Annotated in this window: 47 protein-coding genes (2 of these 47 running past the window's edge); 18 read left to right on the top strand and 29 right to left on the bottom strand. The window is 70.6% G+C overall.

Annotated elements, in window-relative coordinates; translation table 11 throughout:
• A protein-coding gene (locus G401_RS0114785; protein ID WP_027343107.1) for a hypothetical protein crosses the window boundary here: on the top strand, window positions 1-330 show its end. 612 nt of this gene lie to the left of the window's left edge; 330 of the gene's 942 nt are visible here — the last part of the coding sequence; its start codon lies beyond the left edge, outside the window; the stop codon is at window positions 328-330.
• Window positions 331-447: 117 nt separating this feature from the next.
• Here G401_RS0114785 and G401_RS0114775 read toward each other — a convergent pair whose 3' ends face one another.
• The 8 genes from G401_RS0114775 to G401_RS45785 all read right to left on the bottom strand — a co-directional run bounded on the left by G401_RS0114775 (window position 448) and on the right by G401_RS45785 (window position 5729).
• Window positions 448-948, bottom strand: coding sequence for a TspO/MBR family protein (locus G401_RS0114775; RefSeq protein ID WP_245601722.1), 501 nt, complete (start codon window positions 946-948; stop codon window positions 448-450).
• An 81-nt stretch (window positions 949-1029) separates the two neighbouring features.
• On the bottom strand, window positions 1030-1158 hold the full coding sequence (locus G401_RS58315; protein ID WP_281174178.1) for a hypothetical protein: 129 nt from the start codon (window positions 1156-1158) through the stop codon (window positions 1030-1032).
• Window positions 1159-1314: 156 nt separating this feature from the next.
• On the bottom strand, window positions 1315-1506 hold the full coding sequence (locus tag G401_RS57680; protein WP_027343105.1) for a hypothetical protein: 192 nt from the start codon (window positions 1504-1506) through the stop codon (window positions 1315-1317).
• 88 nt (window positions 1507-1594) lie between these two features.
• Window positions 1595-2071 carry a hemerythrin domain-containing protein gene (locus G401_RS0114760; protein WP_027343104.1) on the bottom strand — a complete coding sequence of 159 codons (477 nt, stop codon included), beginning with the start codon at window positions 2069-2071 and terminating at the stop codon, window positions 1595-1597.
• 108 nt (window positions 2072-2179) lie between these two features.
• Window positions 2180-2392, bottom strand: coding sequence for a CDGSH iron-sulfur domain-containing protein (locus tag G401_RS0114755; RefSeq protein ID WP_027343103.1), 213 nt, complete (start codon window positions 2390-2392; stop codon window positions 2180-2182).
• Window positions 2389-3381, bottom strand: coding sequence for an iron-containing redox enzyme family protein (locus G401_RS0114750; protein ID WP_027343102.1), 993 nt, complete (start codon window positions 3379-3381; stop codon window positions 2389-2391). Before G401_RS0114750 ends, G401_RS0114755 begins: the two co-directional genes overlap by 4 nt.
• Window positions 3382-3557: 176 nt before the next feature.
• Window positions 3558-3863 carry a helix-turn-helix domain-containing protein gene (locus tag G401_RS0114745; protein WP_027343101.1) on the bottom strand — a complete coding sequence of 102 codons (306 nt, stop codon included), beginning with the start codon at window positions 3861-3863 and terminating at the stop codon, window positions 3558-3560.
• Window positions 3864-4517: 654 nt separating this feature from the next.
• A complete protein-coding gene (locus tag G401_RS45785) occupies window positions 4518-5729 on the bottom strand; it encodes a low temperature requirement protein A (RefSeq protein WP_169734191.1) in 1212 nt (403 codons plus the stop codon).
• A gap of 415 nt (window positions 5730-6144) precedes the next feature.
• On the opposite strand from G401_RS45785, the gene G401_RS55820 reads away from it, so the two are divergent.
• A complete protein-coding gene (locus G401_RS55820; protein ID WP_034591711.1) occupies window positions 6145-6483 on the top strand; it encodes a hypothetical protein in 339 nt (112 codons plus the stop codon).
• A gap of 749 nt (window positions 6484-7232) precedes the next feature.
• Here G401_RS55820 and G401_RS45775 read toward each other — a convergent pair.
• The 4 genes from G401_RS45775 to G401_RS45765 form a co-directional block, all read right to left on the bottom strand.
• Complete coding sequence (locus G401_RS45775) at window positions 7233-8843, bottom strand: serine/threonine-protein kinase (RefSeq protein ID WP_169734190.1); 1611 nt, start codon at window positions 8841-8843, stop codon at window positions 7233-7235.
• Between the two features lie 64 nt (window positions 8844-8907).
• Window positions 8908-9144: a hypothetical protein gene (locus tag G401_RS45770; protein ID WP_034591709.1), complete on the bottom strand. Its 237-nt coding sequence runs from the start codon at window positions 9142-9144 to the stop codon at window positions 8908-8910.
• A gap of 216 nt (window positions 9145-9360) precedes the next feature.
• On the bottom strand, window positions 9361-9870 hold the full coding sequence (locus tag G401_RS0114715) for a P-loop NTPase family protein (protein ID WP_027343099.1): 510 nt from the start codon (window positions 9868-9870) through the stop codon (window positions 9361-9363).
• Window positions 9871-10462: 592 nt separating this feature from the next.
• Window positions 10463-11425, bottom strand: coding sequence for a LysR family transcriptional regulator (locus G401_RS45765; RefSeq protein ID WP_245601721.1), 963 nt, complete (start codon window positions 11423-11425; stop codon window positions 10463-10465).
• Between the two features lie 133 nt (window positions 11426-11558).
• Here G401_RS45765 and G401_RS0114705 point away from each other — a divergent pair, with 133 nt between their 5' ends.
• Complete coding sequence (locus G401_RS0114705) at window positions 11559-12284, top strand: SDR family oxidoreductase (protein WP_027343098.1); 726 nt, start codon at window positions 11559-11561, stop codon at window positions 12282-12284.
• A 269-nt stretch (window positions 12285-12553) separates the two neighbouring features.
• Here G401_RS0114705 and G401_RS0114700 read toward each other — a convergent pair whose 3' ends face one another.
• From G401_RS0114700 to G401_RS45760, 3 genes are read right to left on the bottom strand one after another with little or no spacing between them, the layout of a single operon-like run.
• Window positions 12554-13198, bottom strand: a complete 645-nt coding sequence (locus G401_RS0114700) for a response regulator (protein WP_027343097.1) — start codon at window positions 13196-13198, stop codon at window positions 12554-12556.
• On the bottom strand, window positions 13171-14430 hold the full coding sequence (locus G401_RS0114695; RefSeq protein WP_084557201.1) for a sensor histidine kinase: 1260 nt from the start codon (window positions 14428-14430) through the stop codon (window positions 13171-13173). The genes G401_RS0114700 and G401_RS0114695 overlap by 28 nt, the downstream gene beginning before the upstream one ends.
• Window positions 14430-15239: a CPBP family intramembrane glutamic endopeptidase gene (locus G401_RS45760; protein WP_169734189.1), complete on the bottom strand. Its 810-nt coding sequence runs from the start codon at window positions 15237-15239 to the stop codon at window positions 14430-14432. Before G401_RS45760 ends, G401_RS0114695 begins: the two co-directional genes overlap by 1 nt.
• A gap of 281 nt (window positions 15240-15520) precedes the next feature.
• Between G401_RS45760 and G401_RS0114685 the strand changes: the two genes are divergently transcribed.
• The 3 genes from G401_RS0114685 (at window position 15521) to G401_RS0114675 (ending at window position 20862) form a co-directional block, all read left to right on the top strand.
• Window positions 15521-18136, top strand: coding sequence for a tetratricopeptide repeat protein (locus G401_RS0114685; RefSeq protein ID WP_027343095.1), 2616 nt, complete (start codon window positions 15521-15523; stop codon window positions 18134-18136).
• Window positions 18137-18243: 107 nt separating this feature from the next.
• Window positions 18244-20220 (top strand): hypothetical protein, encoded by a 1977-nt coding sequence (locus tag G401_RS0114680; protein ID WP_157545726.1) that lies wholly within the window; start codon window positions 18244-18246, stop codon window positions 20218-20220.
• A 168-nt stretch (window positions 20221-20388) separates the two neighbouring features.
• Complete coding sequence (locus G401_RS0114675; protein WP_027343093.1) at window positions 20389-20862, top strand: DUF1877 family protein; 474 nt, start codon at window positions 20389-20391, stop codon at window positions 20860-20862.
• 87 nt (window positions 20863-20949) lie between these two features.
• Here G401_RS0114675 and G401_RS0114670 read toward each other — a convergent pair whose 3' ends face one another.
• Entirely contained in the window at window positions 20950-21462 is a 513-nt protein-coding gene (locus tag G401_RS0114670; RefSeq protein WP_027343092.1) for a YcxB family protein, read from the bottom strand.
• Between the two features lie 183 nt (window positions 21463-21645).
• A complete protein-coding gene (locus tag G401_RS0114665; protein WP_034591705.1) occupies window positions 21646-22029 on the bottom strand; it encodes a nuclear transport factor 2 family protein in 384 nt (127 codons plus the stop codon).
• 104 nt (window positions 22030-22133) lie between these two features.
• Between G401_RS0114665 and G401_RS0114660 the strand changes: the two genes are divergently transcribed.
• Complete coding sequence (locus G401_RS0114660; RefSeq protein ID WP_027343090.1) at window positions 22134-22724, top strand: TetR/AcrR family transcriptional regulator; 591 nt, start codon at window positions 22134-22136, stop codon at window positions 22722-22724.
• 264 nt (window positions 22725-22988) lie between these two features.
• Here G401_RS0114660 and G401_RS0114655 read toward each other — a convergent pair whose 3' ends face one another.
• The 4 genes from G401_RS0114655 to G401_RS0114640 all read right to left on the bottom strand — a co-directional run bounded on the left by G401_RS0114655 (window position 22989) and on the right by G401_RS0114640 (window position 36420).
• Window positions 22989-23801: a class I SAM-dependent methyltransferase gene (locus G401_RS0114655; protein ID WP_027343089.1), complete on the bottom strand. Its 813-nt coding sequence runs from the start codon at window positions 23799-23801 to the stop codon at window positions 22989-22991.
• Between the two features lie 140 nt (window positions 23802-23941).
• Window positions 23942-26800, bottom strand: a complete 2859-nt coding sequence (locus G401_RS52705) for a glycoside hydrolase family 3 C-terminal domain-containing protein (RefSeq protein WP_051366674.1) — start codon at window positions 26798-26800, stop codon at window positions 23942-23944.
• Window positions 26801-26992: 192 nt separating this feature from the next.
• Window positions 26993-29488 carry a glycoside hydrolase family 28 protein gene (locus G401_RS0114645; RefSeq protein ID WP_027343088.1) on the bottom strand — a complete coding sequence of 832 codons (2496 nt, stop codon included), beginning with the start codon at window positions 29486-29488 and terminating at the stop codon, window positions 26993-26995.
• A 104-nt stretch (window positions 29489-29592) separates the two neighbouring features.
• The gene (locus G401_RS0114640) at window positions 29593-36420 is read right to left on the bottom strand and encodes a SpvB/TcaC N-terminal domain-containing protein (protein ID WP_027343087.1); all 6828 of its coding nucleotides are present in this window, start codon (window positions 36418-36420) and stop codon (window positions 29593-29595) included.
• Window positions 36421-36551: 131 nt separating this feature from the next.
• Here G401_RS0114640 and G401_RS0114635 point away from each other — a divergent pair, with 131 nt between their 5' ends.
• Together G401_RS0114635 and G401_RS0114630 are read left to right on the top strand one after the other, a co-directional pair.
• Window positions 36552-42152: a Tc toxin subunit A-related protein gene (locus tag G401_RS0114635; RefSeq protein WP_027343086.1), complete on the top strand. Its 5601-nt coding sequence runs from the start codon at window positions 36552-36554 to the stop codon at window positions 42150-42152.
• A 33-nt stretch (window positions 42153-42185) separates the two neighbouring features.
• On the top strand, window positions 42186-43418 hold the full coding sequence (locus G401_RS0114630) for a PQQ-binding-like beta-propeller repeat protein (RefSeq protein WP_157545724.1): 1233 nt from the start codon (window positions 42186-42188) through the stop codon (window positions 43416-43418).
• Window positions 43419-43494: 76 nt separating this feature from the next.
• On the opposite strand, the gene G401_RS56735 is transcribed toward G401_RS0114630, so the two are convergent.
• Window positions 43495-44166, bottom strand: a complete 672-nt coding sequence (locus G401_RS56735; protein WP_211240744.1) for a helix-turn-helix domain-containing protein — start codon at window positions 44164-44166, stop codon at window positions 43495-43497.
• Between the two features lie 140 nt (window positions 44167-44306).
• Between G401_RS56735 and G401_RS0114620 the strand changes: the two genes are divergently transcribed.
• Together G401_RS0114620 and G401_RS0114615 are read left to right on the top strand one after the other, a co-directional pair.
• Window positions 44307-44879 (top strand): SRPBCC family protein, encoded by a 573-nt coding sequence (locus tag G401_RS0114620; protein WP_211240743.1) that lies wholly within the window; start codon window positions 44307-44309, stop codon window positions 44877-44879.
• A 94-nt stretch (window positions 44880-44973) separates the two neighbouring features.
• Window positions 44974-45453: a hypothetical protein gene (locus tag G401_RS0114615; protein WP_157545722.1), complete on the top strand. Its 480-nt coding sequence runs from the start codon at window positions 44974-44976 to the stop codon at window positions 45451-45453.
• 174 nt (window positions 45454-45627) lie between these two features.
• Here G401_RS0114615 and cpt read toward each other — a convergent pair whose 3' ends face one another.
• Window positions 45628-46161, bottom strand: coding sequence for a chloramphenicol phosphotransferase CPT (gene cpt / locus G401_RS0114610; RefSeq protein WP_211240742.1), 534 nt, complete (start codon window positions 46159-46161; stop codon window positions 45628-45630).
• 304 nt (window positions 46162-46465) lie between these two features.
• Window positions 46466-47299 carry a sugar phosphate nucleotidyltransferase gene (locus G401_RS0114605; RefSeq protein WP_084557195.1) on the bottom strand — a complete coding sequence of 278 codons (834 nt, stop codon included), beginning with the start codon at window positions 47297-47299 and terminating at the stop codon, window positions 46466-46468.
• 53 nt (window positions 47300-47352) lie between these two features.
• On the opposite strand from G401_RS0114605, the gene G401_RS0114600 reads away from it, so the two are divergent.
• Window positions 47353-47772 carry an NUDIX domain-containing protein gene (locus tag G401_RS0114600; protein WP_027343079.1) on the top strand — a complete coding sequence of 140 codons (420 nt, stop codon included), beginning with the start codon at window positions 47353-47355 and terminating at the stop codon, window positions 47770-47772.
• Here G401_RS0114600 and G401_RS0114595 read toward each other — a convergent pair.
• A complete protein-coding gene (locus G401_RS0114595) occupies window positions 47737-49479 on the bottom strand; it encodes a hypothetical protein (RefSeq protein WP_051366672.1) in 1743 nt (580 codons plus the stop codon). The two genes, G401_RS0114600 and G401_RS0114595, sit on opposite strands and share 36 nt — an antisense overlap.
• A 182-nt stretch (window positions 49480-49661) precedes the next feature.
• Here G401_RS0114595 and G401_RS54720 point away from each other — a divergent pair, with 182 nt between their 5' ends.
• From G401_RS54720 to G401_RS0114575, 3 genes are read left to right on the top strand one after another with little or no spacing between them, the layout of a single operon-like run.
• Window positions 49662-50144: a hypothetical protein gene (locus G401_RS54720; protein ID WP_157545720.1), complete on the top strand. Its 483-nt coding sequence runs from the start codon at window positions 49662-49664 to the stop codon at window positions 50142-50144.
• Window positions 50047-51036 (top strand): hypothetical protein, encoded by a 990-nt coding sequence (locus tag G401_RS56730; protein WP_169734188.1) that lies wholly within the window; start codon window positions 50047-50049, stop codon window positions 51034-51036. Before G401_RS54720 ends, G401_RS56730 begins: the two co-directional genes overlap by 98 nt.
• Window positions 51037-51045: 9 nt before the next feature.
• Complete coding sequence (locus G401_RS0114575) at window positions 51046-51531, top strand: NUDIX domain-containing protein (protein ID WP_027343075.1); 486 nt, start codon at window positions 51046-51048, stop codon at window positions 51529-51531.
• Between the two features lie 289 nt (window positions 51532-51820).
• On the opposite strand, the gene G401_RS0114570 is transcribed toward G401_RS0114575, so the two are convergent.
• The 4 genes from G401_RS0114570 to G401_RS0114555 form a co-directional block, all read right to left on the bottom strand.
• The gene (locus G401_RS0114570) at window positions 51821-52396 is read right to left on the bottom strand and encodes a GNAT family N-acetyltransferase (protein WP_051366718.1); all 576 of its coding nucleotides are present in this window, start codon (window positions 52394-52396) and stop codon (window positions 51821-51823) included.
• A gap of 183 nt (window positions 52397-52579) precedes the next feature.
• Window positions 52580-53065, bottom strand: coding sequence for a carboxymuconolactone decarboxylase family protein (locus G401_RS0114565; RefSeq protein ID WP_027343073.1), 486 nt, complete (start codon window positions 53063-53065; stop codon window positions 52580-52582).
• 185 nt (window positions 53066-53250) lie between these two features.
• Entirely contained in the window at window positions 53251-53820 is a 570-nt protein-coding gene (locus tag G401_RS0114560) for a dihydrofolate reductase family protein (protein ID WP_027343072.1), read from the bottom strand.
• A gap of 24 nt (window positions 53821-53844) precedes the next feature.
• Window positions 53845-54405 carry a hypothetical protein gene (locus G401_RS0114555; RefSeq protein WP_157545714.1) on the bottom strand — a complete coding sequence of 187 codons (561 nt, stop codon included), beginning with the start codon at window positions 54403-54405 and terminating at the stop codon, window positions 53845-53847.
• 145 nt (window positions 54406-54550) lie between these two features.
• On the opposite strand from G401_RS0114555, the gene G401_RS0114550 reads away from it, so the two are divergent.
• From G401_RS0114550 to G401_RS45745, 3 genes are all read left to right on the top strand, one after another.
• On the top strand, window positions 54551-56062 hold the full coding sequence (locus G401_RS0114550) for a hypothetical protein (RefSeq protein ID WP_027343070.1): 1512 nt from the start codon (window positions 54551-54553) through the stop codon (window positions 56060-56062).
• A gap of 106 nt (window positions 56063-56168) precedes the next feature.
• Entirely contained in the window at window positions 56169-57395 is a 1227-nt protein-coding gene (locus tag G401_RS0114545) for an AAA family ATPase (RefSeq protein ID WP_034591702.1), read from the top strand.
• A protein-coding gene (locus G401_RS45745; protein WP_051366670.1) for a vWA domain-containing protein crosses the window boundary here: on the top strand, window positions 57392-57671 show its 5' portion. Its footprint extends 965 nt past the window's final position; 280 of the gene's 1245 nt are visible here — the first part of the coding sequence; it begins with the start codon at window positions 57392-57394; its stop codon lies beyond the right edge, outside the window. Before G401_RS0114545 ends, G401_RS45745 begins: the two co-directional genes overlap by 4 nt.

Below are 57671 nucleotides of genomic sequence, written 5' to 3'. Positions count from 1 at the left end.
AGCGGCGAGGAGTATCTGCTGACCCGCGGTCTGTTGCGCCGGGAGAGCACCGGGGAGCTCATCGACCCGGTGTGCCAGGAGTTCGCCTTCCCCTACTACTGGCGGCTGGACGCGCTGCGCGGGCTCGACTACTTCCGGGCGACCGGTGCCGCACCGGATCCCCGCCTGGCGGAAGCGATCCGGCTCGTCGAGGACAAGCGGCGGCCGGACGGGCGCTGGCTGCTCGACCGGACCCACGCCGGCCGGGTCCACTTCGACCTCGAACGCGTCGGTCAACCCAGTCGCTGGAACACTCTGCGAGCGCTTCGCGTCCTCAACTGGTGGCGCTGACCTCGCCCACGACCAGGGCCGCCGGCAGCGGGGCGAAATGGTCGAAGCCCGGCGGCTCGTGGGCGGAATCCTTCGCGTCGTCCCAACGCATCACACCGCCGTGACCTGCTCCATGACCTACGTGTTGAGCTGCCAGACGGCCAGGTTCAACGCCGCGGCGAAGGTGACCCAGGCCAGGTAGGGCAGAAGCAGCACGGCGGCGATTCGGCGTACACGCCAGAACATGGCGGTCGTGGCGAGGATGAGCAGCCACAGGACCGCGATGTCGGCGAACGCGAGACCGTACTGTCCGGCGCCGAAGAACAGCGGCGTCCAGATCGCGTTGAGGATCAGCTGCCCGGTGTAGAGCCACAGCGGACCGGTGAAGCCGATCCGCTGCCAGACCAGCCACCCGGCGAGGGCGATCATTGCGTACAGGATGGTCCAGACCGGGCCGAACAGCCACGAGGGCGGCGCCCAGGCGGGCTGGCGCAGATCGTTGTAGGTGGCGGCGGTCCCGGCGACGCCGAGGCCGCCGATGCCGCCCGCGACGATCACCGCGGCGAGGAAGCCGGCCAGAGCCCACCAACGGTGGGGTTGCGGGGTGGTGCGCGGGACGACCATGCCATGCCGGTTCATGCGATGCCGGTTCCCGGTCCGCCCGCTCGCGAAACGTTGCGTCGAATTCTGCGTCGAAATCTGCTGCGCGTCACGCCGGCCTCAGCGCCGCAGCCACTGCCGGGACGCCACGGCGCCGACGGTGGCGGCGACCTTGTCGGCCGGCAGGGTCGCCGCTGTGGAACCGCCGACCCGGTATTCGCGCCGGCGCGGGTGCTCGGCCGCGTACACGACGGCGTCGGCGGCGACCTCGGGCGGGTAGATCGGCGCGACCGGCTGGAGTCTGCGCGGCAGCCGGGTCTTCAGATATGCGAGCCCGGCCGTTGATGGTCCGCAGAGGACCGGGCGACCTCGGAAACCGAGGGCCCGCCCGGTCCCCTACCTCGTTCAGCGCGACAGGGCCTTCTGCAGTTCGGCCTTGGTCATCGTCGAGCGGCCGTGGATGTCGCGCTCCTTGGCCTCGTTGTACAGCAGACGCGCCAGGTGCGCGACGTTCGCGGCGAGGGTCTGCGTGGCCGCGCCGGTGGTATCCGGTCTCGGTCCGACGTCGGAGTAGTCGTCGCCTTCCCCGGCGCTCATGACGGCTCTCTCCTGGTGCTCATGACGGCTCTTTCCCGCTGCTCATGACGGCTCTTTCCCGCTGCTCATGACGGCTCTTTCCCGGTGCTCAGGACGACGCCGACATCAACGCGAGCGGATCGGCGGGCGCCTTCGGCTTGGCCGCCTGCATCCGCTCGCCGAGTTCCGTCAGGCGACTGCGGCCCAGGGCCTTGCGGACCTCCGGGAACCACTCCTGCTCCTCCTCCTCGATGTGGTGCTCGACGTTCTCGATCAGCACGGTCACCTTGGCGTCGAACGTCTCATCGCTCGGGTCGAGCTTGGCGACCTCCGACATCAGCCACGCCACGACGTGGTGTTCCTCGACCGACTCCAGGACGTGGTCCTCGGTCTCGGGAACACCGGCCCGCGCCGCCGGATAGAAGATCGACTCCTCGATGTACGCGTGGGTCGTCAGCTCCTTGATGATCTTGTCGACGAGTGCGCGCTTCGCCGCCGGCGTCGCCGTCTTGTGCGTCTTCTCGAACTCGCGGAACAGCCGCTTGACCGTCTTGTGGTCTTCCTTCAGCAGCACGATGCCATCCATGGCCGACCCCCTCCTCGTGTAGCGTGACCCGGCCCCGGGACACCGCGGCGCCGATATCGACACATCACGCTGCTACCCCGCACGGCCCGGCCGAAACAGGGTGGCCGGTCACGACAGCGGCTTTTCCCGGTCCGCCGGAGCAGTGAAGCCGACGAGTTTGTGCGTACCGTCGCAGAAGGGCTTGCGCCGCGACTTGCCGCACCGGCACAGGGCCACGGTCGCGCCTTCCTGTTCGATCCGATCCCCGTCCGGGGTGACGATCTCGAAGTCGCCACGCAGCAGCAGGGGGCCGTCCTCGTAGGGGGTGACCGTGGCGCTCACGAATCCAGCTCCCGTCGCAGCGACGTCCGGCCATCGGTCCAGCACCGCATCAGGTGCGTGGCGGCCAGCCGGTCGGCGTACAGGCCCGCGGCGGCGCCGAACATGATGTCGCCGCACAGGCCCGGCTCCTGCGTGGCCAGCGAACCGCACAGGTCGACCGCGGCGATCTGCTCGTGGACCGCGTCCGCCTCGACGTGCACGTCGTAGAAGCGGGTCGCGTCGGCATCGCCGCCCAACCGGCGCAGGCCGTTGCCGTAATGGGTGTTGGGCAGCGAGGAGGTCATCTCGAACGCGGCCAGTTGCCCGCACAACGCGCCCCGCAGCCGCCGCCGCAGCCCGAACATGCTCATCAGGTTGGCCGCCAGCAACGTCACGCCCGGCACGAAGTCGAGGTACGCCCCGTAGGCGGGGTCGAGGTTCAGCGCGGTCATCGTCTGGCCGAACAGCTCGGCATGCATGCGCTCCGTCCGGCCGCCGCCGTACTCGTCGGCCTGTATCTCGACCAGGGCGGCCTTCGGCCGGCCCGACAGCCGGGGCAGCGCGAAGCTGTGCGGATCGGCCTCCTTGAGGTGGTAGATCGACCGGTGCACGACGAACTCGCGGAACTGGGTCAGATCCGCGCCGGTCTGCAGATGCTGCCCCAGCGCCGGGCCGTCGTCGGCGGCGGCGAGTTCGGCCAGCCGGCGGGCGACCTCGCCAGGCTCGACCGGAGCCGGCGGCCCGGTCGCCGCCCGCAGCGCCTCCTCCAGGTGCCGCTCGGCGCTGGTGCGCAGCCGTAGCAGTCCGAGGTCCCACTCCCAGTTCTCGTCGACCCCGTCGAAGCCGCGATAGTGCGGCTCGTAAGCGAGCATCAATGTCAGCTGAAGATCCTCGTCGGTGCAGGGGTCGGCGGCCCCGCTGAACGTCGCCGGAAGCGGTGCGCCGGGCTCGTGGCGTAGGGCGTCGACGACCGCGTCGGAAATCTCGCCCCGCGGCTCGGGAAGCTTCATACACGCTTCCCTACCCAACGGATAACGGTGACAAACCGGACGCGGCAGCGCCACCCGTCAGGACGGGCGCCTGCTCGCGGCCGGCTACCGCGGCTCGATTGCCTCCACACCTTTCCGGGCACCATCACGAAGCTGGAGATCTGCCGCAACCCGTCACCGTCGCCCGCGTGACTGTCTTACTGTCCGCTGGTGAGATTTCGGTTGTGCTGCAACGCTTCTTCGAGCTGGTCTTCGAGGATGATGATGCGGCACGCGGCGTCCAGGCTCAGTCCTTGCGCGCATAGGTCCCGGGCGCGGGTGGCCAGCCGCAGCTGATAGCGCGAGTAGCGGCGGTGCCCGCCCGGCGAGCGCAGCGGTTCGATCAGCTTGGCGGCGCCCAGCCGGCGTAGGAAGTCTTGCGAAACGTCGAGGATTTCTGCGGCCCGGCCCATGGTGTAGGCGGGGAAGTCGTCGTCGTCGAGCATGTCGTTCGGATCACTCATATAGCCTCCACGTCGAGGGCCCCGGCGCGTCGCGCGCCGGGGCCCGAGGGTTGTGGGTGTTCACACCGCCTACCGCGAACGGTGCCGGTAGGCCAGGTCCGCACCAGCCGCGACAAGCGGCCTAGGGTGCGGGGATCGCAAATCTGTAACCGGGAAACCACCTTTCGTCCGATGGAAACCTGCGGTGCCGCACGACCCGGCAGAAAGCCGGTGGCGGGCGATCCTCTGGGTGCTAGCGCCCTCCCTTTCCTCAGCGTTTCCTCATGTCTTCTCGCGGTTCGCCGGCGGCGGAGCCCCTTACTCACCTTCGTGGCCCCACCACGTTCAGCGAACACGCATTCCGGTCAGGCAACTACAGGCCCGGCCGGCTGCGCCCCCGGGGGGCGGACCGTCCGTGTCTTTGCCGGTCTTCGCTTCCAACACGAGATACGTTAGCCACCGGCCAACAGAATGTCTAGCACCACAGCCGAGATTTTCTGGGCGTGGCGCCCCCCATTTCGCGCCGCTGCGTGGCGTACGTCGTCGAGCTCGGGCGGCTGCGCGATCGCAGCTCGCACCTGATACGCGCTCTACCACGACCACTACCGGCGTACGCCAGACCGCTGGCGGTTCGCCGGGCCGAGGTGCGAGGTCCGGTGTGTCGACAGCACGGCCTTAACGGGAGGCGCCCTTCGCATCCGGAGTGCCGTGTGAGGCTCGGTCCCGGCGGTGGCCGGCGGCGACAACTGCGGCCAGGGCCAGCAGTGCCACGGTCGTCACGGCGAGCGCGGCCAGGGCCGGCAGCTGACGCAGCAGCGGTATCAGCGCCAGCGGCACGGCCACCGCCGTCCACCACCACGGGGAAGGAGGATCCCCGGCGGCCCGGCGGCCGATGCCGATCAGGCCGGCGAGGTAGAGGGCAACACCGCCGAGCAACGCGATCAGCGGCAGCCAGCCGAGCGGCTCCGACATGTGCGCATCGAACGAGGAAACGGAGGCTTCACTGCCGGGGACTTCGTGTCCGGAGACGTGCGCCAGCACCTGCTCGACGCCGACGGCGACGTAGAAGATGCCCGCGATGAGCGGGAAATGCAGGAAGGTTCCGGCGTCGCGGGCGAGCCAGGCCCGCTGCGTACCTTCGAGTTCGATCAGGCGGCGCTCGGTAGTCGGTGCGACGCCGCGGAAGTACAGCAGCCACAGCGCGATCGTGAGGAGTAGGCCGAGCGTCGCACCGGCCAGGATCGCGACGGTGATCGGTACGGCGCCGACGCCGGCGCCGACGGCCGCGATGGATTCGCCGAGCGCGATGATGACGACCAGTCCGTGACGTTCGGCGAAATAGCCCGGGCTGCGTACGCGGTAGCCGCCGTAGGCCGAGGTGAGTCGTCCCCCGCCGAAATCGATCGCGAAGGCCAGCGTCCACAACACGATCTGCGCGGTGCCGCCGATGACTGCCCCGGCGAGGAACGGCACGACCGCGACGGCCGGGGGGATCGCGCTGCGCAGGAGCTGACGGCGCAGTCCCTGGTCGTCGCCTGCGGCGTACCGGTAGGTCACGATGTAGAGCACGCGTACGGCGCAGTACGCAACCGCCAGCACCAGCGGCGCCCGGATGCCGCCGGGTGGATCCGACCACGCCTGCGGCAGCAGCAGCCCGACGATGAAGATCGCCGCCATCGCCGCCAGGTCCAAGATCAGGGCCGGACCGGTGTCGGCGCGCGCCTGATTGCCCAGCCAGCAGTACGCCGACCAGGCCCACCACATCAGAACCAGCAGCAGCAGGCCGCGGACGAGCGCGGCGGCGGTCAGGTCCTGGACCATGAACGCGACGATCCGGGTGAACGCGAAGACGAACACCAGGTCAAAGAACACCTCGAACGGTGTCACCCGATGCATGGCATCCGTCGGCACCGCAGCGTTACGAGACATTCCCAGCTGCTCCTTCTGAACCACCAAGGTCGAGATTTTCGCCCCTGCGAAGGTAGCAGCGGCACGGGTCCCGACAGCCCGCACCGGCGCCGACATACAGTCACCACCCTGGACACCACGGACGCTCATGCACCGTCGAGCTGGCCGGCACCTGCCCGGCCCGACCCGGCGTGACCCACGCCGCCACACCCGTGACGGCACCAGGGTCAGCTGGCCAGCCGTGGCCCGCGGTGGGGCCGGGAAGGGCGATGGCTCACTGTTCCCCTGCCTCTTCCGCAGAGACAGGCTTCACTTCACGGTCCCTGCCGGGCAGCGCCACCGCCGTTGACCGGCGAATAGTGGGTCGTGCGGCCGCTCCAGCGAAGGCAGAACGATGACCACCTACGGTCAGCGACGACGACATGCGTGCGGACATGGCCCCACCAAGCCGTACACCGTAGTAATCCTCCACGCCGGTCCCACGTACGGTACGGCGGATGTCGCGCCGGTCCTCTGGGAAAACCGGCGGCGTAACTTCGGCTTGCGCGCCGACGGCGCCTTGAACATCGTGTGCCCGGTCCTCGACGACTCGGACGTGTGCGGCATCGGCATCCTTGACTCTGACCCAGACCCCGCCCACACGATCATGGCGACGATCCGAGGCCGGCTGGATGTCATTGCGGCAGCCGGCGTCGGCAAAGCGGTCATTGCGCGGCACGGCACAGCTGGGTGAGGTGCTCCGGGCTGCACGCGGTGACCAGCTTCGTCCGGGGCGCCATCTCCGATGAGCACGGCGAGGCCAGCGGATCGGCGGTCAACGCAACCAACGGAGGGGTCGTGGTGACGGCCGCATCGCACCAGCCGCACCGAGCAAGGTCATCGGGGCGAGTGTCCGGCCGGTCAGGACGGCGTCGTCTCCGCCACCACAGGAACCTCATAGTTTCCTGTGTACCTGCGGACGGGAACCACGGTCAGTGGCCTGCCGGGCACTCACCGCCCACGGATGCGCTCCGGAGGTGAGCCGCTGGCAGTGTTCCGTCCGCGAGCGGCCGACCCCCGGTCATCATATCGGCGAATACCGATACATGCTCGGCCGTGCTACAGCTGATCGCGACACTCGGCGCGGAAGTGCCACCAGGCCGGCGATCAGTGCGGCGCGACAACGCCCACCGGACTCGCGCCTCGGGCGGGAGCTCTGGCACCCCGCCGACCTCGACGGCGCGGCACGCGAAACCCGCGGCGCGTTCCCCCTTGGCGGCTCCGACGGGCCGGCCGAAGGACGTGGCCAAGGCCGACCTGATGCACCTCGCGCGTGATCTCGACGACCTCAGCCGCGCAGTGAAACCCCCGCAGGCTTACGCACACGGGTACGCCGACGACACCGCTCTCACCGCCGGATGACGACCGGCATCATCCCGGGGGCAGGGCATTTCGCCCCCGAGGAGGCTCCCGACGAGGTCTGGCAGGCGATCGGCCGGTTCGTCACGGGTGGGGTTTCTCCGAATGCGACGGCTTCGGCTTAGGGCCGTTGCCGCCCGGCGTTGAGGGTGCCGTGGAGGAGACCGGTGCCGGGGTCGCGCTCGGCGAAGCCGCAGTCGGCGGCCCGGCCGGTATCGAAGCCGCCGCCGGACCGGCCGGCAGGACCGTGCGTACCGTCGTCGAGGAAGGACGCGCGCCCGGTGCCGACGGCGTCACCAGCGGCTGGCCGCCGGCGGCGAGTACCGTCACCGCGCAGGCGCCGCCGTTGAGCGTGAACGAGACCGGCAGGGCGTGGACGCCTGCGTACTCGCCGGCGAAGGGCACCTCGACGCCCTCGTTCGCCGCGAGGACCAGTGCGCCGGGCTGCGTGCGTACCTGCCGGCCCTGCTGGATCCACAGCCCGTCCATGGTGCGGGCGGGCCGCTCGTCCGGACCGAGGCTGAACGACAGCACGGCCGGGTCGACGGGCTGCCCGGTCAGGTCGGCGACCGTCACCGTCGCGGTGTACGTACGCCCGTCGTCGTGTTGCTGCCGGTACGTCACCGCGCACGAGGCGGCACTCGACGGGGGAAGTCCGGCGGCGGCAGCGGTGCCCCCCGCCGGAGAATGCCGGCTGGTCCAGAGGAACACGCCACCGGCGACGAGGACGGCCGCGAGCCCAGCGACGGCCAGCCGGCGGGTGGCATGGCGGGGCCGCGGCCCGGCCACGCCCGGCACGGCCGTGGTCAGCGCGCCGAGGACGAGATCCTGCAACGCGTCGTCGTGCTCCGGCCGGATCTCGCCACCCAACGCGCGCATGTCCTCGGCCAGGACGGCCGCGGTCGGCCGCGCGGCGGGATCCTTGTGCAGGCAGCGCAGACAGATCTCCGTCAACCGCTGCGGTACGCCGCCGACCGCCGCCGGCGCGGGCGCCGCGAAGAGGTGGGCGTTCAGCATCTCGTCGGAGGTCTCGCCCGTGAACGGCAGCCGGCCGGTGAGCATCCGATACAGCAGTACGCCGAGGGCGTACACGTCGTGGGCCGGCTCGACCGGCTGCCCCCGGATCCGTTCCGGGGCAAGGAAGGCAGGTGTGCCGACCAGCAGACCGTCGGGATCGGCGTCGGTGTCGCCGTCGGCGGCGCAGATCCCGAAGTCGATGACCTTCACGCCGGCCGGGGTGAGCAGCACGTTGCTGGGCGAGATGTCGCGGTGGACGATGCCGCGCTCGTGTGCCACCGCGAGGGCCGAGGCGGCCTGGCCGGTGATCGAGACCGCCTGCCGCCAGCCCAGGCGCATCCCCGAACGCAGCCGTGACGCCAAGGGCACGCCGTCGATGAGCTCCATGACCAGGAACGGCGTACGCCCGGTCGACGGCAGGTACGCCACCGCGCAGTCGTAGACCTCGGCGATGTGCGGATGGCGCAGCCGCGCCAGTGTCTCCGCCTCGACGTGCAGCTGAGCGTGCCCCAGCAGGGCCGGCGACAGCAGCTTCACCGCGACGTCACGTCGCAGCCGCTGGTCGTGGGCCTTCCACACGGTCGACATGCCGCCCCGGGCGACCGGTTCGACCAGCTCGTAGCGGTTGTCGAGCAGGTCGCCCGGCTGGACGGGAGGTTCGGGGAGCGGTTCGGACACGGGCGTGCCCATTCCCCTCCGAGGGCCGATCAAACTCTCGGGACACCGATCCGGCACAGCATGATCAGAAGCGGTTCAGCAGTTCGGTCTCGGCATTGGCGACAGCGTCGGAGTTGTTCGGGTCGACCTTGATGTGCGCGCCCGTGACGCGATACCACTCCGCGGCCCCCTGGTACTGCACCTGCAGTGACACGTCGCCGGCCGCCGAAACGTCGGGCCGTAGGGTCAGGTCGCCGGTGATGGTCCCGACCTCGTCGGTCATGACACCGCCGGTCGGCGCGGTGATGTCCTTGCTCGTCATGTCCGGCCCATACCCGATCCGCCCAGCATCATGCGGCCCCCACGACCACGACTGGCCACTGGGTGCAACGAAAGCTCGGTTGGTACGCGTGCTCAGCGGGTACGGAACATCATCGGTGAACGCGTTCGGAAGGCGGACCGCTGGAGGGAAGGAACGCGATGGCCAGCCCCGAATGGGCTGCTCACCCACCAGGCCTTCCGTCGCCTGGCGGGTGGGTCATGCGACGCCGGTGACCTCAGCGAGGAACCGGTTGGCCTGCCTGCGGCTGGTGAACGTCAGCAGCATGGCGTGCGGGCCGTGCTCGGCGGTCAGGCGGGTGACCTTGGGCCGCATCTGCTTGCGGTAGCCGATGATGTATCGAACGAAGTTCCAGGTGATCCGGTCGAAGACGCCGTCTTGGTGGTGCTGACCGCCGCGGTAGTGCCACCGCCGCTGCGCGATCCCCCATAGACAGGTACGGGCGGGCAGATCCAGGAAGATCACCGTGTCGGCGGCGGCCAGACGGATCGGCAGGGTCGCGGCGTAGCTGCCCTCGATCAGCCACCGTTCGGCGGCGACCAGTTTCTTCTGCGCGGCGGCGAAGTCGTCCTGCGGCAGCGGTTGCCAGTTCTCGTCGTAGTAGACGGCGTCCAAGTGGGTGACCGGCAGGCCGAGCGCCCGGCCGAGCTGCTGGGCGATGGTCGACTTGCCGCTGCCTCCGCAGCCGATGACGGCTATCCGCTCCACAAGGCTCCACGCTATTCGATCGGCCGGACTCAGGGGTGCAGCGTGTGTTCATGCCGCTGGGCGGTAAGCGACGTACGAGCGCTGTAGTGCTCCGTGCGCCGCGTACCGCCCTGTTGTCGGCAGACGAACACCGGCAAGCAGGGACGGCTCTGGCCGCCATGGTCGACAAATGGTGGCGAAGCCGCGCGGGCGATGCAAACACCGCCGGCGGACGTCCGCCGCCAACAGCCGACGTTTGAACCGTCAGGCCCGCCGACGTACGCCTGCGAAGACCACGGCAGGTCCCTGACCAGCGTGACTGCGATTCGGGTTGTGTCACATCGGGTCCGCCCGCAGATCGGATATGTCTGATTGGCGAATGCCCAGCTCGTTCGCGAGCTGGGCTGTCCTGGTGCTGGTGCAGGCAGGTGGTTCGCGTTCGCAGCCGGGGCTACGTCGGACGGTCCAGCGGGGACTGGGCTGAGGCCTTGGATCACGCTCAAGCGGGATCTGGCGAGCCTGGTCCCCGCTTCCGCTGCCGGATGACCTCCGAGCAATCCTCGGCGCCTTGCGAACGGACGAAAGTCCTCCTTCGATCTTCAATCGAAACGTTCTACCGCAAGAGGTTCTGTCCGCGTGCGGGGGCGTCCGTCCGGGCTGGAAGCGTGGCGGCAGCTGGGAATCCGGCGGGGTTGGCGCGGACCTGGTCGGCGAGGTGGTCGGCGAAGGCGACGGTGAGGGGGTCGGGCCGCGTGCGGGTGTAAGCGGTGAGAGTGCGGCGGATCGGGGGATCGGGACGCAGCAGGACACCGTCGAAGTGGGGCGGGACGATGTTGGCGGGCACCAGGGTCGGGCCGAGTCCGGCGGCGGCGAGCAAGGGCGCGGCGGCGGTCTGTTCGGCGCGGATCGCCGCCTGCGGACGGAAGCCCGCCTGGGCGCAGACGTGATCGAGCAGATCGGCGAGGCCGTTGTCCGCGGCGTAGTGAACCCAGGTGCGGTCGGCGAGGTCGATAAGGGCGACACTGCCGGAAGGGCGGTCGGCCAGTGGGTCGTCGGCGGGCAGGACGATCGCGAACTCCTCGACGCCGAGCTCGCGGATCGGTCCCTCCCAGGCGGTGGGCGCGGGGCCGATCGCGAGGTCGGCACGGCCGGAGGCCATGGCGGCCTGGAGCCGGTCGGCGTGCGGATACTCCCGTAGCCGGATCCGTACGCCGGGGTGGCGGCGGCGCCAGCCTCGCAGGACAGGCGGCAGGATGCCGAGGCTGACCGAGTAGACGGTGGCGACCTCCAGCTCACCTCCCTCGAGGCCGGCGGTGCGCTGCGCCACCGTGTGCAGGCGTTCGGCCTCGGCCAGTGCGGCGCGGGCGTGTGGCAGGACCGCCCGGCCCATCGGGGTCAGCCGCACCGAGCGTGGCAGGCGTTCGAGCAGTGGGCCGCCGACCGTGCTCTCCAGGGCCCGCATCTGGTGGGACAGCGCGGGCTGAGTCACGTGCAGCTGCTCGGCCGCTCGGGTGAAGGAACCGGTATCGACCACTGTGACCAGGTATTCGAGCTGCCGGAACGTCGGAATTGCCATGAGCAGATTTTATCGCTGCGGTAGAAAAGAAGCCTTGGACTCATGGTACGAGCCTGAGAGAGGGTCGTGGTGTGGCCGCCTCGGGCAGTGGGCGGCGGCCGATCCCCCGATGACTCGAAGGAGTGAGTTCCTCATGTTCGATGCGACGCCTCTCAAGGGACAGCGGCTTGTCGTGGTGGGCGCAGGTTCGCGCACCGGGCGTGCGCTCGCCAAGGCCGCCTGGGCGGCTGGTGCCGCGCTCGTGCTGGCCGGTCCTGATCCGCGCAAGCTGGAGTGGACGGCCGGTGAGCTGTCCGGTCCGCTCGAGGTGCTTCCGCTCGACCTCGCCGACGAGCGGTCGATCTCCGACTTCGCCGGGCTGGTGGGCGGATTCGACCACCTGGTCTCCACCGCCGCGATGCCGGCCAACGGCCCGCTGAGGGACCTCGAACTGGCCGATGTGCAGCGGGCGTTCTCCGCCAAGGTGATCGGGCCGCTGCTGCTGGCCAAGCACCTGGCCGGGCAGGTGTCCCAGGGTGGCTCGTTCACCTTCTTCTCCGGAGTGGCCGCCTGGCGTCCTGCGCCCGCGCGCACCGTGATGGCCACCACCAACGGCGCGTTGGCTTTCCTGGTGCAGGCGCTGGCAGTGGAGATCGCCCCGATCCGGGTGAACGCGGTCTCCCCCGGCATCGTCGACACCGGGTCCTGGGACGGCCTGGGCGCGGACAAGGAGGCGTTCCTGCGTGGCGTGGCCGAGCGTAACCCGGCTCGCCGGGTGGGCAGCCCGGAGGATCTGATCAAGGCCGTGTTCTACGCCATCGACAACCCCTACGTGACCGGCACCGTGCTGCACGTCGACGGTGGCGGCCGCCTCGCCTGACCGGCACCCCACTTCGGCGGACGGCCTGGCTTCCTTCCCTTGGGCAGCAGCGGCTGCAGCACCGCCCACTGCGCGGCGGTCAAGTCATGCCACCTCGCCGCCGGTATGGTGGCCACGAGGTCTCCGGTCTACGTTCTTCTTGTCGTTGAACGGTCTACCGGAGACCTCGCCGTTCATCGACCAGCGACACGCCGAACCACAGCCGTGGACACCGGCAGGAAGTCTCCACCTGCACCGAGGCGGTTCAGCTGAGCGGCCAAGTCGGTGGGTCATTTGTTGAGGTAGGCCAGGACCGCCAGGACCCGCCGGTTGTCGTCTTCGGAGGCTGACAGCGCCAGCTTGCCGAAGATCGAGGCGATGTGTTTGGTGACAGCGCTGTCGCTGACGTGCAGCTGGCCGGCGATGGCTGCGTTGGAACGGCCTTCGGCCATGAGCCGTAGGACGTCGTGTTCGCGGGGTGTCAGGTCGGCTGTGGTGCCGCGGGCATCGTTGCGGGCCAGGAGCCGGGCGATGACCTCGGGGTCCATCACCGTTCCGCCGTCCGCCACCCGCTTGAGCGCGTCGATGAACTGCCCGGTGTGGGTGATGCGTTCTTTGAGCAGGTATCCGACGGCGCCGGCGCGGTCGGCGAGCAGTTCGCGGGCGTAGAGCTGCTCGACGTACTGGGACAGGATGAGGATCGGCAGGCCGGGCCGCTGTCGACGTGCGGTCAGCGCGGCTTGCAGTCCCTCGTCGGTGTGGGTGGGCGGTAGCCGGATGTCCACGACGGCGACGTCGGGGCTGTCGTGCAGCAGTGCGTGCAGCAGGGCTGGCCCGTTGTCGACGGCCGCGACGACATCGAAGCCGAATTCGTGCAGCGTTCTGGTCAGACCGTCCCGGAGGAGAACTAGGTCTTCGGCGAGGACAACTCGCATGGAATCTCCAGGGTCACGATGGTCGGGCCGCCGGGCGGGCTGCTGACGGCGACGGTGCCGTCGAACGGCGCGAGCCGGTTGCGGATACCGGTCAGGCCGGTGCCGGCGGCGGGATCAGCGCCGCCGTGTCCGTCGTCGGCGATGGTGAGGCGCATCAGCTTGCCGGTCGCCTCGTAGTCGAAGGTGACCACGACGTGCCGACCGCCGGAGTGCTTGGCGGCATTGGCGAGCGCTTCGCTCACCGCGAAGTAGGCGGCGGCTTCGACCGGTGCCGCAGGGCGTCCCGGCAAGTCGCCGTGTACGTCGACGTCGAGAAGGCTGTCCAGGGCCAGGGCGCGGACGGCGTCGCGCAGGCCTCGGTCGGCGAGCACCGGCGGGTGTATGCCGCGGACCAGGTCGCGTAGCTCTGACAGGGCCCGGGTGGAGGCTTGCCGTGCTTCGGTCAGCAGGGTCCGGGCGGCGGCCGGATCCTCGTCGAGCAGCCGTTCGGCGCTGTCGAGGCTCATCCCCATCGCGACCAGTCGGGCCTGCGCGCCGTCGTGCAGGTCCCGTTCGATGCGACGCAGTTCGGCGGCCTGCACGTCGACCGCCTGTGTGCGGGTCTGCGTCAGCCTCTCGACTCGCTCGGCCAGCTCCTCGCGGCCAGGAGCGAGCAGGGCCCTGGTGAGCCGGGCGTGCGTACGCAGCAGCGCCGGGCCGAACCAGACTCCGGCGGCCAGGAACGCCGCGGCGAGAGGAACCGCCGCCAGCGCCCGGCCGGTGCTGTTCACGTGGATCATCGCGTACCAGTTGCTGCCGCCGGCCTCGTCGATCGGCCGCCAGACGAAGGGTTGGACCACGGCGCCGAACAGGCCGAAGACGATCAGTCCGGCCGGTGTCGCCGCGAGGAGGGATCCGGTCAGCGGATCGATCAGTGCCCACCGCACCTCCCGCCACATCGCCGGATCGATGAGGATGGCGTAGCAGATCCGCCAGCGTGGTCCGTCCGCCGTCGTAGCCGCCGGAGCGGGGATGGCCACACCCGACCATCGGCCGGCGCGGTCTCGCGCACGATTGGCGACGGTCCGCAGCCAGCGGGCGGCCGGCGGCAGGAGCACGACACCGACGCCCAGCGGCAGCAGGCAGATCGCCGTGAGAACGGCCGCGGCTGCGGCGGCGGCCGTCACCGACAGCCCGACCAGCGCCAATCCGCGGCCGGGTGCCGCCGACCGCACGGTTCCGCTCGTGGACATCACGCCTCCCGCACGCTGGCTGTGGCATGAGAACCCCGTGTGGCCACCGCGCTGCCATTGCGGGCCGTCCTTGTCCGCGCCACCAGCACGGACACCAACGCGCAGGCCGAGCAAACCATCGCGAACGTCGTCATGGCTGCAACACTGCCGCTCTCCTCGTCAAAGATCATCAGCAGGCCCAGATTAATCAAGGTGTGGAACACGGCTGCGGGCAGCAGGTAGTTTCCGCGCCGGTCGCCGAGCACGACGCCGAGGATCACCGACAGGCTCACCGCCATGGCCACGAAGGCGACGCTGTAACCGACGCCTTGGGCGAACACCGGCACGTGCCAGCCGGCCCACAGGAATCCGACGACCAACGACGCGGGCAGCGTACGCATGCGTGTGCCCAGCAGCGGTTGCAGGAAGGCCCGCCAGCCGATCTCCTCCGCGCAGGCACCAGCGAACTGGGCGACAGCGATCAGCCCGAACGGGGCGACGAGATCATGGGCGGATCGCAGGTGCGGGTCGGCGCCGATGATGGCGTAGCAGCCCAGGCACAAGGCGAAAACGGCGGCCGCGATACCGGCGAGTGTCATGGCCCCGCCCGTCGGCCACGGCCGCACCGCGCTCCAGAGCGACACCGTCCGACGTTCACCTCGCCACAGCAGGCTCGCCACGAGCACTCCGAGCGCCGGCCCGAACTGGGTCAGCTGCAGGATCTCCGGATCGAGCCCGGTCCACGGCTGCACGGCGCCCAGCGCACCCGCGCCCACCATCGCCGTGAGGTAGAAAACCATTGCGGGATAACGAACTCTGCTCGATGTCATACGTCGATCTTGGCCAAAGTCGACGACCCACACACTGGAGCTGCCTGCCCGACGGGGGTGCAGTTTTCTACAGGTGAAGTCGCGTTGAGCTGTTGCGTACACCTGCCAGAGAGTCCAGGGACCACGATCCTGAGCCCCGCCCTTTGCGCCCCCCGTACTCTCGACGAACTCGTCCATCCGATGCCTATTCGCATACAATTCCATACATGAATATTGTTACTGGTCTATGTCAACCAAGAGACGGCATCGGCCGGCCGGTCATCGACGCCGAGGAATGACCGGTGACCGGCACGCCGGCCGGCGCCGCGTACGCCTCGATTCCGGACCCGGGCGCCGCGCGTACGCTGGACGAAGCGGCCGAGGGCCTGCGGGCGCTCAAGGTCTGGGCCGGAGATCCGTCCTTTGAATGGATCACGCAGCGGGTCAACGGCGCGTGGGCGGCCGGCGGCCGGCCGGCCGGGGAGCTGACCAAGCGGGCCACGGTGGTGGACTGCTTCAAGCCCGGCCGCCGCCGAGTGAACGCCGACCTGCTGATCGCGATCGTCGAGGCGCTGCATCCCGACGTCGGATACGTGAACCAGTGGCGGCAGGCGCTGCGCGTGATCGGCGGCGAGGCGCGGGCGGCAGCCCAGGTACGCGTCGCCGGCACGCTGCCACCGGACCTGAACGGTTTCACCGGCCGGGCCACCGAACTCGACCGGCTGCGCCGGGCCCTGGACCGGGCACGCGGGGACGCGGGCGCGACGGTGGTCGCCGCGATCGAAGGGATGGCCGGGGTCGGCAAGACGCAGATCGCCGTCCACGCCGGGCATCTGCTGGCGCGGGAGCGGTCGTTCGAGCGGGTGCTGTTCGTCGACCTGCGCGGCTTCGACGCCGATCCGGCGCAGCCGCCCGCCGATCCGGCCGCGGTGCTGGACGGCTTCCTGCGCCTGCTGGGCGTACCGGGGCAGCGGATCCCGCATGACCTGGACGCGCGTAGCGAAGCCTTCCGCAACCGGCTGGCGGGTATCCGGGTCCTCGTCGTCCTCGACAACGCCACCGGCGTGGAGCAGGTCCGGCCGCTGCTGGCGATGGCACCGGGCTGTCTCACGCTGGTCACCAGCCGCCGCCGGCTCGACGGACTGCCGGCCCGCGTCCGGCTTGCGCTGGACGTGTTCACCCCCGCCGAGGCCGTCGAATATCTGGACCGGGCCGTGGCGCTCGTCCCGGTCGGCGCCGATCCCGCCGCCGCGCGGCGCATCGCCCACCGGTGCGGCTTTCTCCCGCTGGCGCTGGGCCTGGTCGCCGGACACATGCGCGCGACGCCCGGGTGGACCCGCACCGATCACGCCGACCGCCTCGACGAACGCCACCGCGATCGCCGGCTGGACACCGGCATCGAGCTCGCGCTCGATCTGTCCTACCAGCATCTGCCCGCGGAGCAGCGCCGGCTGTTGCGGCTGCTGAGCCTGCATCCAGGGCATGACTTCGACGCGTACGCCGCGGCGGCCCTGACCGATGCCGATCTGTCCGCCGCCGGGGCGGGTCTGGCCGGACTTCGCGACGACCACCTGCTGCAGGATGCGACGCCGGGCCGGCACACGTTCCACGATCTGATCCGCGCCTACGCCGGCACCCGGGCGAAGGACGAGGAGCGGCCGACGGAGCGGCAGGCCGCCCTCACCCGGCTGTTCGACTACTGCCTCGCGACCGCTGCCGCGGCGATGAACACGTTGTACCCCGCCCGCGCGCACAGCCGACCCAAGATCCCGGCGGCGGCCACGCCCGTCCCGGATCTGACCGATCCCGACGACGCCCGCGCCTGGCTGGACACCGAGCGGCCGACGCTGGCGGCCGTCGCCGCCCACGCCGCCGCCCACGGCTGGCCCGGCCATGCGACCCGGCTGTCGCGAACGTTGTTCCGGTACTACTTCGACGGCGGCCACCACAACGACGCCGTCGCCGTGCACGGCCACGCGTTCGAAGCCGGGCGGCGTACCGGGGACCTGCCGGGGCAGGCGCACGCGCTCGCCGACCTCGGCGTCGCCCACCTCGCACTCGGGCGGCACACCGCGGCCGGTGACCACCTGCGGCAGGCCCTCGACCTGTTCCGGCAAGCCGGCGACACGGCCGGACAGGCCCGCGCGCTGGCCAACCTCGGATTCGTCGGCGAGCGGACCGGCCGCTATCAGGCGGCCGCCGGCCATTTCGCGCAGGCGCTGACCCTCGACCGACAGGTCGGCAACCGGACCGGCGAGGCGCGTACGCTGATCAACCTCGGGGTGGTCGAGGCGCGCCAGGGCCGCTACGAGACGGCCGGCAGCCGGTTCGCCGAAGCGCTCGCCTTGAGCCGTCAGATCGCCGATCCGGCGGGCGAGGCCTCCGCCCTGCACAACCTCGGCGAAGTCGAACTGCGATCGGGCCGGTACGCCCCGGCCGGCGACCACCTGCGCCAGGCGCTGACGCTTCTGCGGCAGGTCGGCGACCAGACCGGCGAGGCATACGTGCTGGACAGTCTCGGCACCCTCCACACACGACTGGGCCGGCCCGCCGACGCCGTCGCGTACCACCAAAAGGTTTTGCAGGTCTTCCGGACGACCGGCGAGCGGTACGGCGAGGCGTGGGCGCTCAACGGCCTCGGGGAGGCGGCGCGGACGGCGGGACGACCCGGTGACGCGCTGGCGCACCATGCCGAGGCGCACCTCGTCGCCGCCGAGGCCGGCGACCGGGACCAGCAGGCACGGGCCCACGCGGGCCTGGGCCACGCCCACCGCGACCTCGGCGATCCGGCCCTCGCCCGCCATCACTACCGGCTCGCCCTGGCGCTCTACACGGACCTGGGTACGCCTGAAGCCGAGCAGATCCGCCCCCATCTGGACGCGCTCGACCGGGAGTCACCCGAACCGACCGACGAGTGACCAGAATGCAGGACAGTCCTGTATGGATTCGTACGGGATCCGCCGTCACCGCCGGTCCGTCCGCGACCCTGCTTGCAGAAACTCATCTGCTGGAGGGAGTGAAGACCGTGCGGGACACAGCAAGGCGCACAGGCGCGGCCGTCGCCACACTGGTGGCGGTCGTGCTGTCGGTGGGCGGCCACGGCGGCGAGCCCGGACCTGTCGCCGACAACCTCGAAACCTGGAATGCGAAGATCGCCGCTGTGCCGCAGCCGGCCGGCGCCGGCTGCCTCGCGGCCGACTTCCCCCGGCTGACGTGGCGGCGGGTGGCGTGCGCCGCGGCACCCACCGAGCCGATGGCGCCACGACTGCGCGGTCCGGGCCCGGTGACCGACGTCGGCGCCCTCGGCGGCGGGGCGAACGCCTCCACACCGGCCGGGGAACTCATCGCCAAGGCGAACGGCTCCTTCCAGAACGTCGTCCACGTCCAGCACGTCGACAGCGTGCTGGCGGGCGTGGCGAACGTCGGCGCGTACACCCTCCAGCTCAACACCAACACCTTCGCGGCGACCGTCTGCGGGGTCGGGCACGACCAGTGCAAGGGCTGGAAGCAGTTCCTGTTCGCCAACGAAGGCAGCGCCGCGGCGAGCCGCAGCAGCGTCTACATCCAGTACTGGATCCAGCACTACTTCACGACCTGCCCGGGGGGCTGGACCGAGTACGTTCCGGCCGGGACCGTGCCGCTGCCCGACGACAAGTTCTGCTACTTCACGCCGCCGCTGTCCGGCACCGCCTTCGCGGCTCCGGTGCCCGTCACCAACCTCGCCATTCCCACCCTCCTGCTGACCGGTGAGGCCAACGTGGCCGGCAGCGGCCAGGACAAGGTCACCATGAACGACGGCTTGGGGCACATCGTCTCCGCGCAGACGACCCCGCCGATCATCCCCACGCAGACGATATGGTGGACCGCGGCCGAGTTCAACGTGTTCGGCTACGGCAACACCGCCACGGCCGTCTTCAACGATCCTGGCCGCCATTACGGAGACTTCGGCGACACCAGCCTGCGCGCGAAGACGGAGATCGACTACGGCGGCACGAAGAAGCCCGTGTGCAACAGCGCCAGCTTCAGCGCCGAGTCGAACAACCTCACGGTCGAAAACGTCAAGCTGCCCAACGGTCCCGGCCTGCCGGCGATCGTCCTGCCGGAGCGGCTGACCGGAACGCCGAGCGTACAGGGCTGCATGGCGGCGGCCGTGCTCGGCGACACCCACGAGCAGACGGTCGCCGGCACGCTCTACGACTTCCAGGCCACCGGCGACTTCGTCGAAGCCCAGATCGGCTCCGCGTTCGAGGTGCAGACCCGCAAGGTCTCCGGCGCGCCCATCTGGCCGAACGCGTCCCTGAACCGCTCGGTCGCCACCCGGATGGGTACCACGCGCGTCGCGCTGTGCGACGGCACGCGCCTGGTGGTCAACGGAACCACGACGCCGCTGGCCTCCGGCGCGACCCTGTCGCTGCCCACCGGCGTGACCGTCCGCCGGGTGAGCAACGTCTACCTCGTCAAGGACCAGTCGACCGGCAACAACGTACGCATCGCCGCCAACCTCGGGGCGAACTACGTCTACAACGACGTGCAGGTCGGCGTCGGCGACTGGCCGCAAACCGTGCGCGGCCTGGCGGGCAACCCCGACAACGACGACCCCACGGTGCTCGCCGCCGCCGACGGCGCCCGGTTCTCCATCCCGCTGTCCTTCAACGACCTCTACGGCCGGTACGGCACCAGCTGGCGAGTCAACCCGCTCACCACGATGCTCTCGGCCTGCACCGCGGGCGGCTCCGGCAACCCGGCCACCCCCTTCTACGCGAGCAACCTGCCCAACCAGATCTGGGGACAGGCGTACACGATCTGCCAAGGGGCCGGCATCGTGGTCAAGGAGTGGCTCGACGCGTGCACCCTCGACGTCGGGGTGCTCGGCCCCTCGGCCGCAGCGGCCTACGTCGGCCGGGAGCCCGCCGCAGTCAGCGCCAACCCGATCCAGCCGGCTCCCCCGTGCAGCGGGCCGTCGCCCGGACCGGTCTGCGTACGCGCCGGCCGCACTGAATGAGGCGCTCCACCAACGGTTTCGGGCTGCCCGTGACGGGCGGCCCGAAACTCGAAGCCCTTATGACGGCCGGCTCACGCACGCCCGGCCAGGAGCCGGTGAAGCGATCAATTCGGTTGCTGTGAAATCTTCGACGTGCTCCGCTGTGGCCGTGCTGAGGAAGGGCTGCCGATGAGCGTACTCGGCGACATCGCCAGGGTGAGTACCACGGAGCTCGAGCGACTGCGCTTCGACAGCGACGCCTACGGCTACCTGTCCGGTGCCCAGGTACCCAAGGTCGATCTTGACCGATACTGGGACTGCCTGCGCTTCGTCATGGACGCCGCAGGCTTCCCTGTCAATCCGATCGGCGGCCGCCCATACCCCGATGAAGCGTCGGCCTGGGGCGACGGCACACCCAACAGCAGCTCCTGCACCCGTACCCCAGACGAGGTACGACTGGCCGCGGCATCGCTGGCCGCCACACCGTTCGCAGCGCTGACGAAATACCTACCAGCGGCCAACGCCGCAGCCCTGTATCCCAGTAACTATGACTGGACCTCTCTCGCCACACGGACCAACACCGCACGCCACTACGGTGCGCTCGTGGCATTCTTCCAGCAGGCAGCCGCGGACGGGCAGTCCACCGTCTTCTGGGCCGCCTGAGTCCCCCAGGCGCATCGTCACCGGACTCGCACGGCTCGCCGACGGCCCGTGGCCATACGCAGACGGCGACATTCACGGCAACCGGCCCTATACGACCTTGACCAGCTTGCGGTCACGGCCGTTCAGGAACGTCTCAAATGCCGCCGTGTCCTCGGCGTTCAGCACTCGCTTGGGAATCACCAGGTTGACCTTGTTGGAGGTGAAGGCGAGCGTCCAGGCGTCGCGCGAGGTCACGACCCGGGTCAGCTCCCACACGTGGTCACCGTTCCGCTCGCGCATCGTCCAGCTGTAACGGTCGGCCGTGAGGTGAACGGCGATCGGCGCGCAAAGCGCATTCGCAATCCGGTCTGTGGTCGCGGGGAAGGCCCGCACCAACGCCAGGAAGACCGCACCCACCAGAAGGAGTAGCACACCAACGGCCGCCAGGCCGGCCGACGACTGGCCCCCGCCGATACCGAGCCCCGTCACCAGCAGGATCGCACCGCCGACGATGCCGATGGCGGCGTACGCCCACCAGACAGCACGGGTTCTGCGGGAGTTCTGCACCAAGGCAGCCCTGATCTCGGCCACAGTCGGCTCGAATTGTGCGGTGATGTCCATGGGTATGAACCCCTCCTGTACAGGGCGGAGCGCGCATACCCGTGTCGCCCCCGCGAGCCGGGACAATATCCCATGATCAGAATCGCCATGTCGATCACGGAATGATCACAAGAGCTATCAGGCAAGGACGTGACATGCATGTCTGGGCACGCGCCCAGGCCGGACAGGGAGACACCGGCGAGCTCAGCTGGGAAGGATGCGCGTGGCCTGATACGCGTGCAGCATCCTGCCGTCGGCAGCCAGCCGGCCGAACATGTAGATGTCGGTGACCACCGGGGAACCTTTCACCATTCGGGCGATCAACCGGTAGCGAGCCGCCACCCGGTCGCCGTCGATCAGGACGTCATGCACCTCTGTCTCGATTCCTGCCACCCGTTTGCGAGCCGGGCGCACATGGTCGAGCAGGCGCCGGCGGTCGAGCGCGACCCCGTCGTTGACCATCTCGAATTCCGGTGCGTGATACCGATCGAACACCGCTTCGGCCGGCTCGTCGCCGAAGGTCACCTCCTGCGGATAACGGTTGAGGTATTGGACCACGTCATCTTCCGTAACGATCGCGGCAACCATCTTCTTCCTCCTCCGTGGGCCGGAGCAGCCCACATCGATCTACGGGTACAGGTATCTTAGACACCTACGTCCAAGATAACCCCCGGCTGGTATCATGGACAACCGTGTCAGAGATAAAGACGGCGACCGTCCGCCGCAAGCGACGGGCCGACGCCGACAGGAGCGCGACCGCCGTCCTGGACGCCGCGGTCTCCGTCCTGGGCCAGCACCCCGACGCCGGCGTCGACGAGGTCGCCGCAGCGGCCGGCGTCGTCCGCCAGACGGTGTACGCACACTTCGGATCTCGGCAGGCGCTGCTGAACGCGGTCCTCGCGCGTATCACCGACGAGGTCTCGGCGATCGTGAACGCCGCCGACCTTGACGCGTCAACCCCGACGCAGGCTCTCGCCCGGTGGCTCGATCTGTGCTGGGAGGTGCTGCACCGCTATCCCCTGCTGCTGCATCCCGCCGCGGCACGCGGGGATCAGGACCCGGCAGCGACGCACGCACCGATCCTGGGCCAGCTGCGCAGACTGATCACCCGCGGACGACGCGAGGGCGTCTTTCGCCGGGACCAGCCGGTGCAATGGCTCATCGAAGCCACCATCGCACTCGGCCACACCGCGGCAGCCCAGATCGCCGCCGGTCGGATGAGCACGGCCAGAGCCGGTGCGGCCTTCCGCGACAGCGTCCTGCGCCTATACGCCGCCCACTAAGGCTCGATCGGCCCCGCCGCGTACGTCCTCGGCATGGGTCGCTGTGAACTGGCTCGGGGCCGCGCCGGTGATGCGAGCAGGCAACGGAGTTCGCCAGCGGGATCACATGGCCTGGTTGATCCGCGCCCCGGCGGCGACCACGCGGTGACCATCCCCCTGACGGCGAACACCCCGACAGCGGCCAAGTGCTGTGCCGTGTAGGTAGAGGTCCAGATCCTGATCGAACAGACGCTTTCAAGAGCCTGACCGGATCACGCCCGGAATTCAGTCCGCGCGCTGGCCGATGCGCAGGACGCTCAGGTATCGGCGGGCCACGCGGTCGCCCATCCGGGTGCGGATGCGCTCGGCGATGGCGTCGAGCAGCGGCTCGCGGACGTCGCGATCGAGCCTGAGGTACAGCGACTGCGAGCGCATGAGGTCGGCGAATCCGTCGCCGTCCAACCACTGAACCGTGGGGTACCAGCGCACGATCGTGGGGCCGAACAGGCTGCCGGGATCCTCGACCAGCCCCCAGCCCTCGTCGGTGCTGCGCACCTCTCCCTCCAGCGGCGGGTGTCCCCATGCGGGGTTCCCCGGGGCGAACCGTTCGTGCAGATCGGCAGTTTCGGCGTACACCTCCGGCTCGCCGGACCGGCGGATGACGACGTGGCCGAGCAGCGCCATCCACCCTCCCGGGTGGAGCACCTCGCGGGCCCGCCGCCAGCCGATCGCGGGATCAACCCAGTGCCACGCCGAAGCGGCCACGAGGAGGTCGAAGCGTCGACCTCGGTCGTCCCACTCTTCGAACGTCGATGACTCGACGGTGACGTTGCCGAGGGCGGCGAGCCGTTCACGAGCCAACGCGGCCATACCTGAGCCCGGCTCGACCGCGGTCACCGAACATCCGAGCGCCGCCAGCGATCGTGTCGCCTGACCGGTGCCGCAGCCGACCTCCAGCACCGGTGCCCCTTCGCCGATGCCGGTGATGGTGACGAGGTCGGTGAACAGAGCGTCGGGATACCCCGGCCGGACCCTGTCGTACAGCTCCGGCACCTCGTTGAACACCTGACCGATGCCGGCTCGATCCGCGCCTGCCATCGCACCATCCTCGCCGAGGCCGTCGCCGACATGCCGATTCCGGACAAGCGTACCGATCGACGCATCAGATAATCGGCACCCTGCGGCTCAGGGGGCAAGCAGGTCGGGCGGGCCGGCGCCCCCGCGCGCCGGAACATCGGTCACGACGGCGTGCTCCATACCTGGTTCGCTCCGCCGGTGCAGGTCCAGATCTGCAGCTGGGTGCCGGGGGTGGTGGAGAAGCCCGTGTCGTCGAGGCATTTGCCGGATGCCGGGTTGAACAGCGAGCCGTCGGCACGGTGCTGCCAGGATTGGGCGCCGGTGCCGTTGCAGTCGTACAGCTGGACCTTGGTGCCGTCGGCGGTTCCCGCGGCGGTGATGTCCAGGCATTTGCCGAGGGCCTGCAGGGCTCCGCCGCCCAGCGCCGTCCAGCGCTGAGCGCCGGTCTGGTTGCAGGTGTACACCGTGACCGGGGTGCCGTTGGCGGTCGACGCCGCCTTGACGTCTACGCACAGCCCTTGGTAGCCGACCATCGGGGCGTCGGCGCCGAGGGTGATGCCGCCGGTGAGCCGGATGTCGCGGGACGACGCGCCGACGAGGATCTGGTAGGTCCCGGCGGTGCGGGTCCACGCGTTGGCCGTCCAGGCCTGGAAGCTGCGCGCGTCGAGGTTGACCGTGGCGCGCTGGGTCTGGCCCGGGTTCAGGGTGACCTTGGTGAACCCGCGCAGGTTCTTGGGCGGTTCGCCGGCCGCGGACGGCTGCGCGACGTAGACCTGCGCGGCCTCCGCGCCGGCCCGGCTGCCGGTGTTGGTGACGTCGAACGACACGGCCACCTTGCCGGTGGCGTCGGGCGCGCCGACCGTCAGGTTGGCGTATCCGAAGGTGGTGTACGACAGGCCGTAGCCGAACGGGAACAGCGGTGTCGTGTTGCGCGCGTCGTACGAGCGGTAGCCGACGTTGACACCCTCGGAGTACTGCACGGTGCCGTTCTGGCCGGGCCACTGCGCGGCGGTGCCGGCCGGTACGTCGGCCAGCGACGCCGGGAACGTGACCGGCAGCTTGCCCGACGGGTCGACGTCGCCGAAGAGGAGCGATGCCAGCGCGTTGCCGTACTCCTGGCCGGGGTACCAGGCTTCGAGGATGCCGCGTACCGACCCGGCCCATGGCATGGTCACGGCGGATCCGCTGGTGACCACGACGACGGTGTTCGGGTTGGCCGCCGCGACGTCGGCCACGAGCTGGTTCTGGTCGGACGGCAGGCTGATGTCGGGCAGGTCGCTGCCTTCGGCTTCGAAGCGGCCGACGAACACGACGGCCAGGTTGGCGTTGCGCGCCGCGGTGACGGCCTGGTCGTGCGCGGACGGGCTGCCGGTCACCCGCCAGTTCTGCGCGGTCGTGCCGTTGCACGTGTAGATCTGCAGCTGGGTGCCGTTGGCCGGGTTCGCCGCCGGCACGTCGAGGCACTTGCCCGATGCTGGGTTGACCATCGTGCTGCCCGACACGGTCCATTTCTGGGCGCCGCTGCCGTTGCAGTCGTACAGCTGGACCTTGGTGCCGTCGCTGGTGCCGGCGCTGGTGATGTCCAGGCACTTGCCGAGGGCGCGTACGGTGCCGTCGGTCCCCGGCGTCCAGATCTGGGCGTTGGAGCCGTTGCAGTCGTAGAGCTGCACGTGGGTTCCGTTGGCGTTGCTGGCCGCGGCGACGTCGACGCATTTGCCGGCCAGTCCCACGATCGGACCTGAGGTGCTGCCCGACGCGTACGTGACGGTGGTCGCGCTGCCGGCCCGGCTCGTGATGCCCTGTAACGGGCTGACCGCGCCGGTGGGGTTGACCCCGGCGCTGCCGCCGCCCTGGTACATCGGCGACGCGTCGCCGCCGACTCCGAGGACGGCGATCGACTTGGTGTCCGACCCGATCGGTAGCGTGTTGCCGGTGTTCTTGAGCAGCACGGTTCCGGCCGCGGCGACCTGGCGGGTGAGGGTCGTGTGGGGGGTCGACGTCACCGGTGTGCTCAGGGTGCCGGTCTGGGCTCTGTCGAACAGGCCGGCCTTGAACATCGAGACGAGGATCCGCTTGACGTGGTCGTCGATCGTGGCCTGGCTGACCTGGCCGTTCTGCACGGCGGTGGTCAGCGCCGGGCCGAAGTAGCGGTTGTCGGGCATCTCCATGTCCAGGCCGTTGTCGGCCGACGCGACGGTGGAGTGGGTGGCGCCCCAGTCGGAGGTGATGAACCCGGTGAAGCCCATGTCGGCCTTGAGAATGCTGTTCTGCAACGGCCCGTTCTCACACGCGAAGGCTCCGTTGATCGCCGAGTACGAGCACATCGCGGAGTACGCGCCGCCCTGGCGGACCGAGGTCTCGAACGCCGGCAGGTAGATCTCGCGCTGCGCGCGGTCGGACACGATCGCGTTGTCGGTGATGTTGTTGCGGTTGGTCTCCTGGTTGTAGACCGCGTAATGCTTGACCTGCGCCATCGGGCCCTGGCTCTGGATGCCCCGAATGTCGGCGGCCGCCATCTGCCCGGCCAGGTAGGGGTCCTCGCCGAACGACTCGAAGGCCCTCCCCCACCGCGGATCGCGGACGATGTTGACCGTCGGACCGAGCTCGACGTTGGTGCCCTTGCCCCACTGCTCGGCGCCGAGGACCTGGCCGTACTGGTTCATCAGCCCGGTGTCCCAGGTCGCGGCGCCGGACACCGGCGAGGCCAGCTGGGTGACCCCGGTGACGCCGTCACCGACGCCGGCCGGCCCGTCCTGCAGGTGCAGTGCCGGGATGCCGAGCCGGGTGTTGGCGTCGATGCAGCCGGCGTACCCGCACGAGGCGCCGCCGTGCATCATGGCGAGCTTCTCGGCCTGGGTCATGGCGCTCAGCAGCTCGCCGGCGCGCTGGTCGGCTGTCTGTGTGGTGTCCGTCCAGGGTGGAGTGGCAGCCCAGGCGCGAGGTACGCCGGTGGAACCGAGCGTGGCCACCACCGCGGCGGCGATCAGCGCGTGAGCGGCGCGACGGGCAAGCGGTTGCATCCGCACTCCTCGGGGACGATGCATCGACTCCCGTCATTAAAGGGCGGCCTCGCGCTCATGTCAACGTTGTCATTTCACCCGCGCCCGGGCCTCAGCGGCAGCCCGCCACCCGATGAGAGCCCCTGTGGGGCGGCGTGCTCCACAGACCACGCTGCCTCGCCCGCGGTGGACGGGGCAGCGTGGAGCCTGCGGTCAGCTGACCGAGTAGTTCAGTACGTCGTCCGTGGTGGTCATCGGACGGGTCCCCGGGCTCGGTGCGGTGGCGGAACTCGCGCGCATCGTGACGCCGTCGGCATGACGGACGTAGAAGCCGTACGCGTTGATGTTCGGCCAGATGTTGGCCTCGGGGTAGTAGTTGCTGTACTCGGGCGGGTACTGCCACGCGGCGGTGCTGGGCGTCGTGATCGTGATCTTCACGTTGCTGAGCAGCACGTCATCGATGTGATAGGTCGCAGTGCTGTACGCGGTTCCCGACATCACCACACCGGTGGCGAGGTGTGCGGTCGCCGGATCTCCGGCAGCGGCCGTGATGTCCTCGAACCGCAGACCGCTGATCCATCGATTCGTGGCCGACGAGGTCCGCACGCCGATGACGACGAAGATCGCGCGCAGCGAATCGTCGATGGTGATGCGGCGGAAGGCCGCCTGGGCGATCGTCGCACCGTCGACGTCGGCGAGGGTGATGCCGCCGCGGCTGGTGTGCTTGACGAGGGTGTCCTCGACCGTGACGTCCCGGAAGGCGTTGAAGCTGGCGGTGCCGAGCTTGACGCCGTTGGCGCCCGACCTTCCGACGGTGGCGAGCCGGACGACGGCACCGGTGACGCCGGGCCGGCCCTGCTGCGACTTGAAGCAGATCGAGTCGTCTTCGCTGTAGACCTCGACGCGTTCGATGAGGACGTTCTGGTCGTCCACGACGTCGATGCCGTCGCGGTTGCCGTCGTTGTAGCTGTCGATGGTGACGTCGTTGATGGTCAAGCCGTCGATCTCCGCGGGTACGAGTCCCCAGAGGCCGGCGTCTTGGAGGTGGATGTCGCGTACCGTCACGTCTGTCGCGGAGGTCAGGAAGAGACCGGCCGGGTAGTGGCTGGCCTCGGGGGCAGGCTGGTCACCGTGCCAGGCCGGGTTGGTGCCGTTGCCGTTGATCACTCCGCCGCCTTCGATGGTGAGCCGGGAGGCACCGATCGAGTGCAGCAGGGCGCGGGTGACGGTGCCACCGGCGCTGATCCCGGTCAGCCTGGGGTATCGGCTCATGTCCCAGGTGCCCAGCAGCTCGGCGTCTTGTGCGATGTAGAAGGTCAGGTCGGACTTGAGGGTCAGGGTGCCGCTGAGGAACACCCCGTTCTGCAGCAGGACCGTTCCGCCGACCGGGGCGGCGTCGATGGCGGCCTGGATGGCCGCGGTGTCGTCCGTGACGCCGTCTCCGATGGCACCGGAGGTCTTGACGTCCACGGCCGTGCCGGGCGGAGCCTGGTCGACGGCGGCGAACGCCATCAGCTTGTCGACGAAGAGCGTGCCGAGCTGGCCGGAGCCGACCCCTACGGTGATCCGGCTGATGTCGGTGGCCGTCGCGTCCCGGAAGGGATACGACTGCGGTACGCCGGTGGTGGTCACGGCCGGGAAGCGGCGGCCGTCGACGTAGGCGACGAGTTTCCGGTCGGTGGTGGAGAAGACGAGGCGGACGGCGTACCACTCCCCCGGGCGGACGTCCGGGATCAGCACATAGCTGGTGGTGCCCGTCACGAGCTGCAGATTCGTGCCGGCGAACTGCACAGAAGCGGCCACGGTACCGGCCGAGCCGCGTACGTACAGCGGCATCTTGACGCCCGTCGTCTCGTCGGTACGCACGGTCGCCTGGACGGTGACCCGCCCGGTGAGCGCGGTGGGCAGCGTACGCACGGCCGTCAGGTCGCCGGCGGATGCCGTCTTGGCGAAGGCGAGACTGTGGTCGGCCGTAGAAGGCACCTCGGCCACCTGGACGGTGCCGCCCGAGACCGTGGTCGCGTAGTCCGGGGGAACGGTCCCGGCCGGAACGTCATCGAAAAGATCCTTCGCCTGGTACGCGACGGTGTCGTCCGGTACGCGGCGGACCTGGACGTTGTCCACCCACAGGGATCCGGTGTTGGTGGCGCCGGGGCCGATGGCGAAGGTCAGCCGCCCGACGTCGGTGGCCAGGCTGCTGCGGAAGGCCGCGTTCGCCAGCACCTTCTCGCCGTCGGCGTACAGGTCGAAGGTCTGGGTCGCGGTGCGGGCCCGGACGCGTACCACGTGCCAGCCGAGGGTGGCTGTGCGCAGTTGCTGGTTGGGTCCGGCGTTGTAGTAGTGGCCGGCCCGGATGCCGATGCTGGCCAGCGATGCCCCGTTGGATCCGGCGATGTACAGGACGTCGAAGAAGCTGGTCGCCGAGTCGACGCGTACGCGTGCTTCCGCCTCGACGATCCCGGTGAGCGGCGTCAGCGTACGTTGGGCGCTCACCGACGATGTGGTGTCGGTGGTGGTTTTCGACAGTCGCAGGCTGCGGTCGACGGTGTCGGGCAGGGGGTCGACTCCGACGCTGCCGCCTGAGGTCACCGCGGTCCAGCCGGCTGGGATCAGGCCGGTCGCCGTGGTGTTGAACTGTTCGGACAGTGCTGCCGCCGCCTGCGGTGGCTGGGCCTCGGCCGCGGCGGGCTGGAGCGATGCGGCCAGCATCGCTACGATGGCAAGCGCCGCCTTCCCCCGTGTATTCACTTTGTCCCCTTCACGTCGTCAAGCTCTCCGACTGGCAGGGCGAACCTACCGCGACGGGCGAGGGATCAGCGCGGGGTGAGCAGCCGGGCGGCGTTCCTCGTCTTGTTGAAGTCGACGTTGCCGAAGAACTGCAGCTCGTAGAGCCGACCGTTGGACGTGCCGAGGAAGCTGCGGACGTTGCCCGAGCGCAGCATCGACATCACCTGGTTCGCCTCGGTCGCCTCGGCTCCCCCGCGTTCGACGTAGGTCGCGAGGCTCATCCCGATGTACGCCTCACCGCCCTGCCGGTACCCGCCGAGGATCGCGGTCGTCTCGGGGACGGCGAGGGCGCCGAGACCGCCGGCTCCCTTGGCCTCGCCGATCGCGCGCAGGCCCTGGTTCTCGCCGACGCCGAGGAAGTGCAGGTCGAGGCCCTTGTTGCCGCTGTACTTGAACTGCACCGGGCTGAGCTTCCAGTTGCGCCAGGCCATCATCTCGATGGTGTTGGTCAGGCCGCCCATCTCGGCCGCGCTGACGGCCGCCCCGCTGGCGTCGGTGGTGGCGTTGCGGAAGATCGCCTGATATTCGGTGTGGGCCGCGTTCCAGGCCCGGAACTCGCTGCCCGCCTGGGACATCTGCCGGAACTCCGAGACCCCGTTGAGCAGCGGGCCGGCGAACGCGAGCACGTTGCCGAGCATCTCGCTGCGTACCGAGCCCTCGGGCACCTTCTCGCCGAGCAGGTAGTGGGAGGTGTGGAAACCGAGCCCGCGGGCGTACGCGGAGACGAGCGAGATGTTGCGGACCATCATCGAGCGCTGTTCGGGGCCGGTGAGTTCGGTGCCGTCGTGCTTCTGCGGGGTGCCGGCCCAGAGACCGCCGCCCATGAGCATCGTCTTGAACGACTCCCAGGAGAACGGGTTCGACCGGAACGCCTGCCCCGAGGGGGTGTTGACCTCCTGGGTGGCGTCCTTCGGCAGGTTCACCCCCGACGGTTCGTCCGCCGCCCCGGTGGGGTCGATGACGTTGAGCGGGTTGTTGCCCGCGTACCGGTACCAGGTCAGGCTGCCGGTCGGGAACTGCGGATCGGGCGCGGTCCACCGGCACCGCCAGGGCGCGTAGTACCGCAGGCCGTGATAGGCCAGGCCGCTCTCCTCGTCGCGTTCCTTGGCGGTGAAGCGGTAGCGCTTGGTCGCGTATCCGCCGAAAGAGGTCTCACCGAAAGGCGTGTACTCCTCGCGGTTGAGCACCCTGCCGTCCTCGTCGGCCACCGCGGTCGAGCTCGCGAGGTGGTCGCCCAGGTGGTAGAGCGTCTGCGGGTAGGGGTCGCCGGGCAGCTTCGCACCCCGGCGCAGCACCAGCACCTTGTTCACGCCGTCGCTCACCGGCAGCTCGTCGTGCACGGTCGCGGTCGCCGGGTCCTGCGCGCCGCGGATCAGCCGCTCGAATCCGTCCACATAGACCCAGACGTCGGTACGCGCGCCCCGCCGCACCAGTTTCGTCACCCGCGATCCGGCCGCGTCGTAGCGGTACTGGGCGTAGATCGACGGCTCCGCCGTGCCGGTCTGTACGCGGAAGGTCGCGCACCGGCGCGCGTGGTCCCACTCCCAGCGGCGTACGCCGCCCTCGGCGACCACGTTCCCGGCGTCGTCGTAGGACAGCGCGGCCAGCCGGTTGGATCCGGCCGCGAGGGCGTGGTCGCGGGTGTATCCCGTGGCCGCCCGATGGGTCAGCGTGAGCAGGTTGCCGACGAGGTCGTAGTCGTACCTCTCCGCGTACGCCGAGGCGATGGTGACGTCGGTCGGCGCCGGCTGGTCGCGCCACGGCTCCTTCTCGTCCGGTGGTGGCGCGGTCTTGCGGCCGGTGGCGGCGGTGAGCCGGTAGAGGGCGTCGTAGCCGAAGGCGCGGTCGAGGGCGTCGGGGCCGAGCGGCTGGCCGGGCGCGATCGGCATGCCGCTGCCGGGGCTGCGGTCGGCGAGCGTGAGCAGGTTGCCGACCAGGTCGTAGCCGTACGCGTAGTCCTGCACGACCTCGCCCGCGCGGTCGGTGAACAGGCGCGCGAGCCGGAAGGTGGCGGGGTCGTAGATGTAGCGGGTGGCCAGGCCGTTGCCGAGCCGGGCGTGGACGCGCTGGCCGCGGGCGTTGTAGCAGACTCCGCTCAGCACTTCCTTGCCGTCGGCGGCGATGGCGGAGATCCGGCCGGCCCGGGTGTACGCGTACGACAGCACGGTCCGGCCGCCGTCGGCGTTCTCCGGCGTGGTGGTGGTCCGGCAGCGGCCGAGCGCGTCGAAGTCGGCGTCGATCGCGTAGTCGGTGGGATCGAGGACGGTGTCGTCGTCGACCGCCCAGTCGACCGGGTAGGCGGTGTCCTCCCAGGCGTCCGGCCCGCTCGGCAGCGCCCCCAGCAGCAGGTCCGTACGCAGCACGCGGCGCGTACGGCGCAGCAGGTTCCCGCCGAGGTCGTACGCGTCGGCGGTCAGCCGGCCGGCTTCGTCGTGCGTGACGACGGCGTGCCCGGCGGCCAGGGTGCCCGGCTGTCCATAGGAGACGGTGCCGCGCAGCGTCACTCCCCGGGCGACCGAGCCGCCCCAGCGGGAGACCGGCCGGTGCCGGACGTCGTACGCGCTGAGCGTGACCATGTCCCGGTCGTCGCGGGTCTCGACGGGGCCGCCGAGCGCGTCGAACCAGGTACGCACGGCTCCGCCGTCGATCGTCCAGGCCCGCACGGCGTGCCCGGCGAGGTCGTGGACGGTGGTCGCGGCGACCCGGCCGAGGGCGTCGGTGACGGCGACGACCGCGCCCTCGATGTTCCGCTCGGTCACCGTGACGGCCGGTTCGGTGTCCGGCAGGTGCTCGACGGTCCGCACGACCCGGCCGAGCGCGTCGACGGTCGTGCTCTGCGGGGTGTCCCACTGCTGCGACCAGCCGGCCGAGGCGTCCTTGTGCGTACGCCGGGCGTTGTCGTCGCGGTCGTAGCGGTAGGTCTCCCACGGCGTGGGCCGGTAGACGGTCGGGTCGCCGAGCTTGTCGGGGACACCGGGAACGTGCAGCTCGACGCTGCCGTCGGCGTGGGTGACGGCGACGGCGACACCCCGGGCGTCGTAGGTGGTGACGGCGCTCGCGAGGCCGGTCGGATCCGGCTCCCGGTAGCCGAGTCCGGTGTCGTGGAAGGGTTCCCAGGCCTGGACGACCCGGCCCTTGTCGTCATAGCGGCGCGCCCCGCTGACGGCCACCCGGTCGGAGTCGACGCTGAACGAAGGGTCGTACACCTTCCCCTTCTGGTCGGCGGTGAGACCGAGATCGACGACGACCTGCTCGTCCGCCTGCGTACGCGCCTGCAGGAGGCGGCCGAAGCCGTCGGAGTACTCGGCCATCTCCAGGAACCGCTCGCCGAACCGGTCGCGTTCCTTGTCCAGTGCCGGGAACAGGTCGGCGATCTCCGCATCGGACAGCGGCGGCTTGCCGGCGGCGGCCCGCTCGGCGTTCTGCCGGTCCACGATGGACCACCGGTGGTCGACCCGGCGGATCGTGCGCACCGACAGCGGCAGGTTGACGAGGTCGTAGACGTAGACCGTGCCGGGCTGCTCGACCGTGTCGCCCTCGTTCACGCCGTCGCGGCCGAGCTGCGCGGTCCACGCAGGCTGGCCGAGCGGGGTGTAGCCGACCCGCGTACGGACGCCGGTGACGTCGGTCATCTCGGCCACGGCCAGCAGGCGGTAGTCGTGGACCGCCGAGCGTACGCCGTTCTCGGCGTCGATCACCGCCGCCGGCAGCAACGCGAAGTCGTCGTAGGTCACGTGCACGTCCGCGCCGAGCGCGTCCCGCTGCGTCACCAGCAGACCGCGGCCGTCGTACGCGGCCCGCAGAACGGTCGCGAAGTAGCCCTCGTCGTGCAGGGTGAACCCGGCCAGGGCCGGCACGGTGGCGCGGAACGCGACCGGGTACTCGTCTGTCCACACCGGACTATCGGTCAGGTAGGGCGGCGTTCCGGCCGCCGACAGCTGCTCCGGCGTCAGGACGAGCTGCTCGGCCCGGGTCACCAGGCCGTGCGTACCGATCTCGCCGAAGGGCAGGCCGGTGAAGTCGTCGCCGTCGTAGTAGGTGAGCTCGTGGCCGCGTACGTCGCCCAGCGGTGCCGCCATCAGCTCGGCCGCCAGCTGGGCCAGCGACCGGCCGCCGGGGTCGGCGAGCTGATCGCGCAGCTTACGGGTGGGCCGCGTGATCAGGTAGGCCGTGCCGTCGTCGCGCGTCGCGTACTCGGTCGTGGTCCGCTGGATCAGATGCGGGTCGCCGGCCACCCGCGGCGCGGCGAGCGCGAGTTCCGTACCGACCCGGCCGTAGCCGTCCGGCAGGCCGCTCGCCGTGAGCCGCACCATCGGCTCCACGCCCCGGCTCCACACCGCCGTGCGGGCCAGCGCCGGATGCGCCAGCGCCGAGCCGTCCACCACCATCAGGGTGTACGCCGTGTCGGCCACCTCGTACGGCCGGTCCTGCAACGGCGAACCGTCGAGCGCGTAGGTCTCCCGGCGCAGCAGCACCCCGCGCAGGGCCCGCGCCGCGTCCCGCTGCTCGCGTCGCGTGGCGGTGGCGGGCAGCGTGCTGGTGACGGCCGGGGCGATCAGCGGGTCGCCGGGCCAGTACTCGCCGTGGAACTCGGGCAGCCGCCAGGTGTCGGCCGGGCCGACCGGGCCGGGATGGAACCACGAGCGGATCTCCAGCGGCGCCGAGCCCGCCGGCCCGCCACTCAGCGTGTCGCGCTGCTCGACCCGGGCGAAGCCGCCGAACTCCCGCTCGACGCCGTCCCACGATCCGTGGTGGTACGCGTACTCGGTGGTCAGGGTCGTCCCGGCGAACCGGTCGGCCACCGTGGTACGCGCGAGGACGTGCACCGGCGTCGGCAACGTCGTCTGCCACGGCCGCCCCGCCTCCCGGTCGCGCCGGGCGAACTCGGTGCTCGTGGCGTACTCCAGTGCGGTGACCGCCCCGCGGTGGTTGTCGATCCCGTCCAGCAGGTGCGGTTTCACGCCGCCGGTCAGATCCAGGAAGCGGTACGCGGCCCGCTGCGTGGCGTCCGCCGTCCACAGCAGACCGCAGACGCCCGTGCCGAGGAGATCGGCCAGGCGTAGATGGGTCCTGTTCGTGACGCGCGGCGTGCCGGTGACGGTCCACGGCTCGCCGAAGCCGAGGCCGCAGTTGTTGAGCCACACCGTGATCCGGCCGTCGCCGACGTAGACCACGTCGGCCGTGCCGTCGCCGGTCACATCGCCGACGAGCAGCCGGTCGGGGTCGAAACCGGTGGTCCCGTACGCGCCCGCCTCGCCGAACTTGGGGGCGTCACGCATGACGACAGGGGTGTCGAACCGGCCGCGGCCGAGGCTCGGCCAGTAGACCACATGCCCGTCGTGCAAGAGGACCACGTCGGTGAGCCCGTCGCCGGTCATGTCCGCGAGGCGGACGCGCGGGTCGGCCAGGGACACCGGCGGTGCGTCGCGCAGCGGCCGCAGACCGGTGAACCCGCCGCGACCGTCCCCGTCGGCGGCGTACCAGCGGTCGTCGGAGCGGACCAGGTCCATCCTGCCGTCGCCGTCGAGGTCGGTCAGCCGGGTCAGCGGATCCGACAACGGAAGCGTGGCGGTGGTGCGCACGGGGGTCCCGAAACCGGCCTGGCCGTCGGCGGTCGGGGCCAGGGGCCACGCGTACGCGGCCGGCGCTCCACCCGCGACCAGCTCGGTACGCCCGTCGCCGTCCACGTCCGCGAAGAGCACCCCGGGCTGCCCCAGGCGTACGCCGGCCGGCGCCGCCGCAAGCGACCTCGGTGCCGCGAAGGTCCCGCCGCCGAGGTTGCGCCAGTAGCGCGCCTGCTCGCCGAGGCTGACGAGGGACGGGAGCCCGTCGCCGAACAGGTCCACGAGATCGAGCTCGCCGCCCAGAGCGGTGGGCGGCAGTGGCCCGCCGACCGCGATCAGCCGCCGCCCGTCCGGATTCCACGGCGTGTACGCGAACGTCAGCGGCGGCGCGTCCTGCACGGCGTCACCGTCCACACCGGACGTCCGGATCGTCGCGAGCCGCGACGGCCCCGGACCCGGCGCGTAGCCGAAGCCGACCCGCAGCCCCTCGACCGCGACACCCTTCTCCGCCTCCGTCCAGGTACGCATCCCGACCGCCCGCTGGGTCGTCCGCAGCTCGAAGCCGGGACGGCGATCGGTGACCGGATCGGGCCGGTCGGCGTACGCGAATCCGGCGTGGACCAGGAACCGGCCGTCGTCCAGGTCGACGTAGCGGATCGCCGACAGGTAGCGCTGCGCGGTGCCGTGCGGATCGGCGGCGTACTCGTAGACGAGCCGGTTGCCGAAGGTGTCGGCGGTCTCGCTGAGCTGCCAGGCGAAGATCCCGGCCGGTCCGGTGACCACGGCCGGGTCGGTCCAGTCCGCCGGGGCGCCGTCCGGCCGCGGGGTCCCGTAGCGGCTGCGCAGGCCCTCCCGGGTGTGCACCTCCCAGAAGTCGCCGCGCCCGTCGCGTACGCGCACGATCCGGGCGAACGCCGACTCGACGCGCGGCCGGTAGCGGGTGACGCCGGCCGGGTCGCCGGGCCGGGCCGCGATCGGCCGCAGATCCTCCGCACCGGACATGATGAACACGTCGTCGTCGGTGTAGCGCGGCACGCCCCGCGTGGTGCGGCGGCGTACCCCGGGAACGCTGAGCGACCAGCCGACGCCGAAGACGCCGTTGCCCTGGCCGCTGCTGTAGGCGAGCGTCAACTGCGGCTGTACGCCGGCCCGCCCGGCCGGGGTCCGCAGGGGAACCGAGAAGTTGACCGTCCCGGTGTGCAGGTCGGGCTGGAATGTCTCGCCGATACCCTGCTGGGCGCCGCCGCCCGGGGGCAGCGAGATCAGGTCCGCGGCGTTCTGGTCTCCCACGGGTGACATCTTTAGCATCGCGAGCCGGACTCGCGTACGGGCTGATCAATAAAGCGACACAAGCGAGGAAGGAGGGAGGTCGCGCTGCTTCAATGTGGCGATCTCGCCCCCGGCCTGTTGAGGAGCCTTCCATGTCGGACGCCGTCGCACCGCGCCCGGACGACAACGAGCCCACGCTCGTCCTGCGGGACGGCGACGAGCCCACCACCGTGCTCCCGGTCCACTGGACTCATCCGGTACGGCAGGCGGTGCAGTCCGCCCCACCGGCGGAGACGCCCGCCCTCGCGTCGCCCGACCTCGCGTTGCCCGACCTTGCGTCGCCGGGCAGCGCGGAAGCGCCCGCCAGTGTGGAGGCGCCCGCCGCCGCGGAGTCGCCAGCCGTCGCGGAGTCGTCCGCCATGGCGGTGCGGATGCTGCGGCAGCCGGAACGCCCGCGCGGCGGCACCGCGAACCTGCTCCCGCCGCCCGGCGGCGGTGGCGGCGATCTCCCGGCCGGCACCGTCAACGTGAAGATCACGACCGTGGCCGGGGTCGCGCTGACCGGCGGCACCGCCGCCATCACCGTCGACGAGCCCAGCGCCGCCTTCGTCATCGCCGGAACCTGGACCACCACCTATTCGGCCCAGGTCACCGACGGGACCCTCACCCTGGCCGGAGTGGCGTCCACCGTGCACTGGACCGGCGTGGCCCGCTCGGGCACCTGGAACGCCACCGTGCGGGCGGTGCGTACCGGCTCGAACCCGATCTCCGTCACGCTCAACGGCACCGACGGCGACGAACTCGCCATCAGCGACACCGCGACCGCCACCGTGACCATCGCGTACGCGAGCCCGACGCCGGGGCTGACGATCACCGCGCCCGCGCCGAACACCCAGGTCCCGCTGCCCCTGCCGAACGGCGGCACGGTCACCGTGTCGGCCACCACGACGCCGGGCCACGGCCCGCGTACGTTCACGGCCACCGGCGGCCTGCCGGCGGTGAGCCTGCCCGGCGGTTCCGGGCCGGTCGGCCTCGCGCCCAGCGCGATGGGGCCGCACGTCATCTCGGTCACCGTCACCGACACGCTGACGGGCGCGGCGCAGACCAAGACGGTGACGGTCGTCGGCACCGACGTCACCGCGCCGACCGTGCGCGTCACCTATCCGGCGGCCGGCGGCCAGATCGCCGCGACCCCGCCCGGCTCCCAGACCTGCACGTTCACGCTCATGGGCACGTCCGCCGACGACCAGAGCGGCATGATCGACGGCCAGGCCCAGGTCACCTGGGCGACCACCCCCACCGGTACGCCGACCGTCGCGACCCCGACCGGCCCCGCGACCGCGTCCGGACACCGGGACTTCACCTCGTGGTCGGCCCCGATTACGGTCACCGGGCTCGGCGCCCACACCATCTACGTCTGGGCGCAGGACAACTCGGGCAACGCGATACCGGCGGCCAACCCGCTCGTCGTGCCTTTCCAGGTCGTCTCCGGGTACGCCGCGGCCACCCTCGCCGAACGGCTGGACGGGCGGGCGTACCTGGCCGCGTTGCTGGAGTTCGCCAACGAGCAGGTGACCACGCCCGGCGGCGCGCTCGTCACCGCGGTCGTGGCGAGCGCCCTCGGCCAGCCCGTCGACCGCATCAGCCAGCCGCTGACCCGGGAGGCGGAGGTCAGCCGCCGGGCGACCAACCAGCTGCGCGTACCGGTCGAGGTGATGCGCGCGTACATGGCGGCCAGGGGTTACACCGGCACGACCGGCCAGGCGGCGTACGCGGCCGCGGCGTACACGGCGCTGCTGGCCGCGTACGGGACCACGCCGGCGGAACTGCAGCTGGCCCGCGGAATGACCGACGCCGACCGGCGCGCCCTCGGTACCCGGCTCGGCATCCGGCTGTCCGGCTCCCGCCCCGACGAGCTGGACGCGCTGCTGCTGACCGGTTCCGGCATCACCGAGGCCGAGCTGGAGGCCAAGTTCGGGCTGCCGTCCACCGGCCCCGCCCTGGATCCGTTGCGCGACATCGCCCCGGCCACGATCCTCCAATGGCGACGGACGGCGCAGGCGACCGCGTGGGCGGCGCAGGACGCGGCCCCGGCGGCGACGCGTACGTTCGGCGCGCTGCTCGACCCGGACGTCGTCACCGCCCGGGACGTGGCCGCCGGGGCGGCGTACGGGCCGATCACCACGGCCCTCGGCGTGCGCGCCAACCAGCTCGCGGCCTGGGAAGCCAACCTGCAGATCTCCATCAACACCGGGGCCACCCCCACCGCGGCGCTGGCGAACCTCACCCAGAAGGGGCTGCCCGGCGTCGACCTGGCCGCGCTGGAAACCGCGCAGGGCAACGGAACCGACATCGGCGACCAGCTCGCCGCGGCCGGCCTCACCCAGTCCGGGTTCTCGATCCTGCGCCGCCTCGCCCGGCTCGCGGCCCTCGGCCCGGTCACCGCGGCGGAATGGGCCCAGGCCAAGGCGATCCTCATCGGCGTACGCAAGCAGAACCTCTACCCCACGTGGCGGGCCGAGGAGTCGCGGCTGCTGCCCGGGGCGACCCCGGTCGTCGTCGGCCCCGACCAGTTCGTGGCGGCCGACGCCCCGGCCGCGGTCAGCCCCTACCGGGTGCATCCGGTCGCCCGCGCGGACTGGTCGACCCTCCTGCGTACGCGTACCGCCCAGCGGCAGTCGCTGGCCGACGGGGCCGCCGACGCGGTCGCGCAGGCCGAGCAGGCGGCGCTGCCGATCCTGCGCGACGGTCTCGTGACGGACCTCGCCGCGGCGATGCGCCTGACCGGCGACGCGGCCGAGCAGCTGACCCTGCTGTTCCAGGTGGACGTCAAGGCCGCCGGTACGCTGCGCACCACCCGGCTCGACCAGGCGACCGAGAGCCTGCAGTCGCTGCTGTTCGCGATCCGGTCCGGGCAGCTGCCGACCGGGCACCCGGCCAAACCGTGGACGCTGACGCAGGGGCAGCCCGCGTTCGACGCGTCCTGGAAGTGGATCGGCCAGTACGGCAGCTGGCAGGCGGCCACGCAGACGTTCCTCTTCCCGGAGCAGTACCGCGACCCGACCCTGCTGCTGCCCGCCGGCAACACCCCGTTCTCCGCGCTGTGGCAGGTCATCCGGGGGTCCGGCCAGTTCCGCCCGGCCGACGCCATCGCCCAGGCGAACGCGTACGTGGCGGCCTCGCGGACGGCGAACCCGAGTTTCCCGTCGTTCGCGTACCCGGTGGGGCAGCGCAACCGGGCCGCGCAGAACACCCTCGCCGCCCTGCCCCTGACGGCCGACCAGGCCCGCGAGGCGCTCTGGGCGGTGCCCATGCTGCTGGCCCAGCAGCTGCAGGCGTCGGGCGAGTACCTCGCGGCGCTGGACTGGTACTGGCTGCTCTACTCCTACGACCTGCCGCAGGCGGGCGCGGGCTCGATCCTGGCGGCGATGAACACCGAACTGGCGGCGGTGAACAACCTGCCGAACGCGCCGATCAAGCCGGACCTCACGTTCCCGCCGGGCTGGCTGACCCGCCTGGACCCGTACGCGCTCGGCCGCACCTTCCCGAACCTGCGCGCCACGCTGCTGGCGACGGTCCGCTGCGTCCTCGAGTACGCCGACAGCGAGTTCACCCGCGAGTCGGACGCGTCGGTGGCGCGGGCGCGGACCCTGTACGTGACCGCGCAGCAGCTGCTGGCCCACCGGGCCCTGGCCGCGCTGACCCCGTCGAACCCCGGTGAGGCCGCGCTGGCGCTGCCGGTCCTCGGCGAGCTGACCGCGCGGGCGGGAATCCAGCTGGCCAAGCTGCGCCAGGGCCGCAACATCGCGGGCCTGCCCCGCGTCCAGGCGGCCACCACGGTCACCGGGATCAACCAGCCGACGCCCTACCGGTTCAAGGTGCTGCTCGAACGGGCCCGGCAGCTGTCCGGGCTGGCCGGTCAGGTCGAGGCGCAGTACCTGTCGGCCCTGGAGAAGTACGACCAGAAGACGCTGCAGCTCTCGGACGCCCAGAACGCGCTCGACGCCGCCGGCGCGCAGGTGGCCGTGCACCAGGCGCAGGTGACCGAGGCGGGCGACGCGATCGACGCGGCCGTGGCGCAGAAGACGAAGGCCGACACCATGTCCGCCGACTACCGTACGCGGATCGAGGCCCCGCCCAACCAGTACGAGCAGCAGCTGCTCAGCGCGTACCCGCAGATGCGCGACATGAAGAACGTCATCGCGGTGGCGGACTCGGTGATCGGCGTGGCCAACGCGGCGTCGACGGCGATGAACGTGCCCGGCGAGGTCTTCAGCTTCGGCGCCGTGGCGGGCCTGCAGACGGCGGTGGCCGCCGGCTACGTCGTGAAGGGCGTGGCGACCGGGTTCCTCAACGGCATGGAAGCCCAGATGCAGGCCAACCAGCTGATGGCCGGGATCGAGGACCGGCGGGCCGAGTGGCGCATGCAGCAGGCGTCGGCCGAGCAGGACTCGCTGATCGCCGCCGCGCAGGTGCAGGTGGCCCGCGACCAGCAGGACATCGCGCAGAAGGAGCTGGCGCTCGCCAGCCTGCAGAACAGCCAGGCGCTCGCGACGCTGACCCTGCTGACCACCCAGTTCACCAACGCCGACCTGTACCGCTGGATGTCCACCACCCTCGGCCAGGTCTACCGCAGCCTCCTGCAGCAGGCGACCTCGGTGGCCCGGCTGGCCCAGGCGCAGCTCGCCTTCGAGCGGGCCGAGAACGCGCAGCGGCTGATCGGCGACTCCTACTGGAACGCGCCCGGGCAGACCGTCGACCGCGGCGGCCTGACCGGCGCGGAACGGCTCACCGACGACCTCAGCCAGCTCGACCAGTACGCCTTCACCACCGACCAGCGCCGGATGAACCTGTCGCAGACGTTCTCGCTGAGCGCCCTGATGCCGGCCGAGTTCCTGACGTTCCGGCGTACCGGGGACCTGTCGTTCGCGACGCCGATGGCCCTGTTCGACAACGACTTCCCCGGCCACTACCTGCGCCTCATCCGCCAGGTACGCGTCAGCGTCGTCGGCCTGATCCCGCCCAGCCGCGGCATCCGGGCCACCCTCGCCTCCAACGGGGTCTCCCGCGTCACCGCCCCGACCATGGGCGGCTTCACCGACATCGCGCTGCGCCGCGAACCGTCCCAGGTCGCGCTGACCTCGCCGCTCAACGCCAACGGCGTGTTCGAGCTGGACGTCCAGTCGGAGATGCTGCTGCCGTTCGAGGGGTCCGGTGTGGACACCACGTGGGCGCTGCAACTGCCCAAGGCGGCCAACCCGTTCGACTACGACTCGCTCGCCGACGTCCTTTTCACCGTGGAGTACACGGCGCTGGCCGACTACGGCTACCGCGCCCAGGTCGTCGAGCGCCTCAACGGCGACCGCCAGCGGTCCGCCGACTGCGTCTTCAGCCTCGCCCGCGACTTCCCCGACCAGTGGTGGTCGCTCAACAACGGGGCGCGCACCGTCACCATCACCCTGCGGGACAACGACTTCCCGCTCTACATCGAGCAGCTCGCGACGGCGGCGGTCGGCGTACAGCTGCTGGGCGCGGACGCCGAGACGGTCACCGTCCGGCGGGCGACCGGCGGTGGCGACGCGGTCACCACCAAGGGGTACGCGAGTTCCCGGCTGGCCAACGCGCCCGCCTGGACCGGCCTGGTCGGCACGAGTCCGGCCGGCGACTGGACGATCACCGTCCCGGCCGGAGTGGCCCTCGACGACGTGCTGCTCATCCTCGGCTGGTCCGGCCGCGGCCCCGCCTGGACATAGACTCCTTTCCCAGCCATCACGGGGGTGGACGACATGAGCACGATCGAGCTCGGCGACCTCACCCAGGTACGCGACGAGCCGCCGGCCCGCGGCCGCCCGGGTCGGCGTACCTGGCGGGCGGTCGGGGCCTCGGCGGTGGCCGGACTGCTGCTGACCGCGACCGGCGCCGCGGTCGACGAGCCGGCTGTCGAGGCGTACGTGCTGCCGCACGCGCGTTTCGACAGCGGCGCGACCGGCTGGGGCGATCTTGTCGCCTACATCGACGGTGCCCAGCGAAAGCTCGTCGTGGCCGATCTGGCGCGACACCGGACACTATGGACTCACGACAGCACCCCGCTCGCCTGGGTCGAACACGTCGGCGACAACGTCGTGTTCGGCGAACGCCCCGAAACCGACACGACCGGCTGGGTGGTGACGGTGCTGGATCCGCGTACAGGGGCGGAGCGGTGGCACGAGCGGCTCCGGTCGCTCGCCGTGAGCCCCGCGGGCGACCGGCTGCTCGTCCGGACCGAGACCGCCGACGCCTGGCGGATCGACGGCCGCGACCTCGCCACCGGACGGTCGTCGTGGTCGGTGCGGGTACCGGTGGGAAGCCAGTTCCACTACCCGGACGAAGGCCCGGCCGGACGCGAGTTCCTGGTCGTGCCGCCCGACCGCTACGGGCTCGCCGTCGACTACACGACCGGGGCCGTGACGCCGGTCGGGCGCGTACCGGCGGCGGAGGCGCTGTCCCTCTACGGCGATCAGCTGTCCGTCCTCGGCGGCGAACGGTCGGGCTCCCGCTACGCCATGTACGCCCTGCACGACCTCGCGGGCGGGCCGCTGTGGTCGGTGGACGTCGCCGGCGGATCGGGCCGGCCGAACCCGTGCGCCGGCGGCCTGCTGTGCTACGGCCAGGGGGACGCGGCCGTGCGGGTCGATCCGCGTACCGGAAGGATCGTCGAACACCTGGCCCGGCCCGACGACCTCGTCCTGACCGCCGCGGCCCGCAGCTGGCTGTGGATCGACAAAGGCCCGTACGCGACGGACGAGAGCACCTTCGTCGTCAGCACCCTCGCGCCCAGGGTGCCCGGCCGGCACGCCTGGCTCGGCCTGGCCCACGTCGACGGCGCCGCCGTGACGTTCACCCCGATCACGCCGCTGCCGGCGGAGGTCCGCGAATGCGGTACCACGGAGGCGTGGCTGCTCTGCTCCTTCGCCGAAGGTGGGATGGTGGCCTACCGCCGGGCCGACGTGGACGCCCTCGCCCGCCGGTCGGCCCGCTGATGACGGTCGGCTGCGGTTCGCGGCGGCCTTGGCTGCCGGACGGGCGCTGACCGGTCATCCCAAGTGGGGGCCGGGGTCAGCGGAGAACGAGGTGTTCGGTGTCGCCGGTGCTGAGCACGTCGTCATCGCGGTAGACGCTCGCCCGCGCGTACACGGTGGCGCCGTGGGTCAGCAGGATGTCGCTCCAATGCCAGTCGAGGCAGTACCGGCTGCGAAACGGCCGGCTCGCGTCGTCGGTCGGGCGGTGGATCTCGACGGACAGGTCGAGGGGCCGCTGACCGGCGATGTGGTCGAACGCGTCGCTGCCGATGAACCGCGCCCAGGCGGCGTGCCGGCGCGGGGAGTAGCGCAGCTGGACGACGCCGAAGTGCACATGCCGGTAGCCGCCCCAGACATGGTCGGTCCACAGCAGCTGCCGCGAACTGACGGTGACCTTGTCGGGGTCGCAGCCCGCTCGCACCGGGTCGGCGCCGTCGACCGCCGGCTCGTAGCCGAGCGCCGGCAGTGGCGTGATCGAGACCTCGGCCGCCCGGGTCGCGGCCCAGTGCGACCGCCACTCGACCGGGGCCTCCCCACAGGCTTGGATGAACGCCTCGGCCACCGGCCAGGTGACCCGCCGGCCGGTCTCGGCGTTCGACAGCGTGGCCGCGGAGTAGCCGGCCCGCGCGGCGACCTGGCGCAGGGTCAACCCAGCCCGGTCGCGCAGCCGCCGGAGTTCCCCGGCGAAGGGATCTTGTTCGGTGGGCACGTGAACAGTCCACCATGGAGCTGCGGTCGGCGTCAGCCCCCTGTTCACTGCTGTTCACCGGGGTGCTTCGACGTTGGCACCGTCCCGCGGCAGGTCGATATAACTGGTGCTGCAAGGGCTGCGGCACGACCGTTCGGGTCGTGCTGAACCTCGCCGTCGACCTCCCGTACGCGGCGGTCGACCCGGTCGGCGGCCGGCACCCTGAAACGCCGTGCCCCATGCTCGACATCCGCTACGGAGGATTGATGCCGACACGTCTGGAACGCACCTATCAAGCCCCGGCGGAGGTCGTCTGGCAGATGCTCACGACCGCGACAGGGCTCGACCGGTGGTGGGCTCCCGAGGGATTCGAGACCCAGGTCAGCGAGATCGGCCTCCGGCCGGGCGGCGAAGTGCGCTACACGATGACAGCGACCGCACCCGAACAGGTGAGGTACATGGAGGCGGCCGGACTTCCCCTGTCGAGCGAGCTGTACAAGACCTTCACGGAAGTTGTTCCCCCGGCCCGGCTCGGTTACCGGACCGTTGTCGACTTCGTTCCCGGGCACGAAGCGTACGTGCACCTCACGACCATCGAACTCTTCCCCGCGGCGGACGGTACGCGGCTGGTGATGACGCTCGATCCGCTCCACGACGAGCAGTGGACCCGGCAGCATCACGCGCATCGCGAGAGCGAGCTCGACAGGCTCGGGGCGGCACTCCGCCGGCCTTGACCAGAGGGCGCTCGCATCCGATCACCTCGGTGCCTGCCGCCCAACCCGAATCACCACCACAGCAACGAGCACAGCCTGGAACGGAGCCGTGCCGATGACGCCCCACCCGACCCCGGAGCCCACACCGGTGACGAGACCAGCGGTGGTCACCGTGGCGGTCGTGCTGACCTACGTCGGGGCGGCCCTCGCCGCCGCCTTCGCGGCCGCCCTTCTCGTCACCACGGGCGACCCGACAGATCCTCCCGTGGCCGCGCTTCTCCTGGGGTTGTGGCTGATCCTGGCGACAGCGGCCGCACTACCGGCGATCTTCACGTGGCGGGCCTCCAACGTGGCCCGGTGGCTGCTCTTCGTCCTGATGCTTCTCTACGCCGTGGGCAACCTGGTGCTGTGCGTCGTGATCTACCGGGTGGAGATCGGGAAATTCGCCGGGCCCGGCAAGGCGTATCTGATCTCCACCCCGTACTTCGTCCTCGGCATGGTCGCCGCCCTGGTCGCGGTACTCCTGCTCATGGAGCATCACTTCTTCTCCCCCGCGAACAAGCGGCCCGGCTCTCCCCACGCGGTGCGTCGATGAGCGCGGGCCGGCGCTCGTCGACGTTGAAGGTGCCCGCTATGGCCAAGCGGGGCATCGAGCGAATCTGGTCCAGTCCTGGGCCCGTATGGCAGAGAACCAGCCCGTCGAGTCGACTCGCATCAGCCCGGCCATCCTGGTAAAGACCCACGCGTGCCGTCTCCGGGTGGCGTTCGATCACCGGACGGCGGCGGCAATGACCCGTGCGCAGCTGAGCGGATCGACGTACGTGGTGTCGACCGTGACGTCGTAGCGGACACCTTCGTGGACCAGGTCGGCCTGCGCGGCCGCCATCCCGGCCGTCCGGTCACCACGGGCGGCCTCCCTCGCGGCGGCCACCTCGGCGTCGCAGCGTACGCCGGCCCAGAGGACGTCAAGGCCGGCCAGCGCGTCCCGCCACCGCTGCTGCGACGCCGACCCGCCCAGGAAGACATCGTCGATGATGATGCCGGCCCCGGCCCGCGCCATGGTGGCCACGCCCGCCATCCACGCCGCCTCCAGTTCCCGGAACCGGTCGCCGACGTGCACGCCACCGTCCGCGGCGAACATGATGCCCGACTCTGCCGTACGCAGAGCGGCGGGCATCGCGTCGACCAGCGTGTCCACGCTCAGGGAGAGCCACGGCTCCGGCAGAACGTCCTGTAGGCGACGGGCGATCGCCGACTTGCCGGCGCTCGAACCGCCGTTGAGCACAACCACCCGGGTAGTCATCCCGCCACGCTACTGCGATCAGCTCAGCCGAATGTACGGGCGGGCCGTGCACATCGCGTCCTGCACCTCGGCTGGCAGCAGTGGCTCCGCTCGTGCTCGCCGTCCACGATGAGCACGTGACCGTTGCCCCTGCACCACACCACACCACGTGCGCCGCAGGATCGTGCAATCACCTGCATTATGACGTTCGACAAGGTCGTCGCACTCCGGGCGCCCGCATGAGCACGGATGACCTACGTAGCCTCATGTGAGATGTCGTGGCGGTCACGGTCGTGCGCTACGGGGCGGTGCCACGCCGGGAGGCTCACCTCACCGTCGCAGCGTCTGTCCGATCGAAGGCCGGGTTGCCAATGTCGGTCACTGCGGAACGCGTGACGACAAGGCGTACTGGCTCGCGTTGTGCATGTTGACGTATCGCCAGCGACAGCTTGGGCTCGATGGCTGGATCCATCGGCGTTCGGCGAAGCTGGTCAACGAACGAGCGAGCCAGCCGGGCGCGGCCTTCCAGCAGCCAGAGGGCCGACTGTCCGTGCTCGTCTTGCAGCTCGCGGGCGCGTTCTGGGGGTGGCTTTTCCACCAGGTCGGCCATCGTGAGCACGTCGGCGTCGCGGTGCGCCACGATCACTCCACGGCGGCCGGCTTCGACCGGGTGGTAGGGCCGTACCAGGACTGCCGTCTGGCCAGCGGGTACGGCGGCCAGGGCGAGGCTGGGGTTGTCGTGCGGGTAGAGGTTGTCGGCGAACGCGACGTACACGTCGGTGCTGGTGCGTAGATGGTCGGCGCCGTTGAGGACAGAGGTGACGTCGGCGTACCGGCCCCGCTGCGGGATGAACGTCAGATCGAGCTGCTCGTGCAGCGGCAGATCGGTCCGCGGCAGACCTGCGGCGCGCTGGTAGGCAGCTTGCCCGCCGCGGCCGAGGGTGGTCTTGGCCCAGGCGATGAAGGTCTCGTAGAACGGGTGGTAGACCACGATGACCTGGGCTGGGGCAAGGGCGGTCAGTTCGTCGAGCAGGTGCAGGATGCCCGGTCGCCCGGCCACCGGCGCGAACTCTTTGGGCAGGTGCCGCGCCCAGGGCGACACCCGGGTGCCGAGTCCCCCGGCGCAAATGACGATCTGAGTAGCTGGCTGGCGGTTCATGGCCGCGCCGCCGTGTGGTGATCGTCCGGGATTGTTACGGTCTGCGGGTGCCGATGAATGTACGCGTTACCGCGCTCCTGATCGAAGACGACCAGATCCTGCTGCTGGACCAGGACACCGAGGGCGACCGGTCGTGGTCGTTGCCGGGCGGGAAGGGCGAGACGGTCGAGGAGGCGCTGCGGCGCGAGGTGGCCGAGGAGACCGGTCTGGATATCCAGGTTGGGCGGTTGCTGTACGTGTGTGACGTCGTGCAGGCGCACGTTGTTCACCTCACTTTCGAGTGCCAGCGGACCGGCGGCACGCTGGGGGCGGTCGTGGCCGGGGCGGACACCCGTCCGATCCGGGCGGTGGAGTTCGTGAAGCTGGCGGAGTTGCCGTCGCTGGGGTTCAGCGGACGTTTCCTTGAGCTGGCTCGGGCCAGCTGGCCTGGCGCCGGCTCATACATGGGTCTGAAGGCCAACATCGGCCTGTAGGGCGCGCACGATCGTCATATCAAGGTCGTCGAGGGCGCGGCTGCGGTCGGTGAGGCTGTCGATCCACGTGTTCAGCGCGGTCGACGCTTGGGCGATCGTGGGCCGCGTGAACGGTTGCGGCTGGTCGCGGACGAGCCGCACGCCGACTCCTCGGGACGCACCCAGTAGGTGCCGGGAGCGCAGCCGGTTGACCTCGTCGATGGTGGCCGGGGTGTTCCATGCGGCACCGTGAATCCACCGTTGTACCGGCTGACCATGCGGTGTCGGTGGACCGTCGCCGCACCAGACCTGCACGTTGCCGACTGGGTGATGAATCCCGTACGGGGCCTGCGTTTGGGTGACCTGAGCTGCATCCCCCAGCGCATAGTCGTGATTGGATGAGGTCGTCTCGGCGGCCAGCGCGCATAGCTCGCTGTGGGCTGGCAGGCGCGCGGAGTTTACTGCGGCGAACAGCGCCGCGCCGATCCAGGTGACCCAGTAGGCCGGGTGGTGAGCGAAACCGGGGCTGATAGTCCAGGTCTCGCGTTCGCTTGACCAGTGGATCCGGCCGCCGCGTTCGTGCGGCATCGGAACCAGCAGCAGGTGGGTGTCGCGCTGGGTGTTCGCCACTCCGGCCGCATTTAGCGCGTTGAGCAGTCCGGCGTACTCGGCGTTGCTGACCAGCAGGTTGCGCCACGCCACGCGGTGCAGGTGTCGGTAACTGACCTCGACCGGGGGTGGGCTGGGGACACGGCTGCGACTGCCGGGCGAAGTGGTCGGGCGTCCGGTCACCTCGTAGTGCTCGGCGCCGGTCAGCCACGTCGCGGCACGCTCCAGAACGCTCGGAGCTACCCGGTCGGCGGCGACTGCGAGCGTCTGTGCAGTGCAGGCGATGACCTGGACGGCTTCGGCCGAGGAGAGCTGCGCGGCCAGGCTGGTCTTGTGGTTATTGGTCGCGAATAGGTCATCCCCGCCGGCCGCGGCGGGTCGGGGTGTCATCGGAAAATGTTGGGGCGGTATCAAACTGTCTAGCGCCGCCCAGGCGGCCGGCTGGTCGAGTACGGCGGTCTCGTAGCGAATGTGGGTGTAGCTGCGACCGTCGAGCGCGTCGGCCAGCAGGACCGTGTTGAGCACGATCAGCCGGGTCAGCGCGGTCAGCTCGTCCGGTTTGTCGTCTGGCACCAGCGGAGCGAATCGCTCGTGTGATCCGGCGTCCGTCATGGTGGCCATTTGCCGGTACCGGTCGGCGTACCTCCAGCGGTCGAACAACCTGGAGCGGGCGAAGGAACTGGCCACGCCGAGCGGGCTGCGAGTGAGCACGACCACGGGGGCGTCGGCGAACAACCGCAGCAGCGACCGTGCCGTGAAGAACAGATTGGTCTCCTTGAGCATTTGCCGGACCGGCGAGTATTTGGCCAGTACGAACTCGACCAGGCCGTGCCAGCTCAGCGTGCCGAGCAACGCCTTGGGCATCTGTTCGACCTCAATGCTGTAGGGGTTGACCGGCGAGAGCGGATGCAGACTGCCGAGCTGCTGCCGGAACGGCTCGTTATGCTGCGGCATGATCGGCCGCAATGTGTCCGACAGCCAGTTGGAACCGACTCGCTCGCTCGTGCCCAGCGCGAGCAGCGGCGGTAGCACCGTGACGCCACCGAAGCGAGCCCATGCGCGCAGGTCGGTAACGCGCTGGTCGATCTCGTCCAGGACGTGGTTGAACTCTGTGTCCATACCCGGCTTCACCTCCACGTCCAGGCTGGCTGGCCGCGATCGGCTCGCGGAAGGTGCGACCACCTCTGCGGGGTTGGGCTGGGTTGTGCTGCGTTGCGCGGGGTTGCGCAGCCGTCGACCAGGGTTGATGTCGCTCTATGCTTATGTTGCGTCACCAATGGCCGAGGTTGGGGGAAGCGGCGATGGCGAGGGCGGTCACCAACCACCACCTGCATGCTCTGCTCGCCGAGGCTGGATACGCGCAGGCGCGGTCGGCGTTCGCCCGGCAGGTCAATCTTCGCGGTCAGGCGCGCGGCCTCGCGTTGCGATATGACGCTGCCTCGGTGTACTGGTGGCTGCGTGGTCGTCGCCCCGATGACCCGGTACCGCAGGTCATCGCCGAGGTACTCAGCCGCCGTATCCGGCGTCCGGTAGACGTCGACGAGCTGGGCTTGGCCGCCGGTGGCGCGTCCTCCGAGCTCGGGCTCACTTTCGCGACCGGTCTTGAGCAGACCCGCGACACCGTGGCAAGTCTGTGGCGACAGCAGGTGGCCCGGCAGGACACACTCAGCTCGATGCCCTTCGTCGTTGCAGCGACGACCGACGCCGGCTGGCGCTGGCATTTCGATCCCCGCGACCCGGACGCTTCGCGGCGGCCGCCGCGTCACCCTGTCCGATGTCGATGAGCTACGCGCCTGCCAGCAGCACTTCCTCGATCTCGACCGGCGTCACGGCGGCGGCCGGTACCGCACGGTCCTGGCAGAATGGCTGCACCGCGAGGCGGAGCCGATGCTGCATGGAACCTACACCGACAAGGTCGGCCGGCACCTGTTCGCCGCCGTCGCCGAGCTGACCGGCCAGGTCGCCTTCATGAGCTACGACGTCGGTGATCACGGTTGGGCGCAACGGCATTTCATCCAGTCGTTGCGGCTGGCGAAGGCCGCTGATCACGTCGGCTTCGGCGCGCACATCCTCGCGAATATGTCCACGCAAGCCGTATACCTCCAGCAGCCCGGCGAAGCAGTCAGACTCGCCCGAGCCGCCGTCGACGGCGGACGCGGCCGCGCCCACACCTTCGTCATGGCTCGTCTGTACACGGCGGAGGCATGCGCCCACGCCGTCGCCGGCGACGCCCGCAGCTGCATCACCGCTCTCCGACTGGCCGAAGACGCTACCACCAAGACCAACGGCACCGAGCAGCCGGCGTGGGCCGGCTACTTCACCCCCGCCCACCTTGCGGGCACTGCAATCCGTTGCCTGCGCGACCTCGGCCGCACCACAGAAGCCCTCCGATACACCGCACAGGCCCTCGAGCTCGCCGAAGGCAGCGTACGCACCCGTGCCTTGCACACTGCGCTGATCGCCAGCGTCCACACGACCGGACCGGCCGCCGAGCCCGAACACGCCGGGCAACTCGGCCACGACACTCTCAACCTCGCCGGACGGGTCCGCTCCCGGCGTGTCACCGACCGCATCACCGACCTCGCCCAACGACTGACGCCATACCGGGGCAACCCAACCGTCGACGAGTTCCTGCACCGTGCCCGCGACTATGTTTCACCAGCCCTACGTGGGTAAAGTCACCGAATGACGTGGGTCGAGCCGGAACAGTGGTACGCGCAGCTCGCGGCCTTCCACGCCGCCGCCGCCCTGTTCATCACCGACGAACTCGGCCACGTGCTGCTGGTCAAGCCGAACTATCGCGACCACTGGGCCATCCCCGGCGGCTACATCGACCAGCACGAAACGCCGCACGCCGCCGCCGAACGCGAGCTACGCGAAGAGCTCCACCTCGCCCTGCCCGTCGGCGACCTCCTCGTCGTCGACTGGGCCTCTCCAGCCGCGCCACGGCCCCGGGCCTTGGTCAACTTCATCTTCGACGGCGGCCGAATCACCCGAGAGCACAAGATCGACGTCGATCTCGACGAGCTGGACACCTTCGGATTCCACGACCCCGATCAGTGCCGGACACTGCTGCCGCCGCGCGTCGCACCCCGTATCGAGGCAGCCCTCGCCGCCCGCGCCAAAGGCACCACCATCTACCTCCTCGACGGGCGCACGCCACGCGGCTGATATCGCGAACGACCGGCTGTGACAGGCTCAGGCCGTCACAAATAGAAATCACGCGAGGCCTCAAGCGCTACGTTGTCCGCGAGATCCACTCGACCATGCTCGCCGGCTTCGCAGCATTGACGGCTTGGCAAACATAGGAACATCGCCGAACCCCCGTCGACACCAATCGATGAGCGGGATCATCGGCTGCCGTACTGGTCAGACGTGGCGGCAGCGGTTCTCCGTTGACGTGGGTCATCGCGTACGGGTCGCGTTCCTTGACGGCGTGGAAGAGACCAACCGGCCCGCGTCAGTTCGACGCGATCTGTGCCTCCACCCGCTCCAGCTCGGGGTCACGCAGGCCGACCGTGTCCGTTGTCCAGAAGGCCTCGGGATAGATCAACCGGCCGACCATCCACCGCTGGTACGACGCCAGGAGCGCGACCTGGAACCCCGGGTCCGGGATGCGCGTCGAGGGCCGCTCGAAACCGAGGGCGGAAGCGGAGCTGAACCCGCGGCGCCCGTAGTAGTCCGGGCTGCCCTCAAGGAAGACGGCCGGCGCGCCATGGTCTCCGGCGGTCTCCAGCGCCGCCGCGACCAGCGCGGTGCCGACGCCACGGCCTTGGCGGTCGGGACGCACCGACAGCGGGGAGAGAACCAGCACCTCGACCAGCTCGCGTCGAGCGTCCACCCAGCCGCGCGAGAGTCCCACATGCCCGACGATCTGCTCGTCGATGACAGCGACCAAACTCGCCCGAGCCGCCCCGCCGGCCTCCAGCGCTCGCATCATCTGCACCACGCGCCCGTCGGGCGCCTCACCGAACGCCGCCGAGACGACCTGCTCGACAGCGGGCTGGACGGCCGGTGCCACAGTACGGATCTCCATGGGCGCGACCATAGGCATCAAGCGCCCACGGCGCACCGCAGTTTTCGGGCGCTTCGCCAGCCGGACACGCCTCCCCGATCGCCGGAATCCACCGGCGATGCACATCACCTGCTGCATGGCCTCCCCGCGGGCCCGGCCTGCGATGGCCGGGCGCGTGAGGAGGCGTACGCGTCGGGCGGCGGATCAGTGAGCCATGTCGGCGAATTTGCCGGCCTGGTAGGAGCCGCCCTTCTGGTGCACGATCACGGCCATGCGGTTGGCGGCGTTGATGAGAGCCACCAGGCAGACCAGCGCGGCGACCTGATCGTCGTCATAGTGCTTGCGCACCAGCTCCCACGTCTCGTCCGAGACGCCCTGCCCGGCGTCGGCCAGCCGGGTGCCCTCCTCGGCGAAGGCGAGCGCGGCCTGCTCGGCCTCGGTGAAGACGGTGGACTCGCGCCACGCGGCGACCAGGTGCAGGCGGATCGGGTCCTCGCCCGCGGCGACCGCCTCCTTGACGTGGAAGTCGATGCACCAGCCGCAGCCGTTGATCTGGCTGGCCCGCAGGGAGACCAGCTCCTGGGTGGAAGCCGGCAACGGCGACTGCTGGATCACCAGCGCCGCGTTGGCGAACCGCTTGTTGAACTTCAGGCTGAGCTCGTTGCTGAACAAGTCGAACCGGGTGTCCATGATGACCTCGTCTCGTGTCGTTGCGGTACGAACACGAGACGCCGGCCAGTCCGGCGCTGTGACAGTGACGTGGATCATGGCCGCGTCGCGAGGGCGAACCCCGCACTCTGGTCACGCTGCACTCCTCGGGCTTGCGGTACCGCGTTCACCGCCGGGCCGCGGCCAACGCACCAGGACGAATCACGTCAAGCCGTCACTCGCGTGGGCCGGTATCGCATGGCGACCGCCCCTGACCGGAACTCACGGCGATCCACCAGCTCGAGCTGAATACGCTCGCGCAGACCGGAGAGCAACGTCGGCCCGTGCCCGGCGAGGACCGGCTGCACAACGAACACGTACTCGTCGATCAGCCCCAGATCCGCCAAGGCCAGCGGAAGCGTCACGCCTCCCACGAACAGGCCCTCGCCCGGTTCCTGCTTGAGCTGCCGCAGCGTGTGGCCCAAGTCGCCTTGCACCAGCTCGGCGTTCCAATCGACCCCGCTCAGCGTGCTCGACACGACGTACTTCTTCGCTCGATCGATGGCTTCGGCGAACGGGATCTCCGACTCACCCATCCAGTCGGGCCATATGCCCGTGGCCGGCCGCCGCCACGCCGACTCCATCATCCCGTAGGTCACCCGCCCGAACAGCAGAGCATCGGCCCGTTCCATCTCAGCGGTCCAGTAGCGCATCGACTCCTCGTCCGGCGGGAGCCCTGCCTCGTGATGGCAGCAGCCGTCGAGCGTCACGTTGATCGCGTATCGAAGCGGTCTCATCTCATTACTCTCCCTTACGGACCATCAATGGGCCACGACCGCCTTCAGCACGGCGATCCCGGCCGCGATCGCCGCCGCTGCCAGACCGGCGAGGAGCGTACGCGCGGTGCTGCGTTCGGTGTGCAGCCGCTCTACGACCAGGCCGACGAGCGCGATGCGGACCAGAAGGTAGATCTCGGACGCCACGACCGTGGCGGTCGCCGGGAGCCAGCCCGCCCAGCCGGCCACGAGAAGCAGGCAGGGTACGGTCGCGGACGTCACGATGGGCGTCGAGTTGCGCAGTTCCTGGGTCCACGCCACCCGCTCGCCGGTTCCGTCTCCTTCGCCGGGTGTACTCAGGACGCCGGCGCCGAGCAGCTCCGCGAAGACGTGGGCGAGCAGAGTCGAGACCGAGACACCCAGTACCGCCCAGACCGCCTTCCCCGAGGCGACCGTGTGCTCGGTGAGCGGGACGACCGCGGCGAACGCGAGGATGTTGCCGTATACGTAGGCGCTGATCCGGTCGGCGGCCTGCTCCCGGCTCAGGTGCGGGTCGGCACGGTAGCGTACGACGCGTTCACGCAGGCCGGGACGATCCTCAGTCACCCACACACGGTAAAGGACGTCGCCGGTCAAGCCTTTCGAGACACGGGTACGCGCTTCCGCGTACCCGAGTTGATGTTGTACAGTCGGTGGCGATGATTATCTCCGAGTACGGAACGGGGGTCACGTTCGCCAAGGGTGACTGCTGATGCGGTCTGTGGTGAACGGGGACGAGTCCCGACTTTCCTTCTGGCGGAGCGTGCGCGAGTTCGCCGTGCCGCCGTCGATGATCCGAACCGCGACCGCCCGCCGCAGCGCGGGCGACTGGGCCGGCGCGTGCGCGGCGGCGCGGGTGGACGTCGATCTCCCACTGCGGGCGGTGGCCCGGTCCCACGGCCGCGCGCTCGCCGGCGCGGTACGCGCCGATCTGGTCCATCTCGCTCCTGACCTGTTGCGCTGGCACATGCCACGGATCGCGCCGGACGGTGTCCTGCGACCGGGACTGACCGTGGCGCTCGCGCGGCATGGGCCGTTGTGGCTGGTGGTACGCACACCGCCGCACTGGGCGAGCGCGGGCCAGCGGATGAGCCTGGCGTTGTGGGACCCGGCGCGGCCGGCCGAGGGGGCCGGCGGGCATCCGCATCCGCATCCCGACCGGCGGTTCCGGCTGGATCTGCACCGGCACCTCTGGGATGTACGCCGGGCCGACGACCTCCTGTTCCGCTCCGGTGGCCTGGACTCGTCGGCGGACAACGGTTTCACCGATCTCGACGGCGTCGTCCCGGCCGATGCGGGGTACGCGACGAACCGCTGGGTCGCCGAAGCGCAACGCGTCACGGCGGCGGGGTCGGAGGCGGCTGGATCAGATGCGACCGGGGCAGCTGCGGCCGGGCGGACGGGTTCGGCGGTGACCATCCGGCGGGGATCCCGCGGGCGGCTCCTGCTGGACCTCGACGCCGATCCGCCGAGGGTCACGGCGCTTCCCCGCCGGAGCGCGGCCTGCCAGTACGCCGTGGAACTGCCGGACGCCGCGGTCTGGACCCCGCCCGATGTCGACCTCCTGCGGCACGGCTTGATCGCCCCCGACCGGTTGCATCCACTCGTGGCGGCGGCCCTGTGCCCCGGCGACGACCGCGCCGACGGCACGCGACCCGGCCTCGACCCGAGCGCCCACCGGTCCACCGGCTCCCGTGTCGGAGACCAGGATCCGGAAGCGCCCGGCGACCGGCTGGTCGAGTGCCGCGGCGAGACACATCGGATCGGTGTCGTCGATGGCGTACTCGTTCCGCTGGACCACGATCCCGTGCTGTTGCGGCGTGAGGAGCTGTTGGCCACGCTGGGCGGCCCGCCGGTCCCGTGCCTGCGCGAGATCGATCGGTTGCACCGGGCGCCCGAGGATCTCGACGACATCCGGGCCCGCCTGACGCACGGCGACGCGCCGGGGGCGCTGGCCGTCATCGAGCACCTGCTCGGGCCCCAGGCCGCGCTGCGACCGGGTGGTCTGCGCGACGCGCTCGACGAGGCGACCGCGGGCCGGATCGCGTACGGGATCTACCGTGCGGGGCTCCACGGTGCCGGGCTTCACCGCGCCGGGCGCCACAGCGCGGGGCTGCAAAGCGCGGAGCTCAACGCAGCCAGGCTCGGCTGGTTCCCTCCGGAGCGAACCGGACGCCGGCGGCCCGAACTGCGCGCGCATCCCCGCCACGCGACGGCCCGCTGACCCTCTTCCCGGCACAGCACCCACCGCTACCGCTCCCACCGGCCGCTGAGGCCGGGTGGTACAGCGCCCCTTTTCCCGACACTCACGAATGTCACGGTGATGAATGATGACTTCCTTCCCTCCGGCCGCCCAGCTCGACATCGCGGCCGATCTGCTGAACCTGTTGCGCCAGACCGATTCCGAGCCGCGTACCGATGTGCGGCTGGAGGCCTTGACGCTGGCCGTCAGCGCCGATCTGCCGGTGCTGCTGTGGGGCGAGCCGGGGATCGGCAAGACCGCCGCGCTCACCCACCTGGCCGAAACGCTGGATCTGCCGCTCACCACGGTCATCGCGAGCGTGCACGAGCCCTCCGACTTCTCCGGTCTGCCGGTGGTCGGCGACGATCCGGCCGTGCAGGGCGTCCCGATGGCGCCGCCGGACTGGGCCGTACGCCTGGTCCGGGCCGGGCGCGGCCTGCTGTTCCTCGACGAGCTGTCCACGGCTCCGCCCGCCGTCCAGGCCGCGTTGCTGCGGCTGGTGCTGGAGCGGCGGGTCGGGGCGCTGCGGTTGCCGGACGGCGTACGCATCGTGGCGGCGGCCAACCCCCGCAGCTCGGCGGCGGACGGCTGGGAGCTCAGCCCGCCCCTCGCCAACCGGTTCGTTCATCTGCAGTGGACACACGATCACGAGGTGGTGGTACGCGGTCTCGGCGGAATCTGGCCGAAGCCGGCCTTGCCGGAACTGGACGCGGCCCGGCTGCCGGAGGCCGTCGCGTACGCGCGAAGGGCCGTCTGCGGGCTGCTCACCACGCGGCCGGCGCTGGTGCACAAGCTGCCGGCGAGCGAGGCGCGGCGGGGTACCGCGTGGCCGTCGCCGCGCAGCTGGGAGATGACGCTGCGGCTGATCGCGTTCGCGACGGCCGCCGGGACCTCGCGCGAGGTGCTGTCGCTGCTCGTGCGCGGCACCGTCGGCGACGGCCCCGGCCTGGAGCTGCTGGCGAGCCTCGATCAGCTCGACCTGCCGGATCCCGAGGCGGTCCTCGCCGGCGCCGAACTCCCGCAGCGGGGTGATCTCCGCCAGGTGGTGCTGGACGGCGTGGTGGCGGCCGTGCGCAACCGGCCCGACCGGTCGCGGTGGGACGCGGCCTGGAGCGTGCTGGCGCGGGCGCTCGACAGCGGCGCGCCCGACGTCGTCGTGGTCCCCGCGAGCAGTCTCGCGGCCCTGCGCCGCGACGACTGGGAGGTCCCGGACGTCATCGACCGGCTCGCCGGCGCGATCGCCCTGTCCCAGCGCGCCGACGCCGTCGCCCTCGCCGACGCCCAGCGCACCCTCACGGAGGCACAGCGCCCATGAACACGGCACCCGTCGACAACGCAGCGCCCACGCGCACCCTCACCCTCGATTGGGACAAGCTCTACACCGCCCGCCTGTACGCCGCCCGCGTCCGGCCGTATCTCGCCACGGCACTGTTCGCGCTGCATGTCGTCGAGGCGCCGGACGTGCCGACGATGGGCGTCGACCGGTACTGGCGCTGCTACGTCTCGCCCGCTTTCGTCGCGCGTACGCCGGTGGACGAGTTGGCCGGTGTCTGGGTGCACGAGGTGTCGCATCTGCTCCGCGACCATCACA

This window comes from Hamadaea tsunoensis DSM 44101, assembly GCF_000428945.1.
GTDB lineage: Bacteria > Actinomycetota > Actinomycetes > Mycobacteriales > Micromonosporaceae > Hamadaea > Hamadaea tsunoensis.
This window is presented reverse-complemented; position numbering and strand designations above follow the sequence as displayed.

Bases quoted from the DNA above. Each gene is read 5' to 3' on its own strand.
- G401_RS0114775 (WP_245601722.1), bottom strand. From the start codon at position 948: ATGAACCGGCATGGCATGGTCGTCCCGCGCACCACCCCGCAACCCCAC.
- G401_RS57680 (WP_027343105.1), bottom strand. From the start codon at position 1,506: ATGAGCGCCGGGGAAGGCGACGACTACTCCGACGTCGGACCGAGACCG.
- G401_RS0114760 (WP_027343104.1), bottom strand. From the start codon at position 2,071: ATGGATGGCATCGTGCTGCTGAAGGAAGACCACAAGACGGTCAAGCGG.
- G401_RS0114750 (WP_027343102.1), bottom strand. From the start codon at position 3,381: ATGAAGCTTCCCGAGCCGCGGGGCGAGATTTCCGACGCGGTCGTCGAC.
- G401_RS0114745 (WP_027343101.1), bottom strand. From the start codon at position 3,863: ATGAGTGATCCGAACGACATGCTCGACGACGACGACTTCCCCGCCTAC.
- G401_RS55820 (WP_034591711.1), top strand. From the start codon at position 6,145: ATGACCACCTACGGTCAGCGACGACGACATGCGTGCGGACATGGCCCC.
- G401_RS45770 (WP_034591709.1), bottom strand. From the start codon at position 9,144: ATGACGAGCAAGGACATCACCGCGCCGACCGGCGGTGTCATGACCGAC.
- G401_RS45765 (WP_245601721.1), bottom strand. From the start codon at position 11,425: ATGGCAATTCCGACGTTCCGGCAGCTCGAATACCTGGTCACAGTGGTC.
- G401_RS0114705 (WP_027343098.1), top strand. From the start codon at position 11,559: ATGTTCGATGCGACGCCTCTCAAGGGACAGCGGCTTGTCGTGGTGGGC.
- G401_RS0114700 (WP_027343097.1), bottom strand. From the start codon at position 13,198: ATGCGAGTTGTCCTCGCCGAAGACCTAGTTCTCCTCCGGGACGGTCTG.
- G401_RS0114695 (WP_084557201.1), bottom strand. From the start codon at position 14,430: ATGTCCACGAGCGGAACCGTGCGGTCGGCGGCACCCGGCCGCGGATTG.
- G401_RS45760 (WP_169734189.1), bottom strand. From the start codon at position 15,239: ATGACATCGAGCAGAGTTCGTTATCCCGCAATGGTTTTCTACCTCACG.
- G401_RS0114675 (WP_027343093.1), top strand. From the start codon at position 20,389: ATGAGCGTACTCGGCGACATCGCCAGGGTGAGTACCACGGAGCTCGAG.
- G401_RS0114670 (WP_027343092.1), bottom strand. From the start codon at position 21,462: ATGGACATCACCGCACAATTCGAGCCGACTGTGGCCGAGATCAGGGCT.
- G401_RS0114665 (WP_034591705.1), bottom strand. From the start codon at position 22,029: ATGGTTGCCGCGATCGTTACGGAAGATGACGTGGTCCAATACCTCAAC.
- G401_RS0114655 (WP_027343089.1), bottom strand. From the start codon at position 23,801: ATGGCAGGCGCGGATCGAGCCGGCATCGGTCAGGTGTTCAACGAGGTG.
- G401_RS52705 (WP_051366674.1), bottom strand. From the start codon at position 26,800: ATGCAACCGCTTGCCCGTCGCGCCGCTCACGCGCTGATCGCCGCCGCG.
- G401_RS0114645 (WP_027343088.1), bottom strand. From the start codon at position 29,488: ATGCTGGCCGCATCGCTCCAGCCCGCCGCGGCCGAGGCCCAGCCACCG.
- G401_RS0114635 (WP_027343086.1), top strand. From the start codon at position 36,552: ATGTCGGACGCCGTCGCACCGCGCCCGGACGACAACGAGCCCACGCTC.
- G401_RS0114630 (WP_157545724.1), top strand. From the start codon at position 42,186: ATGAGCACGATCGAGCTCGGCGACCTCACCCAGGTACGCGACGAGCCG.
- G401_RS0114615 (WP_157545722.1), top strand. From the start codon at position 44,974: ATGACGCCCCACCCGACCCCGGAGCCCACACCGGTGACGAGACCAGCG.
- cpt (WP_211240742.1), bottom strand. From the start codon at position 46,161: ATGACTACCCGGGTGGTTGTGCTCAACGGCGGTTCGAGCGCCGGCAAG.
- G401_RS0114605 (WP_084557195.1), bottom strand. From the start codon at position 47,299: ATGAACCGCCAGCCAGCTACTCAGATCGTCATTTGCGCCGGGGGACTC.
- G401_RS0114600 (WP_027343079.1), top strand. From the start codon at position 47,353: ATGAATGTACGCGTTACCGCGCTCCTGATCGAAGACGACCAGATCCTG.
- G401_RS0114595 (WP_051366672.1), bottom strand. From the start codon at position 49,479: ATGGACACAGAGTTCAACCACGTCCTGGACGAGATCGACCAGCGCGTT.
- G401_RS54720 (WP_157545720.1), top strand. From the start codon at position 49,662: ATGGCGAGGGCGGTCACCAACCACCACCTGCATGCTCTGCTCGCCGAG.
- G401_RS0114575 (WP_027343075.1), top strand. From the start codon at position 51,046: ATGACGTGGGTCGAGCCGGAACAGTGGTACGCGCAGCTCGCGGCCTTC.
- G401_RS0114570 (WP_051366718.1), bottom strand. From the start codon at position 52,396: ATGGAGATCCGTACTGTGGCACCGGCCGTCCAGCCCGCTGTCGAGCAG.
- G401_RS0114565 (WP_027343073.1), bottom strand. From the start codon at position 53,065: ATGGACACCCGGTTCGACTTGTTCAGCAACGAGCTCAGCCTGAAGTTC.
- G401_RS0114560 (WP_027343072.1), bottom strand. From the start codon at position 53,820: ATGAGACCGCTTCGATACGCGATCAACGTGACGCTCGACGGCTGCTGC.
- G401_RS0114550 (WP_027343070.1), top strand. From the start codon at position 54,551: ATGCGGTCTGTGGTGAACGGGGACGAGTCCCGACTTTCCTTCTGGCGG.
- G401_RS0114545 (WP_034591702.1), top strand. From the start codon at position 56,169: ATGACTTCCTTCCCTCCGGCCGCCCAGCTCGACATCGCGGCCGATCTG.